Origin of the sequence: Micromonospora sp. NPDC049274 (genome assembly GCF_040678875.1) — a bacterium.
Classification (GTDB): Bacteria; Actinomycetota; Actinomycetes; order Mycobacteriales; family Micromonosporaceae; genus Micromonospora.
Genome location: NZ_JBFAQS010000012.1, coordinates 161,512 through 205,825, shown reverse-complemented (window position 1 = coordinate 205,825; position 44,314 = coordinate 161,512). Strand labels below are relative to the sequence as shown.

General features: G+C 70.0%; 31 protein-coding genes and 1 pseudogene (1 of these 32 cut by a window edge). 8 read left to right on the top strand and 24 right to left on the bottom strand.

Annotated features, from left to right (window positions below):
* From AB0K10_RS22800 to AB0K10_RS22760, 9 genes are all read right to left on the bottom strand, one after another.
* On the bottom strand, positions 1-9,084 hold a 9,084-nt coding region (locus AB0K10_RS22800), incomplete at its 3' end, for an SDR family NAD(P)-dependent oxidoreductase (RefSeq protein WP_363686464.1).
* A 43-nt stretch (positions 9,085-9,127) separates the two neighbouring features.
* The gene (locus AB0K10_RS22795) at positions 9,128-9,892 is read right to left on the bottom strand and encodes an alpha/beta fold hydrolase (protein WP_363686462.1); all 765 of its coding nucleotides are present in this window, start codon (positions 9,890-9,892) and stop codon (positions 9,128-9,130) included.
* 217 nt (positions 9,893-10,109) lie between these two features.
* Positions 10,110-11,285 carry a cytochrome P450 gene (locus AB0K10_RS22790; protein ID WP_363686480.1) on the bottom strand — a complete coding sequence of 392 codons (1,176 nt, stop codon included), beginning with the start codon at positions 11,283-11,285 and terminating at the stop codon, positions 10,110-10,112.
* Positions 11,286-11,322: 37 nt separating this feature from the next.
* Positions 11,323-14,283 carry a beta-ketoacyl synthase N-terminal-like domain-containing protein gene (locus AB0K10_RS22785; RefSeq protein ID WP_363686460.1) on the bottom strand — a complete coding sequence of 987 codons (2,961 nt, stop codon included), beginning with the start codon at positions 14,281-14,283 and terminating at the stop codon, positions 11,323-11,325.
* On the bottom strand, positions 14,280-14,534 hold the full coding sequence (locus AB0K10_RS22780; protein ID WP_363686458.1) for a phosphopantetheine-binding protein: 255 nt from the start codon (positions 14,532-14,534) through the stop codon (positions 14,280-14,282). Before AB0K10_RS22780 ends, AB0K10_RS22785 begins: the two co-directional genes overlap by 4 nt.
* A gap of 9 nt (positions 14,535-14,543) precedes the next feature.
* A complete protein-coding gene (locus tag AB0K10_RS22775; protein ID WP_363686456.1) occupies positions 14,544-15,413 on the bottom strand; it encodes a 3-hydroxyacyl-CoA dehydrogenase NAD-binding domain-containing protein in 870 nt (289 codons plus the stop codon).
* Between the two features lie 24 nt (positions 15,414-15,437).
* The gene (locus AB0K10_RS22770; protein ID WP_363686454.1) at positions 15,438-16,637 is read right to left on the bottom strand and encodes a hypothetical protein; all 1,200 of its coding nucleotides are present in this window, start codon (positions 16,635-16,637) and stop codon (positions 15,438-15,440) included.
* 3 nt (positions 16,638-16,640) lie between these two features.
* Complete coding sequence (locus AB0K10_RS22765) at positions 16,641-17,804, bottom strand: acyl-CoA dehydrogenase family protein (RefSeq protein WP_363686452.1); 1,164 nt, start codon at positions 17,802-17,804, stop codon at positions 16,641-16,643.
* 33 nt (positions 17,805-17,837) lie between these two features.
* Positions 17,838-19,391, bottom strand: a complete 1,554-nt coding sequence (locus AB0K10_RS22760) for a long-chain fatty acid--CoA ligase (protein WP_363686450.1) — start codon at positions 19,389-19,391, stop codon at positions 17,838-17,840.
* Between the two features lie 227 nt (positions 19,392-19,618).
* Here AB0K10_RS22760 and ccrA point away from each other — a divergent pair, with 227 nt between their 5' ends.
* The 3 genes from ccrA to AB0K10_RS22745 are packed head-to-tail and all read left to right on the top strand — an operon-like array spanning position 19,619 to position 22,808.
* Positions 19,619-20,938: a crotonyl-CoA carboxylase/reductase gene (gene ccrA / locus AB0K10_RS22755; protein ID WP_363686448.1), complete on the top strand. Its 1,320-nt coding sequence runs from the start codon at positions 19,619-19,621 to the stop codon at positions 20,936-20,938.
* Positions 20,935-21,948 carry a ketoacyl-ACP synthase III gene (locus tag AB0K10_RS22750; RefSeq protein WP_363686446.1) on the top strand — a complete coding sequence of 338 codons (1,014 nt, stop codon included), beginning with the start codon at positions 20,935-20,937 and terminating at the stop codon, positions 21,946-21,948. The genes ccrA and AB0K10_RS22750 overlap by 4 nt, the downstream gene beginning before the upstream one ends.
* The gene (locus tag AB0K10_RS22745) at positions 21,945-22,808 is read left to right on the top strand and encodes a 3-hydroxybutyryl-CoA dehydrogenase (RefSeq protein ID WP_363686444.1); all 864 of its coding nucleotides are present in this window, start codon (positions 21,945-21,947) and stop codon (positions 22,806-22,808) included. Before AB0K10_RS22750 ends, AB0K10_RS22745 begins: the two co-directional genes overlap by 4 nt.
* Positions 22,809-22,869: 61 nt before the next feature.
* Here AB0K10_RS22745 and AB0K10_RS22740 read toward each other — a convergent pair whose 3' ends face one another.
* Entirely contained in the window at positions 22,870-25,503 is a 2,634-nt protein-coding gene (locus AB0K10_RS22740) for an AAA family ATPase (protein ID WP_363686442.1), read from the bottom strand.
* Positions 25,504-25,782: 279 nt separating this feature from the next.
* A complete protein-coding gene (locus tag AB0K10_RS22735) occupies positions 25,783-25,959 on the bottom strand; it encodes a hypothetical protein (protein ID WP_363686440.1) in 177 nt (58 codons plus the stop codon).
* A gap of 428 nt (positions 25,960-26,387) precedes the next feature.
* Between AB0K10_RS22735 and AB0K10_RS22730 the strand changes: the two genes are divergently transcribed.
* Both AB0K10_RS22730 and AB0K10_RS22725 read left to right on the top strand, forming a co-directional pair.
* Positions 26,388-26,666: a hypothetical protein gene (locus AB0K10_RS22730; RefSeq protein WP_363686438.1), complete on the top strand. Its 279-nt coding sequence runs from the start codon at positions 26,388-26,390 to the stop codon at positions 26,664-26,666.
* A gap of 239 nt (positions 26,667-26,905) precedes the next feature.
* On the top strand, positions 26,906-27,109 hold the full coding sequence (locus AB0K10_RS22725; protein ID WP_363686436.1) for a hypothetical protein: 204 nt from the start codon (positions 26,906-26,908) through the stop codon (positions 27,107-27,109).
* Here AB0K10_RS22725 and AB0K10_RS22720 read toward each other — a convergent pair.
* Positions 27,075-27,371, bottom strand: coding sequence for a hypothetical protein (locus tag AB0K10_RS22720; protein WP_363686434.1), 297 nt, complete (start codon positions 27,369-27,371; stop codon positions 27,075-27,077). The two genes, AB0K10_RS22725 and AB0K10_RS22720, sit on opposite strands and share 35 nt — an antisense overlap.
* 66 nt (positions 27,372-27,437) lie before the next feature.
* Positions 27,438-27,866, bottom strand: a complete 429-nt coding sequence (locus AB0K10_RS22715; protein ID WP_363686432.1) for a flavodoxin/nitric oxide synthase — start codon at positions 27,864-27,866, stop codon at positions 27,438-27,440.
* A 495-nt stretch (positions 27,867-28,361) separates the two neighbouring features.
* On the opposite strand from AB0K10_RS22715, the gene AB0K10_RS22710 reads away from it, so the two are divergent.
* Together AB0K10_RS22710 and AB0K10_RS22705 are read left to right on the top strand one after the other, a co-directional pair.
* Complete coding sequence (locus AB0K10_RS22710) at positions 28,362-29,285, top strand: ABC transporter ATP-binding protein (protein WP_363686430.1); 924 nt, start codon at positions 28,362-28,364, stop codon at positions 29,283-29,285.
* 74 nt (positions 29,286-29,359) lie between these two features.
* Entirely contained in the window at positions 29,360-30,841 is a 1,482-nt protein-coding gene (locus AB0K10_RS22705) for a hypothetical protein (protein ID WP_363686428.1), read from the top strand.
* Between the two features lie 13 nt (positions 30,842-30,854).
* On the opposite strand, the pseudogene AB0K10_RS22700 reads toward AB0K10_RS22705, so the two are convergent.
* The 11 genes and pseudogenes from AB0K10_RS22700 to AB0K10_RS22650 all read right to left on the bottom strand — a co-directional run.
* Positions 30,855-31,117: pseudogene (locus AB0K10_RS22700) on the bottom strand (IS5/IS1182 family transposase); the annotation flags it as partial.
* Between the two features lie 13 nt (positions 31,118-31,130).
* The gene (locus AB0K10_RS22695) at positions 31,131-32,051 is read right to left on the bottom strand and encodes a universal stress protein (RefSeq protein WP_363686426.1); all 921 of its coding nucleotides are present in this window, start codon (positions 32,049-32,051) and stop codon (positions 31,131-31,133) included.
* A gap of 133 nt (positions 32,052-32,184) precedes the next feature.
* Positions 32,185-34,827 (bottom strand): cation-translocating P-type ATPase, encoded by a 2,643-nt coding sequence (locus AB0K10_RS22690; protein WP_363686425.1) that lies wholly within the window; start codon positions 34,825-34,827, stop codon positions 32,185-32,187.
* Positions 34,828-34,894: 67 nt separating this feature from the next.
* Positions 34,895-35,896 carry a nitroreductase gene (locus AB0K10_RS22685; RefSeq protein WP_363686424.1) on the bottom strand — a complete coding sequence of 334 codons (1,002 nt, stop codon included), beginning with the start codon at positions 35,894-35,896 and terminating at the stop codon, positions 34,895-34,897.
* Positions 35,897-35,934: 38 nt separating this feature from the next.
* On the bottom strand, positions 35,935-38,301 hold the full coding sequence (locus tag AB0K10_RS22680; protein WP_363686478.1) for a phosphoketolase family protein: 2,367 nt from the start codon (positions 38,299-38,301) through the stop codon (positions 35,935-35,937).
* A gap of 332 nt (positions 38,302-38,633) precedes the next feature.
* On the bottom strand, positions 38,634-39,668 hold the full coding sequence (locus AB0K10_RS22675; protein ID WP_363686423.1) for a magnesium transporter CorA family protein: 1,035 nt from the start codon (positions 39,666-39,668) through the stop codon (positions 38,634-38,636).
* Positions 39,669-40,123: 455 nt separating this feature from the next.
* On the bottom strand, positions 40,124-40,630 hold the full coding sequence (locus AB0K10_RS22670) for a flavodoxin domain-containing protein (protein ID WP_363686422.1): 507 nt from the start codon (positions 40,628-40,630) through the stop codon (positions 40,124-40,126).
* 371 nt (positions 40,631-41,001) lie between these two features.
* Positions 41,002-41,691 (bottom strand): DoxX family protein, encoded by a 690-nt coding sequence (locus AB0K10_RS22665; RefSeq protein ID WP_363686421.1) that lies wholly within the window; start codon positions 41,689-41,691, stop codon positions 41,002-41,004.
* A gap of 114 nt (positions 41,692-41,805) precedes the next feature.
* Positions 41,806-42,678 carry a slipin family protein gene (locus AB0K10_RS22660; RefSeq protein ID WP_363686419.1) on the bottom strand — a complete coding sequence of 291 codons (873 nt, stop codon included), beginning with the start codon at positions 42,676-42,678 and terminating at the stop codon, positions 41,806-41,808.
* A 64-nt stretch (positions 42,679-42,742) separates the two neighbouring features.
* Positions 42,743-43,690, bottom strand: a complete 948-nt coding sequence (locus tag AB0K10_RS22655; RefSeq protein ID WP_363686417.1) for a universal stress protein — start codon at positions 43,688-43,690, stop codon at positions 42,743-42,745.
* Positions 43,691-43,746: 56 nt separating this feature from the next.
* Complete coding sequence (locus AB0K10_RS22650; protein WP_363686416.1) at positions 43,747-43,944, bottom strand: hypothetical protein; 198 nt, start codon at positions 43,942-43,944, stop codon at positions 43,747-43,749.
* A 284-nt stretch (positions 43,945-44,228) separates the two neighbouring features.
* Between AB0K10_RS22650 and AB0K10_RS22645 the strand changes: the two genes are divergently transcribed.
* Positions 44,229-44,314 carry the 5' end (the start) of a response regulator transcription factor gene (locus tag AB0K10_RS22645; RefSeq protein ID WP_306270757.1) on the top strand. 556 nt of this gene lie beyond the right edge of the window, so 86 of the gene's 642 nt are visible here — the first part of the coding sequence; the start codon lies at positions 44,229-44,231; the stop codon falls past the right edge of the window.

The window sequence follows — 44,314 nt, the reverse complement described above, 5'->3', positions numbered from 1 at the left end:
ATGCCGCACACCACGCTCAACCAAATGACGAGCAACCAGAGCACCCAAACCACCCGTACCACCAGTGACCAGAACCGTGCCCTCCGGATCCAGCCCCACCGGCACCGACCCGGACTCCGCCGAGACCCGCACCAACCGCGGCACCAACACCACACCCGACCGAACCGCTACCTCCGGCTCACCCGAGGCCACCACCACCGACAACACCGACTCACCCGAACCATCACCATCAACCAACACGATCCGGCCCGGGTTCTCCGCCTGCGCCGCACGCACCAACCCCCACACCGGCGCCACACCAAGATCAACCCGCTCATCAGGGCCCACCGCCACCGCACCCCGCGTCACCACCACCAACCGAGAACCCTGCTCCTCGGCCAAAAACTCACGTAGCCGCCGCAACACCGACGCCGCCGACGCCCGAATCGCCGCCGGCACATCCGCACCCGAAGCAGGAACCCGCAACACGACCCACTCCGACGACTCAACGCCACCACCGACGGCCGACGACGGCGACCACTCCGTGCGGAACAACGCGTCGTTTCCGACCCGGAGCTGATCGGCGGAAGCGGGCCGGGACACCAGGGACTCCACGCTCAGCACCGGCGCGCCGGTGACGTCGGTGGCGAACACCGAGACCTCGCGGTCGCCGGGCCGGGTGAAGTGGACCCGCAGCGACGCCGCGCCTGCCGAGTGCAGGGTGACGCCGGTCCAGGTGAACGGCAGGACGGTCTGGTCGGCGGTGCCCCGGTCGCGGTCGTCCAGCAGCGGCGCGTGCATGGCGGCGTCCAGCAGGGCGGGGTGCAGCCCGAACCGCGCCGCGCTGGCGGGCACCGTCTCCGGCAGCTCGACCTCGGCGTAGACGTCGGTGCCGCGCCGCCACACCGCGCGCAGGCCGCGGAAGGCGGGTCCGTAGGCGTAGCCGCGGTCGAGCAGGAACTGGTAGGCGTCCTCGATGCCGACGGCGGTGGCGCCCGGCGGCGGCCATTCCGCCGGTGCGGTCGCCGGGGGTTCCGCCGCGGGCCCGAGCTTTCCCGTGGCATGCGCCGTCCAGGTGCCGCCCACGTCGTCCGCGCCGCGGGTGTGGATGCGGATGTCCCGGACGCCCAGTTCGTCCGGCCCGCCGACGGTCACCCGCAGGTGCAGGGCGCCGCGGTCGGGTAGCACGAGGGGGGCGCCCAGCGTCAGTTCCCGGACGGCGGGGCAGTCGATCTCGTGCCCCGCCTGCAGGGCCAGTTCGAGCAGGCCGCTGCCGGGCATCAGCACTGTGCCGAGCACGTCGTGATCGGCGAGCCACGGTTGGGTGGCCACCGACAGGCGGCCGGTGATCGTCACCCCCGCCGCGTCGGGAGTCGAGACGAGCGCGCTGAGCAGCGGGTGGTGGATCGTGGTGAGACCGGCGGCCGCGACGTCACCGGCAGCCAGCTCGGCCGCGGGCCAGTAGCGGTCGCGCTGGAACGCGTAGGTCGGCAGCGCGACATGCGGCGCGGATCCGAGCAGTTCCCGCCAGTCGACGGGGCTGCCCGCGACGTGCAGGCGGGCGAGCGCCTCGACGAACGCCTGCGCCTCGTCGCGGTCCTTGCGGGCGGTGGGGATCGCATCGGTCAGGCCGCTGAGGACCCCGTCGGGGCCGATCTCCACCAGGATGTCCGCACCGGCGGCGGCGACGTTGTCGGCAAACCGAACAGCCTGCCGGACGTGCTCGACCCAGTAACCGGGGTCGGTCGGGTCACCGCTGATAGCCAGCGCGATGCTCGGCTGCCGATAGGTCAGGCCCTCAGCCACCTGCCGGAAGTCCTCCAGCATCGGCTCCATCAACGGCGAATGGAACGCATGACTGACCCGCAACCGGCGCATCCGCACCCCGACCAACGCCGCCTCGACCCGGGCCACACTCTCCTCAGCCCCGGAGACCACCACCGCAGACGGGCCGTTGACGGCGGCGATCCCGCAGAACTCGTCCAGCAGCGGCACCACATCGGCCTCCGCCGCGGCGACCGCGAGCATCGCCCCACCCGCCGGCAACGCCTGCATCAACCGCGCCCGAGCGTCGACCAACGCGCACGCGTCATCCAGAGACAACACACCCGCCACATGGGCGGCCGCGATCTCCCCGATCGAATGACCCACCAACACATCCGGCTCGACACCAAACGACGTCAGCAACCGGAACAACGCGACCTCGAACGCGAACAACGCCGGCTGCGCGTTACCGGTCTCGCGCAGCTCCTCCTCCGACGAACCCCACATCACCTCCCGCACATCAAGACGTTCCAGCACCTCGTCCAGGGCGTCGGCGAACACCGGGAACTCGGCAGCCAACTCACGGCCCATACCGAGCCGCTGACTACCCTGACCCGAGAACAGGAACCCCAGCCGGCCACCGTCCCCGGACCGGCCGACCACCACACCAACGGCCTGCTCGCCCGCGGCGACGGCGCGAAGCCCTGCCACCAGCTCATCCCGCACCGAACCGACGACGACGGCACGATGCTCCAGCGCGGCACGACGACCGTGCAACGCGGCCCCGACCGCGGCGACGTCGACGTCACCGTCCACCGACGACAGAAGCTTCGCCGCCTGGGCCCGCAAGCCTTCCACGGAACGCGCGGAGATCAGCCACGGCACCACCGGCAGCGAGCGACGCCCGGCCTCGCCCGGCTCCGGCTCCCCCTGCTCGATGATCACGTGCGCGTTGGTGCCGGAGATACCGAACGAGGAGATCCCCGCCCGTCGCGGCCGACCGTCGCCGGTCCACTCCCGCGGCTCGACCAACAACTCGACCGCACCGGCCGACCAGTCCACGTGCCGCGACGGCTCATCGACGTGCAGCGTCTTCGGGACGACCCCGTGCCGCATCGCCATGACCATCTTGATCACACCGGCGACACCCGCCGCGGCCTGCGTGTGCCCGAGGTTCGACTTGACCGAGCCCAACAACAGGGGCCGTTCCCGGTCCTGGCCGTAGGCCGCGATCAACGCCTGCGCCTCGATCGGATCACCCAACGTCGTACCGGTACCGTGCGCCTCGACGACATCGACGTCTGACGTGGACAGACCAGCGTTGGCCAGCGCCTGGCGGATCACCCGCTGCTGCGACGGCCCGTTCGGGGCGGTCAACCCGTTGGACGCGCCGTCCTGGTTGACCGCGGAACCCCGTACCACCGCAAGGATCTGGTGGTTGTTGCGCCGCGCGTCGGAGAGCCGCTCCACCAGCAGCACCCCAACACCCTCGGCCCAGCCGGTACCGTCGGCCGAATCCGCGAACGCCTTGCACCGCCCGTCCGGCGAGAGACCACGCTGCCGCGAGAACTCCACGAACGTCCCCGGCGTCGCCATGACCGTCACACCGCCGGCCAACGCCAGGTCACACTCACCCGAGCGCAACGACTGCACCGCCAGGTGCAGCGCGACCAGCGACGACGAGCAGGCGGTGTCGACCGTGACAGCCGGACCCTCGAACCCGAACGAGTACGCCACCCGACCGGAAACCACGCTGCCGGAGTTGCCCGTGCCGACGAGCCCCTCGAGCTCGCCGCTCGCGTGCAGCGACCCGTAGTCGTGGTACATCAGGCCGGCGAAGACACCCGTGCGTGATCCGCGCAGCGAGGTCGGGTCGAGCCCGGCCTGTTCGGCGGCTTCCCACGAGGTCTCCAGCAGAAGCCGCTGCTGCGGATCCATCGCCAGCGCTTCCCGCGGGCTGATCCCGAAGAACCCGGCATCGAACGACGCCGCATCCCGCAGAAAACCACCATGCCTGGTGTACGAGGTACCACGGTTGTCCGGATCCGGGTCGTACAACCCGTCCAGGTCCCAGCCCCGGTCACCCGGAAACTCCGACACCGCGTCGACCCCGTCGAACACCAGCCGCCACAAATCCTCCGGGGACTCCACGCCACCCGGGTAACGGCACGCCATGCCCACGATCGCGATCGGCTCGCCACTGCCCACGGTGGCTGGAGCGACCGTGGCCGGCACGATCGCGGTGCCGGACAACTCGGCCGCCAGGTAGCCGGCAACGGCCCGTACGCTCGGATGGTCGAACGTCAGGGTGGCCGGCAACCGCAGGCCGGTGGCGGTGGCGAGCCGGTTACGCAGTTCGATGGCGGTGAGCGAGTCCAGCCCGAGGTCCTGGAACGGCTGCTCCACCGCGATGGCTTCCCCACCGGTGAAACCGAGGGTCGCGGCGACCTGCTCCCGCACCAGATCGGTGAGCAGGGCGCGGGTCTCGTCGGGGGTGCTCCCGGCGAGTTGGACGGTGTGCGGGGTCGCGGCCCGGCGGGACAGGGCGCGGACCAAGCCGCGGAGGACGGCGGGCAGGGCGTCACCGGCCGCAGCCGGCGGGCGCGGGTCGAGCCGCATCGGGACGAGAAGGGCGTGGTTCCGGGCCAGAGCCGCGTCGAACAGGGCCAGTCCCGCGTCCACCGTCAGCGGGACGACGCCGGTGCGCCACATCCGGTCGACGTGGGCTTCGGCCAGCCGTTCGGCCATGCCGCCGGTGCCCGTCCACGGTCCCCAGGCCAGCGACGTGCCAGGCAGGCCGAGGGCGCGACGGTGCTGCGCCACCGCATCCAGGAACGCGTTGCCGGCCGCGTAGTTGCCCTGGCCCGCGCCGCCGAGCACGCCGGCGGCCGAGGAGAACAGCACGAACGCCGACAGTTGCCGGTCCCGGGTCAGCTCGTGCAGATGCCAGGCGGCGTCGGCCTTGGGCCGCAGGACGGCCGTCAGCCGCTGCGGCGTGAGCCCGCCGATCGTGGAGTCGTCGAGCACACCCGCCGCGTGCACCACGGCGGTCAGCGGATGCTCGGCCGGCACCGCGTCGATCAGCGCCGCGACCTCGGAGCGGACGGCCACGTCACACTCGGCGAACGTCACGTCGGCGCCCAGGGCGGCCAGCTCGTCGCGGAGCTCGCCGGCCCCCAGACTGTGGCCGCCACGCCGGCTCACCAGCAGGAGGTGTCGGACGCCGTGCCCGGTCACCAGGTGGCGGGCAACCAGCGCCCCGAGGCCGCCGGTGCCGCCGGTGACGAGCACGGTGCCGTGCGGGTCGATCGCCGGGGGTGCGGTCTCGGCCGGGCCGGTCAGTCGTGCCAGTCGCGGGACGAGCGTGCCGTCACCGCGTACGGCGATCTGCGCTTCGCCGGCGCCGAGCGCCGCTGCGATCCCGGCCGCGGAGGCGGTGTCGTCGGTGTCGAGCAGCACCAGCTGGCCGGGGTTCTCGGTCTGCGCGACCCGCACGAGACCCCACACGGCGGCCTGCGCGGGTGTCACGTCCTCGGCCGGGGTGACGGCGACCGCGTTGCGGGTCACCACCACCAGTTTCGCCGGTTCAGTCCGGTCGGCGGCCAGCCACCGCTGGAGCAGTTCGAGGACTTCCCTAGTGGTTTCGTGCACGTCGTCATGCGCGCCGACCGGTGCGACGATCCACCCCGGGCCGGCCTCGGAAAACTCGGCACAGCGGTGGCCGGTCAGCTGCGGAAGACCGTCGCCCAGGACGGTCAGGCCGGTCTCGACGGCGCCGCCGGTAACGGTCGTCCAGTCCAGACGGAAGAGGTCGCCGGGACTGCTCGTGCCGATCTCGTCGACCTGGACCGGACGCAGCACGAGGCTGTCGATGTCGAGCACGGGCGCGCCGGTCCGGTCCGCCGCGGTGAGCCGCACGGTGCCGCGTGCGCCGCCCGGGGCGATCCGCACCCGCAGGCGGGTGGCCCCGACGGCGTGCAGCGCCACGCGGGTCCACGCGAACGGCAGGTTCACCCGCCCCGGGCCGGCGTCGTCGAGGTGGTCGCCGAACGCGATCGCCTGCAGTGCGGCGTCCAGGAGGGCAGGGTGGAGCCCGAACCGCTGGGCGTCGTCGTGGGCCGGCTCGGGCAGCACGACGTCGGCGTACACGTCGTCGCCGCACCGCCAGGCCGCGGTCAGGCCATGGAAGATCGGTCCGTAGTCGACGCCCGTACCGTCCGTCTCGGCCGCGAGCTCGGCGGCCTCGACCGCGACGGCGCCCGCCGGCGGCCACTCCACCAGTTCCGGTGCCGGCACCGGGCCGGCCCCGGCGGCGAGCACGCCCTCCGAGTGCTGGACCCAGGCCGTTTCCGGGCCGGAGTCGGGGCGGGAGTAGATTCCCACGCCGCACCGTCCGTCGGCGTCTGGAGCTGCGACCCGGACCTGAACCCGCACACCCCCGGTCTCGGGGATCACCAGGGGCGTCCGCAGAGTCAGCTCGGCCAGTTCCGGGCAGCCGGCCGTCTCGCCCGCGCGCAGCGCCATCTCCACTTGGGCCGCGCCGGGCAGCACCACGACCCCGCCGACCCGGTGATCGCCGAGCCACGCGTGCGTGGCCCGCGACAGTCGCGCCGTGCACACCACGCCACCGTCCTCGGGACCGGCCACCACCGCCGAGAGCAGCGGATGCTCGATCGCGCCGAGACCGAACGTCGACAGGTCACCGCCGGCCGGGCCGGCCTCCAGCCAGTAGCGCTCGCGCTGGAACGCATAGGTGGGCAGCTCGATCGACCCGGCCGGGGCGCCGAGATAGGAGGTCCAGTCCACGGCGACGCCCGCGACGTGCAGGCGGGCGAGCGCCTCGACGAACGCCTGCGCCTCGTCGCGGTCCTTGCGGGCGGTGGGGATCGCATCGGTCAGGCCGCTGAGGACCCCGTCGGGGCCGATCTCCACCGCGATGTCCGCACCGGCGGCGGCGACGTTGTCGGCGAAGCGAACGGCCTGCCGGACGTGCTCGACCCAGTAACCGGGGTCGGTCGGGTCACCGCTGATGGCCAGCGCGATGCTCGGCTGCCGGTAGGTCAAGCGTTCGGCGACCTGCCGGAAGTCCTCCAGCATCGGCTCCATCAACGGGGAGTGGAACGCGTGACTGACCCGCAACCGGCGCTTCCGTACCCCGACCAACGCCGCCTCGACCCGGGCCACACTGTCCTCAGCGCCGGAGACCACGACCGCCGACGGGCCGTTCACCGCCGCGATACCCACCCGCTCGTCGAGCAGCGGCAACACATCGGCCTCCGCCGCGGCGACCGCGAGCATTGCCCCACCCGCCGGCAACGCCTGCATCAACCCGGCCCGGGCGGCGATGAGCGTGCACGCGTCGTCCAGCGAGAAGACACCCGCCACATGGGCAGCGGCGATCTCCCCGATCGAATGACCCACCAGGACGTCCGGCTCGACGCCGAGCGAGGTGAGCAGCCGATAGAGGGCGACCTCGAAGGCGAACAACGCGGGCTGCGCGTTACCGGTCTCGCGCAGTGCCTCCTCGGACGAGCCCCACATCACCTCCCGCACATCGAGACGCTGCAACACCTCGTCGAGAGCATCGGAGAACACCGGGAACTCGGCAGCCAACTCACGGCCCATACCGAGCCGCTGACTACCCTGACCAGAGAACAGGAAGCCCAGCCGGCCGCCTTCACCGGCACCGGTGACGACGCCGGTCCTCTGCTCCCCCGCCGCCACGGCCTCCAGCCCGGCCAGCAACTCCTCCCGCCGTGTTCCAACGACCACGGCGCGGTGGTCCAGCAGCGCCCGCGAACCGTGCAGGGCGGCCGCCACCGCGACCGGGTCGGCCTCCGCGGACGCGAGGTGCGCGGCCAGCCTCGCCGCCTGGTCCCGCAGGGCGGCGGGGGTACGGGCGGACACCAGCCACGGCACCACCGGGACGCCGACGGGCTCGGCTTCGGTCGGCTCCGGGGTGACCTGCTCGACGATGACGTGGGCGTTGGTGCCGGAGATGCCGAACGACGACACCGCGGCCCGGCGGGGGTGGTCGCCCCCGGCCCAGTCGCGCGCCTCGGTCAGCAGTGCCATCGTGCCCGCCGACCAGTCCACGTGCGGCGACGGCTCGTCGACGTGCAGCGTCTTCGGCAGAACGCCGTGCCGCATAGCCATGACCATCTTGATCACGCCGGCCACGCCCGCCGCGGCCTGGGTGTGCCCGATGTTGGACTTCACCGAGCCGAGCCACAACGGCTCGCCGCCGGCACGGTCCGCGCCGTACGTGGCGATCAACGCCTGCGCCTCGATCGGGTCACCCAGGGTGGTGCCGGTGCCGTGCGCCTCGACGACGTCCACGTCCGGGGCCGACAGGCCCGCGTTGGCCAGCGCCTGGCGGATCACGCGCTGCTGGGACGGGCCGTTCGGGGCGGTCAGCCCGTTGGACGCGCCGTCCTGGTTGATCGCGCTGCCCCGGACCACGGCGAGGACGGGATGTCCGTTGCGGCGGGCGTCCGACAGCCGTTCGACGAGAAGCACGCCGGCGCCCTCGCCCCAGCCGGTCCCGTCGGCGGCGGCCGCGAACGACTTGCAGCGCCCGTCCGGCGAGAGGCCGCGTTGGCGGGAGAACTCGACGAAGGTGTTCGGCGTGGCCATCACCGTGGCACCGCCGGCAAGTGCCAAATCGCACTCGCCGGTCCGCAGCGCCTGCACCGCCATGTGCAGGGCGACCAGCGACGACGAGCACGCGGTGTCAACCGTGACGGCGGGACCCTCGAAGCCGAACGAGTAGGACACCCGGCCCGAGGCGATGCTGCCCGAGCTGCCGGTGCCGACCATGCCCTCCAGGTCGCCGGGCACCCGGCCGCGCGACCCGTAGTCGTGGTACATCACCCCGGCGAACACCGCGGTGCGGCTGCCCCGCAGGCCCGCCGGGTCGATGCCGGCCCGCTCCATGGCCTGCCAGGACGTCTCCAGCAGCAACCGCTGCTGTGGGTCGATCGCGAGCGCCTCGCGCGGGGAGATCCCGAAGAAGCCGGGGTCGAACTCGCCGGCGTCGTGCAGGAACCCACCCTCCCGGGCGTACGAGGTGCCGCGGGTGGCGGGGTCCGGGTCGTACAGCCGCTCCAGGTCCCACCCGCGATCCGCCGGGAACCCGGTGATCGCGTCGACCTCGTCCGCGACCAGTCGCCACAGGTCCTCGGGCGACTCGACCCCGCCGGGGTATCGGCAGGCCATCCCCACGATCGCGATCGGTTCCCGGGCCGCGCTGGTAAGCAGCCGGTTCTGGTTCCGGAGGCGCTCGGCCTCCTTCAGCGCGGCCCGGAGGGCCTCGACCAGTTTCGGATCGCTCGCTGCCATGTCCGTCTCGCTCCTCGCGATCTCGGGGTTGATCGGCGCTGGGTCAGACGGCCGCGCGCAGCGCGGAGATGCGCCGGGCGATCCGGTCCGTCACGGCCACCGCGTGGTCGTTCAGGTAGAAGTGGCCGCCCGCGTAGACCCTGATGTCGCAGCGACCGGTTGTGTGCTCGCGCCAGGACGCCGCCTCGGTCTGGGTCACGTGCGGGTCGGCATTCCCGATGAGCACGTCGATCGGGCAGCGCACGCTCGCCCCGGGGGCGCAGCGGTAGGTCTCGATGGCCCGGTAGTCGCTGCGCAGCGATGGCAGGATCATCCGCAGCACCTCGTCGTCGCCGAGCATCCGGGTGTCGGTGCCGCTGAGCCGCTTGATCTCGGCGACGAAGTCGGCGTCGCCGGCCGTGTGCATCGACTCCTCGCGAACCGCGGACGGCGCACGCCGGCCGGACGCGAACAGCACCAGGGGGCTCACACCGCCGCCCTCCAGTCGCCGCGCGACCTCGAAGGCGACCACCGCGCCCATGCTGTGGCCGAAGAACGCCACCGGCTTGTCCGGGAGCGGGCGCAGCTGCTCGGTGATCCGATCGGCGAGCTCGCCGATGTTCTCGGCGGCGGGCTCGTGCCGCCGGTCCTGGCGGCCCGGGTACTGCACGGCGAGCACCTCCAGCTCCGGCGACAGCGTCTTGGAGACCGGGAAGAAGAAGGATGCGGAACCGCCCGCGTGCGGAAAGCAGACCAGGCGGGCCGGCGCCTGCGGGGCCGGATGAAAACCCCGCAGCCAAAGGCCGGTGTGAGATTTGGTGAGTGCCATGATTCGGTTCCCAGGTCCTTCTCGGATCGGCGTGGCATCAGCGAATGAGGCCCGAACACGCCCCACCAGTTAAGGTCAGATCGCGGTGCGTGACCACGGGGGAACCGCCCCTAACTACGGGCGGGCACACCCCCTACCACCCCTGGAAGCGGTCCTTTCCGGACATGCGAAAGCGGCGGTCAGGAAGGGTTTCCTGACCGCCGCGCGACGACCGATGTCAGTCCCAGGCGACCGGCAGCGCCCGTACGCCGAAGACGCTCATGTTGGCCCGCAGGGGCACCTCGTCCGCCGGAACGGCGAGCCGGAGCTTCGGGAATCGCTCGAGCAGCGCGGTGAGCGCGACCCGCAGCTCGACCCGGGCGAGTTGCTGGCCGAGGCACTGGTGGATGCCGTGGCCGAAGGCGACGTGACCGCCCGCCTGCCGGAGCACGTTGAGCGTGTCCGGGTTGGCGAAACGCTCGGGGTCGCGGTTGGCGGCTTCCAGGGACACCGTGACCGACTCGCCGGTCCTGATCAGCTGGCCTTCCAGCTCGATGTCCTCCAGTGCCGCGCGGACCGCCCGCGGCGCGACCGTCAGGTAGCGCAGCAGCTCCTCCACCGCGTCGTCCATCCGGTCCGGGTCGGCACGCACCGCAGCCAGCTGGTCGGGGTTGCTCAGCAGGGCGAACGTGCCGAGTGCCAGCATGCTCGCGGTGGTGTCGAGCCCGGCGACCAGCAGCAGCACGCTGATGCCGGCGAGCTCGGTGTCGGTGAGGTCCGACTCGGTCAGGTCGGACAGCACGTCGTCGGTCGGGTTCGCCCGCTTGGCCAGCACAAGCTCGCGCATGTACCGGTGCAGGGCCATGAACGCCTGGCCCACCTCCTCCGGCCGGCCGTCCTGGGTGAGCAGCACCTCGGTGTAGCGCTGGAAGAGGTCGTAGTCGGCGATCGGCACGCCGAGCAGCTCGCACAGCACGAGCGCCGGGACCGGCTGCGCGAACAGCGGCCAGAGGTCGGCGCCGGCGCCGTGCCCGGCCAGCACCTCGAGCTGGTCCTTGGTGATCTCCTCGACCCGGTCGCTCAGCTTCTGCATCCGCCGCGCGGTGAACTTGCCGACCAGCAGCCGCCGGAACCGGGTGTGCTCGGGCGGGTCGATCCCGGTCATGTCGCCGACCGGTGCCGGTTTGCCGTGGTGGCCCTCGCTGCCGGGGACGGGGTCGCGCACCAGCTCGTGCTTGGAGCTGAACCGGGGGTCGGACAGCACCGCGCGAGCCGCCGAGTGACCACTGGCCAGCCAGCCGACATGGCCGTCGGGGTAGACCATGCGGCGCAGCGGCGCCTCACGCAGCTCGGACGGCGGGTCGAAGGGGCAGCCGGCCGGCCGCTCGGTCGGAAGCTTGGGCAGCTGCTCCATGTTCTCCACTGTCATGACAGTGTTCCTGCTTTCCTCGTCACTTCGGCGCCGCCTGGAAGAGAATCTCCGCGTGGGAGTCCAGGAGATGCTGGGCCAGGGTTTCGACGGTCGGGTACTCCAGAACTGCGGTGACCGCGAGCGTCAGGTCGAACTCCCGGTTGAGCCGGGTCACCAGGCGGGCCAGCCACACCGAGTCGAATCCGTGCTCGCTGAACGGGACGTCGTCAATCACCTGGTCGGGCCGGGCCTTCAGCATCTCCGCGATGATTGCCCGCAACCGGTCGCGCAGCCATTTCGACTCATCCGGCGCCTCCGTCGTGGCGGACGGCACGAACGCCGCGACGGTCGGCTGGGGCAGCCAGTACCGCTCCGACTCGAACGGGTAGGACGGCAGCGGGATCCGCCGGCCGGGGGCGTCGGCGAACAGCTTCTCCCACGGCACGTCGGCGCCTCGGCACCATTTGCGGCCGAGCTCGAGCAGGCCGGCCACGTTCGTCGGCCGCTGCCCGGGCACGCCCCCGACCCCACCGGCGGCGCCGTTGCGAGCGTTGCCGACCACCAGCTCGGGCCGGGGCTCGGCGCGGGGCGAGGCCAGCTCGGCCAGCACCTCGTCGAGTTCCTCGATGGTCTGGACGGCGACCGCGGCCCGCACTCCGAACGCCTCGCGGCCGGCGCGCAGGGTGTGTGCCACGTCGCGAAGCCGGAGACCGCCCCCGGCCAGCGCGGCGCGCAGGCGAGAGGCGCTGTTCGCCAGGGCCTGGCGGCTGCGGGCGGACAGGATGATCAGCTCCGGATCGTCGACCGGCTCGTCCCGGGGCGTCTCGGCCGGATACTCCTCCAGCACGACGTGGGCGTTCACTCCGCCGGCGCCGAACGCGTTGACGCCCGCCCGCCGGGGCAGTTCGCGACCGTCCTCGTCGGTCTTGGGCAGCCACGGTGTCGGCGAGGTGGGCACCCGGAACGGCGTACTGTCGAAATCGATCTTGGGGTTTGCCCGATCGGCGTGCAACGACGGGACGATGGTGCGGTGCCGCAGCTGCAGCAGCACCTTGATGAGCCCGGCCATGCCGGCCGCCGGCTCCAGGTGACCGAGGTTGCTCTTGACGCTGCCGACCATCACCGAGCCGGGTTCGACGCCGTGCGCGCCGTAGGCCTTGGTGAGACCCCGGATCTCGACCGGGTCGCCGACCGGCGTGCCCGCCCCGTGCGCCTCGACGTAACCGATGCTCCGCGCGGAGACCCCGGCGATGTCGAGGGTCCGCAGGAACAGCTCGGAGTGGCGGTCCGACTCCGGCACCGCGAACCCGACACTGCGGCCGTCCGAGTTGGTCCAGCTACCCCGGATCACCGCGTGCACGTGATCGCCGTCGGCCCTGGCCTGACTGAGTCGCTTGAGGACGACGGCAGCCACGCCCTCACCGAGCGCGATACCGTCCGCCCCGTCGCCGAACGGGCGGCACGCGCCGGTCGCGGACAGCGTTCCCATGCTGGTGTACTGCACCAGACGCCACGGGTGCAGGATGAGGTTGGCCGCGCCCGCGATGGCCGCGTCGACCGTGCCGTGCCGCAGCGCCTCGCAGGCCAGGTGCAGGGCGACGAGTGAGCCCGCGCAGGCCGCGTCTACCGTCATGTTCGGCCCGTGCAGGTCGAAGAAGTGCGAGACCCGCAGCGCGAGCTGGGAGATGTTGTTGTTCGCGTACGCGTCCACGCCGGCCATCGAGGCCTGCGCGCTCAGCACGGCGTAGTCGCAGGCGGTCGCGGCGACGTAGACGCCGACGTTGTGGCCCAGCGACTCCCGGGTGTGCCCGGCGTCCTGCAGCGCCTCGTACGTCACCTCGAGGAAGTGCCGCTGCTGCGGGTCCATCGTCTCCGCCTCGCGTGGCGCGATGCCGAAGAACAGCGCGTCGAAGCGATCGACCCCGTCCATCAGGCCGGCCCACCGTGAGTGGGTCTTGCCGGGCTCGAAGTCGCCCGCGTGATACAGGGGCTCGTGGTCCCACCGGTCCGGCGGAATCTCCCGGATCGCGCTGCGACCCTGCACCAGCAGGTCCCACAGGTCGTCCAGCGTGGGTGCGCCGCCGAACCGGCCCGAGACACCGACGATCGCGATCGGCTCGTCCGACCGGTCCGCCACCGTTGCCGGACCCGGCGCCGGTGCGGCTGCGGGGTTGGCCTTGAGCAGCCCGGTGAGCACGCCACCCGGCCCGACCTCGTGGAACTCCGGCGCCGGCAGGCTGCGCAGGTAGCGCACGGTGTCGGTCCAGCGCACCGGCGAGGCCAGCTGCCGGGCCAGCATGGCGGGGATCTCGCCGGGCCGGTGCGGTGCCGCTGTCACGTTCGACAGCACCGGGATGACCGGCTCGGCGAACTCGTAGCCGGAGAGGAGCTCGGCGAACTCGGCTGCGGCGGCTGCCATGTGCGTCGAGTGCGGCGCGGTGGTGAGCGACACCCAGAAGACGGCGGGCGCCTCCTCGCCGAGCAGCCGGGCGACCGCCCGCAGCTCCTCCTTCGGTCCGGCCAGTCCGACCTGCTCGGGCGAGTTGAACGCGGAGAACTCGACGCCGTCGTGCCCGCTGCGGCGCAGCAGCTCGGCGATCCGCTGCACCGGCAGACCAGCCACGGTGATCAGGGCCCCCGAGTTGCTGTCGGCCATCAGCCGCGCGCGCTCCTTGACGATCTGAAGGCCGGTACGGAAGTCGAACACTCCCGCCGCGAACAGCGCGACGCACTCCCCCAGGCTGTGGCCGGCGACGACGTCCGGGCCACCCTGCCGGTCGACCTCCTCGAGGTGGGTGAGCGCGTCGACCACGTACATCGCCGGCTGGGTGAACCGGTTGTCGCTCAGGCGTTCGCTGGGGCCTTCGAGGCACAGCTGCTCGATCGAGTAGCCCAGCACCTCGTCGGCTTGGCGGACCAGGTCGGGGTGGCGGGCGAACAGGTCCCCGCCCATCCCCACGCGGTGCGAGCCGTGCCCCGGGAACAGGAAGATCTTCGTCATGCGCCGGCATCCACGGTGACCGAGCGCTTGCTCTCCACGAAGGCGGCGATCGCGGAGATCGACCGGAAGTTCTCCAGGCGCAGGTCCTCGCTGACGATATCGAGGTCGAAGGTCTTCTCCACCCATGTCAGGACCTGCACCGCGAACAGAGAGCTCACATATCCCGATTCGAAGATGTCCTCGTCATGGCCGACCTTCAGGCCATTGAGATGCGAATAGATAAATTCCTCGATCAAATCGATGTCGCTCATTGGTTCCCCTCACACGTAGCTGTGGAATCCCTGACCGGACTTCCGGCCGAGCCGGCCGGCGTGCACCAACTTCTTGAGCAGCGGGCACGGGCGGTACTTCGGGTCGTTGAAGCTGTCGTAGAGCACCTCGAGCGACAGCAGGACGGTGTCCAGTCCGATGAGGTCGCACGTCTCCAACGGCCCCATCTTGTGCCCGAAGCAGTCGACGAAGAGCCGGTCGATGTCCTTGGCCGGCGCCACGTTCTCGTACAGCAGGAAGGCGGCCTCGTTGACGGTCAGCATCATCACCCGGTTGGTCACGAAGCCCGGGGAATCCTCGACCACGATGCTGTCCTTACCGATCGCGGTGAACAGCTCGCGGGTCCGCTCGATCGTCTCGGCCGACGTGTGGTAGCCGCGGATGACCTCGACCACCGGCTTGAGCGGAACCGGGTTCATGAAGTGCGTCCCGATGACCTGCGCGGGGCGCGAGGTGACGCCTCCGAGCCGGGTCACTGAGATCGCCGAGGTGTTGACGCCGAACACGGTGTGCGGTGGGCAGATCCGGTCGAGCTGCCGGTAGATCGGCTCCTTGACCGCCCAGTCCTCGGTCGCGTTCTCGACGACGTAGTCGACGTTGGCGAATCGCTCGAGGTCCACGGTGAGATCGATGCGCGACATCAGCTCGTCCGGATCGGCCTGCGGCTGACCCTTCGCCTGGCCGAACATCCGGTAGGTGAAGTGGTTCCGCTTGATCTCCCGCTGGGCCCGGTCGAGGATCTCCTCGGAGATGTCCATCAGCAGCACCGGGATGCCACGCTCGGCGAACGCGTGCGAGACGCCGATGCCCATCGTGCCGGCGCCGACCACGCCGACCTGCTTGACCTGCTTGGTCTCCATGCTTTTCCTTCCCCGACAGCCGGCTTAACCGATGCCGACCGCAGAAATCGGTTCGGCCCGACGTACGGCGTCGGGCCACTGAGCGGAATCCAGGCCGTACTGGCACAGGAACGCGTAGGTCAGGCGCTCCAGGCCGATCCCGGTGCAACCGGTGTACGCCTGGGCCCCGTCGGCGTGGGAGATGCCGAAGGCCTTGCTGAAGATCTGACCGTGCAGGTTGAACGAGCCGACCGCGATGGTCCGGTCCGCAGCGACGGGCAGGCGCAGCTCGTACTTCAGCTCGAGCATGCGCTGGGAGGTGATCCGGGCGCCGGTGTCCTGCCGGCCGAAGAACGGGTCGTTGGCGACCTCGCAGTGCCCGGCCAGGTCGAGGCCCTCCAGCAGCTCGAAGATCCGACCGATGAACCGTGATCTCGCGTCCACCACGTAGTCCTGGGTGCCCAGGAAGACGGTCTCGCGGATGGTGAAGTCCCACAGGCGTTCCAGGGACTGCCGGTAGCGCGACTCGAAACGGAAAGACTTGCCCCGCGAGGTGATCACCCGGTTCGCCGTCGGCTTCTCGGCGAACTGGCTAAACGTGTGGTAGCACATGGTGGGCGGCAGTGCGTAGTCGAGGTTGCCGCACCGCTCGTACAGCGCACGGCGGTCCAGCCGGCCGGCCGACACGTCCTCGAGGAACTCCTGGTAGGTGTCCATGTCGCTGTGCAGCCGGGTGACGAACATCAGGTGCTGCGGGAACGACGCGAGGTAGCCGCAGCGCCGCAGCGTGTCCAGCGGGATCAGCGTGGGATAGCGGTACTCCCGCGCGCCGAACTCCTCCGCGACCATGGCCCGCACGGACCTGTCGAAGAAGCCCATGACCTGGCAGAACTCCTCGCCCACCGCGATCTGGCCCTCGCCCAGCTCGTAGGCGATGCCGCGCTCGACCATGTGCTCGTAGACACCGGTCAGCACCGTGCGCTCGCTGGGCGACCGCCAGGTCACGCGGGCCGGGTTCGGATAGAGCGCGAGCACGTCGTTCTTGATCATCTGGTGCAGCTTGCGCTCGAGCTCCGCCGGATCGGCGGGCTCGCGGGTCCGGACGTCGATGCCGTCCACCACGTTGCCGTCGCCCAGCAGCGTGAACTCTTCGATGAGCTCGGAGACGAAGAAGACGCGCGACCTCAGTTCGGACTCGTGGATATGCGGAACCGGGTCCGCCAGAGTGATCCGGTACTGCGGCATGGGTCAGACCCTCCCGCTTCCGGGCATCCCGGCCAGGGAAGCGATGACTTCGCGCTGGATCTCCGAGGTGCCGCCGTAGATGGTTCCGCCGAGCGCGTCACGCAGCTCGCGTTCGACGCCGAACTCGGCGAGGTAGCCGCGGGCACCGTGGATCTGCATCGCGTCCAGCGCGGCCTGCACGTGGCTCTCGCTGATGAACAGCTTCGCGATCGCGGCCTCGGCGAGGGCGATCTTGCCCTGCTGCTTGAGCCAGCCGACCTTGTAGATCATGAGTTTCGCCAGTTCCAGCCGAACCTTCATGTCCGCGATCCGGTGCGACACCGCCTGGTTGGCGCCGACCGGCCGGCCGAACTGCTCGCGCCCGCGGGCGTGCCGGACGCAGTCCTCCAGAATGCGTTCCATGACGCCAACCTGGTTGGCGAACATGAAGCAGCGTTCCCACTCGATCGTCGACGTGAAGATCGAATAGCCGTCGCCCTCGCGTCCCAGCAGGTTGTCCACGGGCACCCGGCAGCCGGTCAGGGTGACCTCGCCCATCGGGGTCGAGCGCAGCCCGGACTTCGTCCACTGCCGGGTGACCTCGAGGCCGGGGCTGTCGGCCGGCACCACGAACGCGGAGAGCGCGTCCTGCCGCCGGCCCGGTTCACCGGTCCGCGCCAGCAGCACGAAGACGTCCGCGATGCCGGCATTGCTGATGAAGGTCTTGGTGCCGGTCAGCACGTACTCGTCGCCGTCACGCACCACGGTGGTACGCATCGACAGGATGTCCGACCCGGCGTGCTCCTCGGTCAGGGCATGCGCCCCGATCAGCTCGCCCGCGCACATCTTGGGCAGGAACCGCTTGCGCTGCTCGTCGTTGCCGTGCTGCTGCAGGTACACCGCGCACGCCCACAGGTGGTTGTTGATCACGAAGACCAGGCCGTTGTCGCGGCAGGCGTAACCGAGCGCCTCCATCGCGATCACCGTGGACAGCGGGTCGAGCCCGACCCCGCCGAACTCCTGCGGGATCGGCCAGCCGAGAACGCCGAACCGCGCGCACCGCTCCCATCCGTCCAGAGAGAACCGCATCTCACGGTCGTCGTCGGCGCCGTCGCCGAGTTCCGCCCGCGCGAAGTTGATGATCGAGCGGCGCAGCGCCCGCTGCTCGGGTGAGAGTGCGAAGTCCAACGCAAGCCCCCATTCTTGGTTGTCGTTTCCGGGTCAGGTCCGGGTGCCGGCGCGGCTGCGCAGCAGCACCTTGTCGGGCTTGCCGGCGTTGGTCAGCGGCAGTTCGTCGAGGACATCGACGACCTGGGGAACGTGGGCGGGCGACAGCGCCTCGCGCAGGTGCGCCCGGACGTCGTCGACGGTCAGGGTGGCACCGGGCTGGAAGGCGATCGCGCACTGCAGGGATTCGACGCTGTCCTCGTCACGCCGGCCGAACACCGCCGCCTGACGGATCCCGTCGAGGGTGAGGATCTCGGCCTCGACCACCGCCGGGTGGACCTTGACGGCGTCGACCTTCACCACGTCGGCGAGCCGGCCCAGCAGGTGCAGGTAGCCCTTCTCGTCGCGGTAGCCGGTGTCGCCGGTCGCGTACCAGCCGTCCCGCAGGACCCGCGCGGACAACTCCGGGTCGTTCCAGTAGCCGTCCATCATGGCCGGCGAACACATCCACACCTGGCCGGTGTCGCCGTCGGGGACCTCGGCCGCGGACTCGGCGTCGCGCACCGAGATCTCCACCCCGGGGAACGGCCGCCCGACCGTCGTGGACAGCCACGGGTCGAAGTGCCCGCCGGGGTCCAGAAACGTGACCCGGCCGCCCTCCGACGTGCCGTACACCTGCGCGAGCCGCGGCCCGATCAGGCGCGCCGCCCGGGCTACCCGGCTCGGCGCGGCGGCGGTGCCGCTGTAGATCAGCAGGCGCAGCGAGGAGAGCTGCGCGGCCATGAAGTCCGGATTGCCGAGCTCCTCGAGGTGGTCGATCAGTTGGTAGAGGTGAGCGGTCGCGATGAACGAGCGAGTGACCTGCCGCTCCGCCACGTCCCGCAGGAACTGGCCGGCCTGGAACTCCTCCCGCAGCACGACGGTCGCGCCCGTGAGGAGCAGGCCGTCCACCATCGGCCCGACCGTGTGGCTCAGCGGCGTGTTGACCAGCATCACGGTGCGGCCCTGGCCCGGCGGCTGAGCGGTTCGCACGGTGCTCTCCCACGCCCGCCCGGACAGCCGGATGCCCTTGGGGCGCCCGGTGCTCCCGCTGGTGTAGCCGATCACCGCGAGACGCCGCGGATCCCACGGTTCGGCGCCAACCGGGACGACGAGATCGTCCCTCCCGGTGATCGGTCCGAGCACGGCGATGCCGGCCTCCTTCGCCAGCCCGCTCGCGAGACCGAGGTTTTCCTTGTCGGTGTAGACGACCGCGGCGCCGGTCTCGCGCAACACCCGCAACTGGTCGTCGGCGGAGAGGATCGCCGCGTTCGACCCGGGGTTGGAGGTCCGCAGGTAGCAGACAGCCGCGCCGCGCAGATGCGCCGCGTACCGCGTGGCGAGCATGTCGGGGCTGTTCGGCTCGACCAGGATGCCGACCACGCTGCCCGGCCCCGCGTCGAGCTCCCCCATGGCCCGGTACGCGGCGGCGACAACCCCGATGAAGCGGGCCCCGCTCACCTCCTGATCGCGCCAGTACAGGACGACCCGTTCCGGATCCTCGGCGAGAGCCGATAGGATGTCCGCCGCGTAGCCGCCGATCGGGTCCCACCAAGTCTTGCTGCTCATCGTTGTGGCCTCGTATTTCGTGAGCGCTTTTTCCCCGGCCAATCGTTTAGGGGTGGCCTCGGACGAACAACCCCAGACCGACCCCAGACGTCGTGAGCGCGCTCGCCGGGTCGCAATGGCCGCGGCCGGCCGGGGGACGGAAGTAGGGGGAATCCAGGGGTATTCGGTGAGGATTGATCGGCTATAGCGTCGGCGCGTCGGCTAGGTTCGAAGAGAGACGGTTCACGATGCGATCTCTGTCCGAGGCAGTCATCGGCGACGCCACGCCCGAGGAGCTCATGTCGGCGCCCGTGCCGGAGAGCTACCTCGCCGCCCATCTGCGAGCCGAGGACACCGGCATGTTCACCGGCGTGAGCGACAAGGACGTACGCAAGTCGCTGCGCCTCGGCCGGGTGCCGATGCCCGAGCTCGCCCCCGATGAGGTCCTGGTCGCTGTGATGGCGGGCGCGGTCAACTACAACACGGTGTGGTCGGCCACGTTCGAGCCGATCCCGACCTTCCGGTTTCTGCGGCAGTTCGCCAAGCAGGGCGGCTGGGCGGCCCGGCACGACCTGCCCTATCACGTTCTCGGATCGGACGCCGCTGGCGTGGTGGTCCGCGTCGGCAGCGGCGTGCGCCGCTGGACGGCCGGGGACCACGTCATGATCAGTCCCTCCTACATCGACGATCAGGAGGCGGCGACCCACGGCGACGGCATGCTCGGCGACGAGCAGCGCATTTGGGGGTTCGAGACCAACTTCGGCGGACTCGCCGAGTACACGGTGTGCCGGGCCAGTCAGCTGATCCCGAAGCCCGGGCACCTGAGCTGGGAAGAAGCGGCGTCGATCCCGCTCTGCGCGGGCACGGCGTACCGGATGCTGGTCAGCGACCGCGGCGCCCGGATGAAGCAGGGCGACGTCGTCCTGATCTGGGGTGCGACCGGCGGCCTGGGCGGATACGCCGTGCAGTTCGTGAAGAACGGCGGCGGCATCGCCATCGGCGTCGTCAGCTCGCCGGAGAAGGCCGAGCTGCTGCGAACGCTGGGCTGCGACCTTGTGATCGACCGGGCCGAGCTGGGCCTCGACCGGCCGCCGCGGGACACCGCCGAGTCGGTCGCCGCCGGCAGGCGGCTCGGCTCGCTGATCCGGGCCGGCGTCGGGCGCGACCCGGACATCGTCTTCGAGCACGTCGGCCAGTCCACGTTCGGCATCTCGGTGTTCGTGGCCCGGCGCGGCGGCACGGTGGTGACCTGCGGTTCGAGCACCGGCTACGAGCACCAGTACGACAACCGCTACCTCTGGATGAAATTGAAGCGCATCGTCGGCAGCCACTCGGCCAACCTGCAGGAGCAGTGGGAGTGCGCCCGGCTGTTCGAGACTGGCCGGATCAAGCCGATGCTGACCACCGTCAGCCCGCTCACCGATGTCGCCGAGGCGGTCCGCCAGGTGCAGACCAACCAGCACATCGGCAAGGTCGGCGTGCTGTGCCTCGCTCCCCGGGCGGGCCTCGGCATCACCGACCCGGTCCGGCGGGCCGAGCTCGATCAGGCTGTAGGCGCGTCGCGATGACCGCCGCGATTGGCATTCTCGGCACCGGCGCCTACCTGCCGAAGCAGGAGGTCGACAACGACGAGGTCGCCGCGATGGTGCCGGACGTGACGGCGGAACGGATCGAGCACAAGACCCAGATCCGCAGCCGCCGCTACGCCGCTCCGGACGAGGCGACCTCCGATCTGGCGGCCGCCGCGGCGAGACTGGCCCTGGCCGACGCCGGCCTGGCCGCCGAGGACGTCGACTACATCCTGCTCGCCACGTCGACCGGCGACTCCCCGCAGCCACCGACCTCCTGCCGGCTGCAGAGCCTGGTCGGCGCCCGCCGGGCCGCGTGCGTGGACGTCAACGCGGTGTGCGCCGGTTTCGTGTACGCGCTGGGCATGGCCCGGGCACTGTTGGCTCTACAACCGGGAAGCACCGCGCTGGTGGTCGGCGCGGACATCTACTCCCGCATCCTCGACTACCGCGACCGCAGCACCGCGATCCTGTTCGGCGACGGCGCCGGCGCGGTGGTGCTGGGCGCGGTGCCGGCGGGGCGGGGCATCATCGACATCGGTCTCGCGTCCCGCGGCGAGGCGATGGACCTGATCCGAGTCGAGGCGGGCGGCAGCCGCATCCCGCCTTCCGTGGAGAGCGTCGAGAGCGGCGGCCACTACTTCCGGATGCAGGGTCGCGGGGTGAGCGAGTTCGTGATGGCCAACGTGCCGCCGATGATCGCCGCGCTGCTGGAGCGCAACGGCGCCACGCTCGCCGACATCCGCCACTTCGTGCCCCACCAGGCCAACGGCGTGCTGCTCACCGAACTGGTGAGCCGGTGCGGGCTGGACGGGGCTCGCACCCATCGGACGCTGGCGGAGTACGGCAACATCGGCGGCGCGTCGGTGCCTGTCGCTCTCGACGCCGCCGCCCGGTCCGGCACGCTTAACGACGGCGATCTGGTGCTGCTGGCCGGCTTCGGCGGCGGAATGTCGATGGGCGCGGGACTGCTGCGCTGGTCCGCTCCGGTGCTTGAGGCAAGCCGATGAGCGCGCCGGTCGAACGGGTGGGTGTGGTCGGCTGCGGAGCAATGGGCACGGGTTTCGCCGTCCTCTGCGCGCGCAACGGCCTTACCGTAACGGTCGTGTCCTCGTCCCCGGCGACCGTCCCGCGGGGCCGGCAGCGTCTGCGCGAGTCCCTCGAACGGGCCGCGGCCAAGGGGAAACTTCCGGCCGGCGACCTCGACGCGGTGCTCGACCGACTGTCGGTCACGGCCGACCTCGCCGACCTCGCCGGCTGCCAGCTCGTGCTCGAGGCGGTGCCGGAGGACCTGGATCTCAAGATCGAGACCTTTTCCCAGCTCGACAAGGTCGTCCAGGATCCGGACGCAATCCTGGCCAGCAACACCTCGTCGATCCCGATCATCCGGCTCGCGCGGGCCACCGCGCGCGGCAGCCACGTCGTGGGCATGCACTTCTTCAACCCGGTGTCCGTCATGCCGCTGGTGGAGATCGTCGCCTCGCTGCTGACCGAGAACCGGATCCGGGACCGTGCGCAGGAGTTCGCCACCACAGTCCTCGGCAAGGAGGCGATCGTCAGCGGAGACCGGGCCGGGTTCGTGGTCAACGCGCTGCTCATCCCCTACCTGCTGAGCGCCGTCCGGATGCTGGAGTCTGGTTTCGCCACCGCCGAGGACATCGACCACGGCATGCTGCGGGGCTGCGGGCATCCGATGGGACCGCTTGCGCTGGTCGACATGATCGGCCTGGACACCGTGGGTGCGGTGGCCGATGCTCTGTTCGACGAGTTCAAGCAGCCGCTCTACGCTCCGCCGCCATTGCTCTCCCGGATGATCGACGGCGGAATGCTGGGTCGCAAGAGCGGCCGCGGCTTCTTCGACTACTCCTGACCGCGGCCACTACTCCTGATCGTGGCGTCCGGGAGGCGGAATCCCCCCGGACGCCACGCGATCAGGCGAAGTCCACCGTGTAGAGCTCGAGGTTCGCCGGGAGGCTCCGCCGGCCCTCGATGTGCAGCTTCCGGTACACGTTGGTCAGGTGCTGCTCGACGGTGCTGACCGTGACGTGCAGGAGCCGGGAGATCTCCCGGTTGGTGTACTTCAGCGCCGCCAGGGCGGCGACCCGCCGTTCGGACTCGCTCAACCGGGCGTTGGCGGCGTCCACCACGCCGAGCGACGGCGCCAGGTTCGGCTCGACGCGGCGCAGTGCCGGCGATCGGTGCCGGATGTCCTCCAGCAGGGAGTTCGCGCCGCACTCGGTGGCGATGCCGACCGCCTGCTGGCTCATCACCACCGCCACCGGGTCCTCAACTTCCTGCAGCGCCACGCCGAGGTCGGCCAGCGTGCGGGCGAGCTCGACCCGGTCGCCGGACCTGCGCAGCTCGCTGACCGCCTGCTGGAGCAGCAGCGCGCGCTTACGTGGATGGCTGATCGCCGCGCGCATCCGCAGCGAGATGCCGCGGATCCACGGGTGCCGGGCGTCCGGGGTGGACAACTGTTGCAGCACCAGCTGCTCGACCGCCTCTGTCTCGCCCATCCGCGACAGGACCTCGGCGGCCTCGGTGCGCCACGGGCAGATGACCGGCCGGTCCAGATTCCACTGCTTCATCATGCTGCCGGCCTGCAGGAAGTCGCCCAGCGCGGCGTGCAGCTGGTTGGTGGCCGCGAGGTAGCGGCCCCGAGCCCGCAGGTAGTTCAGCCCGTGGATACTACGGAACAGCTGGGCCGGCATCGGCTGGTAGACCTCGACCGCCGCCGCGGCGAAGTCTCGCATCTCGGTACGGGCGCGGATCAGGGTGGCGACCGCGCTGTAGGTGAAGACGCAGTTGCGCCCGCCCGGCACCAGGTCGAGCGCCTGCAGGGAGTAATGCTCGGCCCCCCGCAGGTCGCCCAGTCGCAGCAGCGCGAAGGCGAGCATCGAGGTGAACACGAACCGCCAGCCCCGGGCGTTGCGCAGTGCCGACTCCTCGAGCAAGGTGTGGCTCCAGCGAACCGCCCGCTGCGGGTCGTGCGAGCGGGCGAGAGCCGCGACCGCCTGGACGATTCCCGGCAGCGTCGGACCGGCCAGCGAGGTCGACTCCAGGAACCGCTCGACGTCGGCGACGTTCGCGTCCAGCAGGGCGAACTGGTGCGGCTCGGCGATCGTCGCCAGGTGCGGGACGTCGGCGCCGGCGAACGACCCGACGATGTCGTCGGCCGGCGAGGCGCCCTCGGTGGCGCTGAGCGCCCGGTTGCGGATCTCGATGGCGTTGGCGATTCGGCCATGGGCGACGAGCAGCTGGGCAAGTGGCCACACGCTTTGCTCGGTGGCGTCTGCGGCCTTGAGCGTGTCGAACGCGTCGTTGATGTGTCGTTCGGAAAGGGCCGGGTCGAGGCGCCAAGTGATCGCGGCCAGCCTCGTCTTGATCTGGCCGCGAAGTAGCAGGTCGGGACTGGCCGCGTGCGCGCGCTCGAGCAGGCGGGCGGCGTACCTCGGGTTGTCGTCGGCCAGCGCCTGCTCGGCGCCGGAGCGTAGGACGTCCACCACCCACGAGGGCTCGGCCTCGTTGGCGACGGACGCGACCAGGTGCTGGGCAACCAGCTGCGGCAACGCCCCGGTCTGGTGGAGCAGGCCGGCGGCCCGGCGGTGCAGCGCGCTCAGCTCGGATCGGGGCAAGTTGTCGACGACGGCGGTCCGGCCGACCGGGTGCCGGAAACCGGTGCCGTCGAGGATGCCGGACGCGTTCAGGGCCGCGAGTGCCTGCGCGACCGCGGACCGGGTGCTGCCGATCAGCTCGGCCAGCCGTTCCGGGCAGGCGCGTTCGCCGAGGACCGCCACGGCGGCGGCCAGGCGCAGGCCGTCCCAGTTGCTCCGGCGGGCGCAGGTGACGACGGCCTGGGCGAACGGGCCACCGGCGGCGGGAACCTCGCCGACCGAGTTGCGGCGCTCTGCGATCAGCGCCCGCAGCAGCAGCGGATTGCCGCCGCTGACCCGGCCGAACTCGGTCGCGTGGTCGGCCGCCCGCGCGGCGAGCTCGGGATAACCGCTGACGATCTCGGCCACCTCCCGGTGGCCGAGCCGCGACAACACGATGGGCCGGACGTTCCGCATCCGCAGGAGCTCGGTGCTGAACCCGGAGTCCAGCAGTGCGAAGTGGGCCGTCTGGCTGAGCACGACCAGGACGGGCGCCGTCCGGGTGAGCCGGATCAGGTACAGCAGGCCCTCGAGCGACGCGGCATCGACGTAATGCAGGTCGTCCACGAGGCACACCAGCGGCGCGTCGCCGCGGCCATCGAGCAGGTCCTTACAGATCCGGCGGATCAGCTCGGCCCTCGCACCGCCCTCGTCGATGGCCGGCACCTCGATCGGGACCGCCGCGCTCGACAACCGTCGCAAGGTGTTAAAAGGATTGTCACGGTCGTACTCCTCACCCGCCGTGCTGACCACTACGGCTCCGCTCGACGACGCCCGCTCGGCGAAGGTGGCAAGCAGCTCACTCTTTCCGCAACCAATCGGCCCTTCGACCAGGACGACTTGCCCATTACCTCGGGCGCACGCGGCAAGTGCGGAGTCAAGATCCTCGAGCTCCGCTATTTGTTTCGACAACAATTTTTCCCCCGTGGGTACCAGTGGTCACGACGGGTGACGACGAATGTTCGGCGATGAACACCAGTGATCCCGCGTCTGTGACCTAACAAACCACAGCAGCCGCTGTCAACCGCGGCCGGCCTGTATGAACGCGCCTGACCACCCGGGCGCTGAGATATTTCCCCCGTTGGAAGCAGCACAGCGTCCGCATGACGTGAGTCAATGTGCAGCCGGACCTTGGCGTGACCTCATTGATGCAAACCTAGGCGCATGGCGAGGCGTATCGCAAGAGTGATCTCAACTGGGTGAAGGTGTTGCCTGGAGCGGGGCCGGTGGTCGGCCGGCGAGAATGATGTTGTGGAGGTCGGCGATGTCGCAAGCGGCGTCGGCCAATGTGGACGGCGCGGCGGTGTTGGGATCGTTGGCGTTGGTGATCCAGGTGCGTTTTCCGGTCGCGCCCAGGGTCGTCTGCAACCGTTCGCCGAGGTTGGTGTAGCTGGTCTGGTTGACGTAGCTCTGCGCCGAAGAGACGTACGCGCAGGCGGGAAGCCCGGTCCGCGCTGTACGCCGACGCGAATCCCGAGTAGTCGACCTCGACCCTCACCCCACCGCCTGCGCGGTGACCGTCAGCCCGGCTGACGATACCGGGGGCCCCGGCGCGCTGCGGCCCCCGGTCGGCGACCTCTACTGCGACCTTCTGTGAGGTGCAGCGCGCCCGGTTCCGGGTCGTCACGGCGGTGCGGGGTGCAAGCGCGAGAGCAGGGACGGTATCTCGCAGGCCGGCCGCCCTACGGCTACCGACTCGCGGACGCCGGCCCCCATCCGAGCGCCGCCCAAGCGGCAGGGGTCGCCGGCTTCAACGCCTCGAACCGGATCCGGCCACGGCGGGACACGTGCGGTGGATGTTCGCCCAACGCCTGGACGGCCAGAGCCTCGCCAGCATCGCGCGCGGCCACACCAGCGCTCAACAGCCCACCCCCCGCAGACGCAAGATCCTTCACCTCAGGGAAGATCCCATCATCGTGCGACTCGCTGACCATCCCCGCTTCCCCGGCGGCATCCAGACTCCACACGACCTGGTCACGCTCCTGCACAGAACGAAGATCACCATCGTCTGCGACCAGGAGCACTGCACACCAACCATGAAAGAATCCGCGCAGGTCAACCTGCGCCGATCATGATCGATATGTAGTAATGATGTGCCCGAGGGGCGACACGACCCATTGCCCCACCACCGATGACGCTCAGCGCCACTCTGAAGCTCGCGCAATCCTAGCCGCGGTGGGTGGAATCGGTGTCTCATCTGACGGGACCAACTCTCCTGATCCGGCGCAGCGGGACTACACGAACGCCATCGACTGGTACGCGGTGCCAGGAAGCCGCGCCCGGCTTCCTCCTACGGGCCGAGTCGTTCTACAACGTGGCCACCGAGATCGACCGCCTCGGTGTCACCGACGGCTACGGCAGCATCAGCCTGCACGAACGATCCGACGGCGAGTCGTTTTTCGACCCGACCGTCTACAGGGCCTATGCGGGCACCAAGACCACCGAGGGGGTCCAGTCTTCGATCACGCCGAGCAGACGGGGCATCATCCGGGCGAGCAGGCTCGGATCCGGCGGATAGGCCGGCAATGCCACACCCCGGCATAGAGGCAGCCGAATAACTCGGCGACGTAGTCCAGGCCGGGTGGGCAGAGGATCAGCGCCCGGTCGCCCACGGCTGCGCGCTCGCCCAGCGCGACCGCGATGGCACGGGCCCGCCGGTCGAGGGCCGCGCCGGTGAGAGCCTGCGGCTGGTCCTCCCCCTTGCCGAGAAACCGGTAGAACGGAGCGTCGGCACGCCGTTCCAGGACGCCCCGGAAGCGATCAACGAGCGTCTCACTCATACGGACTACCGCCACTGCTCGAATCTCCACTTCTTCCGGGTTGAACCTGGACGCCGGCGCCGCGTCTTACCCGAGTACAGCGCCTCGCCTCTCGGCACGGGCCAGTTCGCCATCTGCCGGCGGCCCTTGCACCGGCCCGACAAGAAGGCTCTCCCGGGCGACCACGTCGATCGCGTGGCGGCGCAGCCGCTTCTCGATACCCTTTGCCGCGAGGCCGGAGACGAACGCCATGCCGGTTATCGTGTCGAACGCGGCCGCGCGGTAGTCCTGCTCGGCGGGGAGGACGTCAAGCCACTCCGCGACGCCGGTGGCCGGCGCGCTGCCGCCTCTGGCTTCGACTTGCCGACGGCTTCCCGGGTCGGGCAGCCCCATGATGCGGGTGGGCGCACCGACGACCAGGAGGTCGACGTCGTCAGCGACCGGCGCGAAGGCGGCATCGGCGACGGTGACCACGTACCCCCGGGAACGCAGGCCGACGACGACGGCTTCGGCCACCCGTGCGGTATTGCCGAAACACGTCTCAGTGACGACCAGAACATTAATTGTGCCCCCGAGACCTGCGCCAGCGGGCGAATTGCCGCATGGATGGCTAACAGCACGCACGCGCGCTGCCGAATGTTCTGCCGATGAATCGACGCAACCAGGTCAGACCGCGATGACGGGCACGCCAAATCTTCACGCGCCGATTAAGAAGGATCCTTCAAGAAGGGTCTCGATGGAGATCAGCACCCCAAGTAGACCTTGCGAGCTCAGAGAGTTGTCCGGGGTGTCGGACCCCAACAGTCAACAGGGTCTCGAGTGACATCACGACCCTATACCCCCGACGCGGTTGCTGCAGTCTCAGCGAAAGCCGAAGGAGCACCGCCTCCGTGCTGCTGAAATGCTGCTAGATGACGACAAAGTCCGCACCTACAGGCCGCCGGAGGCCCTCACACCAGATTAATCTGCCTATTCACCCCGATGCTTTTCGAGATGTGCCACTGTGGAGACATGGATGCGATCAGGGCAATGGGTCTGCGCAAAAATTTCGGGCACACCCAAGCGCTGGACGGCCTCGACCTTGTGGTTGACCAAGGAGAAGTGCACGGCTTCCTCGGGCCGAACGGAGCGGGTAAGAGCACCACGATCCGAGCCTTGCTCGGCCAGCTGAGGATCAATGCCGGTAACGCCAAGATCTTCGGAATGGACTGCTGGGAACAGTCAGTGCAGGCCCACCGGCGGCTCGCCTACGTGCCCGGCGACGTGTCCCTGTGGCCGGGCCTCACCGGTGGAGCATGCATCGACATCCTGGGCAGGCTGCAGGGTGGCGCCCATCCGCGCCGGCGACGTGAGCTCATCGAGCGCTTCGACCTGGACCCGACCAAACGAACCCGCACCTACTCCAAGGGCAACCGGCAGAAGGTCGCTCTCGTCGCCGCGCTGAGCACCAACGCCGACCTGTTCCTCCTCGACGAGCCGACCTCGGGCCTGGACCCACTGATGGAAGACGTGTTCCAACAGTGCGTCCACGACCTCAAGCGCAACGGGCACACCGTCCTGCTGAGCAGTCACATCCTCTCCGAGGCCGAGGCCCTGTGCGACCGGGTCAGCATCGTGCGCCGCGGTGTGGTGGTGCGCCACGGCACCCTCGCCGAGCTGCGGAGCCACACGCTCACCAGCGTCTCCGCTGTGACCGCGAAGCCGGTGCACGGGCTGCGCGAGCTCGACGGCGTCGTAGATCTGCACAGCGATGTACGCCCGGACGGCGTCCATATCAGCTTCCGCGCCGGACGCGACGCCCTCGGCAGAGCTGTCAATTACGTCGTAGCAAGCGACCCGGCGACGCTGACTGTCGAGCCGCCCAGCCTGGACGAACTGTTCCGCACCAACTTTCACACCGAGGCTGGCGCGCCGACGCCGGTCGGCGCACGGTGATGACCGGGTACTGGAGCTGCCTTGCCCTGAGTCTCCGCACGGCAAAGCTGCAGGTGATCGGGTGGCCGCTGCTGGTGGCCGGGCTGGTGGCCAGCACCGCCTCCACGCTCGCCGACACGTATCCGCAACAGGCCGACCGCAACGCCTACGCGGCTGCCTCCGAAGCCATGCGGGCCAGCGCAGCCCTTCAGGGACGTGGACAGGACCTGAGCACGTTGGGCGGCATGGTCGCCAACGAGATGGGATACCTCACCCTGATCCTGATTCCCCTCATTGGTCTGCACCTGGCCATTGCCTTCACCCGCGGTGTGGAGGACAGCGGACGCCTGGACATCCTCACGGCCGGTGCCGTCCATCGGCTCGCGCCCTCCGCCGCCGGTGTCACCGCTGCGGCTGTTACCGCCGCCCTCACCCTTGCGTTCAGCACGTTCAGTCTGTTGCTGATGGATTGCCCGGTTCGAGGCTCGCTGCTGTACGCCAGCGGACTGGCGATCTTCATGCTGGCTTTCACAGCGGTCGGCACCGTGGCCGCGCAGTGCTGCCGGGACGCTCGCACCGCGTACGTGCTCGCCGTCGGATTCTGGCTGGTGAGCTACCTGACCCGGGCTGTCGTTGATGTGCGCGGCTGGAACGCGACCTGGGCCAACCCCGGGTCCTGGCCGGCGGAGATCCGACCCTTCTCGGCTGCACCGCCGTGGTGGCCGTGGCTCGCGTTCCTGGCCTTCACCGCTCTCCTCTTCGGCATTGCCGCGCTCGTCGCCACCAGACGCGACCAGGGCGCCGGTATCATCGCTCCCCGTCCGGGCCCGGCCTCGGCGGCACCGTGGATCCGCTCGCCGCTCACCCTGCTGGTACGCCTGACGCGCGGCGTCGGTGCCGGCTGGATCGTCGCAGCGGGACTGTTCGCGTTCGCGTTCGGATACCTGACCCAGCAGATGAGCGACCTGACGTCAGCCGCGGGCGGCCAGGTCTCGAACGTCGATGCCACCCTGACCGTCTTCGTGCAAATGAACGCGCTGATCGCGGCTGCCGCAGGGCTGCAGATCAGCCGGTGGCTGGCCCGGGAGGAGACCTCCGGGCGGATCGGTCACAGCCTCGCCGCGCCAGTCAGCAGAACACGGTGGTGGACCTCAGCGACCTTGCTGGTCACCGGCTGGTCACTGCTGCTGCTGAGCTGCGCCGGGCTGTTCACCGGGCTCGGGCTCGCCGCGGGGTTCAACGACTGGAGCTACTTCGGCCAGGGACTCATCGCGACCCTGGCGTACAGCCCCGCAGTTGTTTTGTTCGCCGGCATCGCCGCGGCTCTGTCGGCATTGAGCCCGCGGCTGGTCACCCTCGCCTGGCTGGCCATCGCGTGGGGAGTCATCGTCTGTCTGCGCGCCGACCTCCTGCGCATTCCCGGTTGGGCACGGCACTTGTCCCCGCTGGACTGGATGGGGTCGGTGCCCGCCGAGGCCTGGGACCGTCCGGCCGCAGCCCTGATGACGGTGCTCGCCGTCGCTCTCGCGGTCAGTTCCACGGTCATCTATCGACGAAGGGACCTCAGTGCGGGCTAGATTTACCGTCGAAGTCGTAGCCTCGGTCGGCGTAGATCCGCTGCGGTTGTTGCCGCGGCCGGCCGCGGATGCCTCGCGGCGAGAGGGATGCCGCTGGCATTGGTGATGACGTGGATTTTCGAGCCTGGCTTGCGTCGGTCAACCGGGCTCGGACCGGTTTTGGGCCGCGCTTGAGAGCACGGATGTGGAGCCGTCAATCACCGCCCGAGACATGTCCAGTTGGTCGGCGGCACGCAGCTTGCCGAGCAGAACCTCGTCCAGATGCCACACACCGGCGTCGACGTCCCCGTCATAGCGATTGAGGTGCATCGTGGCGGTTTCGGCGATGGCGGGTTGCGGCCCCTTGTTGTTTCGATGCGTCGTGCACGATGGTGACCGGGCAGGCCGCGTGGTGCAGGACGGCGTGGCTGACCGAGCCGAGGCGCCGGCCATGAAGCCCGCCGCGCCCACGGGCCCCGAGTACGACGAGTTGGGCGCGATTGCTGGCGGTGACGATCGCGTGTGCCGCTCGGCCGGTCGCCAGTTGCCGGTGTACGACCACCTGCCGATACTTCTGCGACCAGCTCGACAATGCTTCGGTCAGGACCTGGTCCTGTTCGACGAAGTCGGACCCGGGGTCGTTCTCGATCGTCGAAGCGTGGTCGGTGCTATTCGATTCTTGCCGAGTGTGCAGAGCCCGCAGGTCAGCCTTGCGAAGGGCGGCCTCGTGGAATGCGAAACCGATGGCCGCGTGGTTACCCGGCGAGCCGTCCACACCAATCAGGACCTCACCTCCGGTCTGCGGACTCCCGCGTGTGATCAGGACAGGGCAGGCGGCGTGCGCGGCCACCGTCACCGCGACCGAACCGAGCAGCAGCTCGGGAAAGCCGCCCCGGCCTCGGTGTCCGAGAACGAGGAGATCCGCGTCGGCTGATTCGCGGACCAGGACGGTGGTCGGGTTCCCGGCCAGCACCTCGCCGGTCACCGGCACCTCGTTGGTGTCTGCTCGGTCGATGGCGGCCCGGATGGCCTGCTGAGGGTCGGACAGGAGGCCGCCGGTCAGTTCCCCGGCCGGGTCGTTGTGCGCCCAGGCGGGGTGGTCGGCCCATGGGTCGCAGTAGACGATGCCTACCGGACATCCGCGTAACGCGGCCGCACGGACTGCGAGGTCGACCGCGACGAGGCTGCAGTCAGACCCGTCGACTCCGACAAGGATGGGTGGGCCGGTCATGGTTTACCTCCGCTGGACGCTGATGATGGTCGGTAGGCGCTCCACCGGGCGGCGGCATGGGCGGCGAAGCAGTAGGCCCAGCTCAGGTCGACTCCGAGGATTCCGGACTGGGCCTACCCACCATCGTGGGTGGTCACGGGGTCGAGTGGATGCGGCGGTCAAGGCGGATGGCCGCGTAGCCCAGGGCGGAAAGAGCCGTCACGATCAGCAGGTCGGTGGCGGTGACCGGTTCGGTGCCGAGCAGCTCGCGCAGCGGTGGGGCGTAGATGGCGGCGAGTTGCAGCAACAGGGCGCCGCCGACGGCGGCGAACAGCATGGGGTTGGCCGCGGTGCCGGGGCGGGCACGTGATCCCAGGGCCACGGCGAGTTGGGTGAGGCCCAGAGCGAGGAACGTCAGAGTCTGCCATGGCCGGTCGGTGGTGTGCGCCCACACGCCGACGCCGACCGTGACGGCGGCGATGACCGCCGCGACGCGCAGGACGCGTTGCCACAGTCCGGCCCCGAGGACGGTTTCCGCCGGCGGGCGTGGGGGCTTGCGCATCCCGTCGGGGTCGGCGGGTTCGCTGCCCATTGCCAGGCCGGGCAGGCCGTGGGTGAGCAGGTTGATCCAGAGGATCTGGGCCGGGAGCAGCGGCAGGGGCAGGCCGACGAACGGCCCGACCAGCATCACGGCGATCTCGGCGGCGCCGCCGGACAGGGCGTAGAGCAGGAACCGGCGGATGTTGGCATAGACGCGGCGGCCCTCCTGCGCGGCGGCGACGACGGTGGCGAGCTCGTCGTCGGCGAGGACCAGGTCGGCGGCCTGGCGGGCGACTTCGGTGCCGCGCTTGCCCATGGCCACGCCGATGTCGGCGCGGTGCAGTGCGGGGCCGTCGTTGACGCCGTCGCCGGTCATCGCGACGACGTGCCCGGCGGCACGCAGGGCGTCGATGATGGCAACCTTCTGCTGCGGGGTGGCGCGGGCGAAGACCCGCACGCCCTGGGTGGCCGCCGGGCCGGGATCGGTGACACGACAGTCGACCGCCGTCTGACCGACGTCGATGATGTGCAGCTCGGTGGCGATCGCGGTGGCGGTGGCGGGGTGGTCGCCGGTGATCAGGACCGGGGTGATGCCAGCGCCGCGGCACGCGGCGATGGTGGCTGCGGCGGATGCGCGCGGCGGGTCCAGGATCGCCACGAGGCCCAGTAGCCGCAGGCCGTGCTCGTAGCCCGCGGCGCCGCCGGGCACGGTGTCGCGTTCGGCCTGGGCCACCGCGAGGACCCGGTATCCCTGGCGGGCGAAGGTGTCGGCCCGGTCGGTGGCCCGCCGCAGCACGTCGGGGTGGTCGGTGATGATCGCCGGCTGCAGAAGCGCCTCCGGGGCCCCCTTACAGATGACCTGTATGCGGCCGTCGGCCAACTGGTGTGCGGTGCTCATCCGTTTGCGGTCACTGTCGAAGGGTGCCTCACCGTGTCGGGGCCACTCCTGGTGCAGCGCGTCGACGTCGATGCCGAGCTTACCGCCGGCGGTCAGGAGCGCCGCCTCGGTGGGATCACCGACGGCCAGCCAGTCGTCGCTGTCCGGGCTGGGCGCTCGCAGCGACGCATCGCTGCAGAGCACGGCTGCCCGCATCAGCTCCACGAGGTCGGGAGCCTGGTCGCCGGCCTGGCCGGCGACGACGTTCTCGCCGTCTCGGTGGACCCGCCCGTCCGGGGCGAAGCCGAACCCGCTGACCGAGGCATCCCCGCGTGGGGTCCACAGCTGCCGAACGACCATGGTGCCCTCGGTGAGGGTGCCGGTCTTGTCGGTGGCCAGGATCGTCACCGATCCGAGAGTCTCCACTGCCGGCAGCCTGCGGATCACGGCGTGGCGGGCGGTCATCCGGCGTGCGCCCAGGGCCAGGCTGAGGGTCACCACGGCCGGCAGTGACTCCGGTACCGCGGCCACCACCAGGCTGATCGCCGTGACGATCATCAGCTGCAACGGTTGTCCGCGCACCAGGCCGAGGGCCAGGACAAGCCCGCAGAGCAACAGCGCGCCGACAGCGAGCTGACGGCCCACGCCGGCCAGGCGACGCTGCAGGGGCGTCAGGCCGGGGCTGGTCACCAAGATGGCGGCGATGCGGCCCATCGCGCTGGCCGCGCCGGTCGCGGTGATGACGGCACGCCCGCGGCCCCGGACGACGACCGTGCCCGCCGACACGACCGCTGAAGAAGCCGAGTCCGTGCCGGTGGCGGCGGAGAACTTGTCGACGGGCGCGGATTCTCCGGTCAGCGCTGCTTCGTCGACGAGCAGCGCGACCGACTCCACGAGGCGGGCGTCCGCGGGTACGACGTCACCTTCGGCCAGGATCAGCAGGTCGTCCGTGACGAGGTCGGCAGCGGGGACTTCGCGTTGCCGGCCGTCGCGGACCACCCGGGCGGCCGGGGCGGTCAGGGCGGACAGGGCGGTGATGGCCCGCTCCGCCTTGATCTCCTGAAGCACGCCGACGGTGGTGTTGACGGCGATGACCAGCAGGATGACGGCCGCGTCGGTGAAGTCGGCAGTCGCCAGGGTGAACCCTGCCGCGGCGAGCAGGACCAGCACAAGCGGGTCGCGCAGCTGCGTGACGATCCTTCGCCACAGCGGTGTGGGTTGCGGCGTCGGCAGCACGTTGCCGCCGTCACGCGCCAGCCGCGCCGCGGCATCGCGCGACGACAGGCCACCGGCGTCGGCCGAGGCGGGGCACAGATCGCCGTCCGACCCGGGCTCCAACCCCACATCGGGTACGCCCAGCGTCTTGGCTACCGTCGTCATTGTGATTCGCCGCCTTCTTCGATCGGGGTGTGACAGCCTCGCGGGGCCGGTGGTGCGCGACGGCCGGTCAGGCCCGCTGGATGACCTGTTCGGCAGGGATTCGCGGAGTGTGCGCAGCGGCGGTACCGGCCGGGTCCGCGGTAGTGAGGCGCAGCACGAGCTGCGGGTGGCCGAGGTCAGCCAGCAGGCGCCGCAGGTGCTCACGGGTGACGGCCACTTCGATCGTGGCGCTCAACGGCAGGACGGATACTCCGAGTTCGGTGGCGGTGAGCCAGGAGGCGGAGAGCGTCTCGCCGGCGCGAAGCCAGTCGAGCCGGCCGTCCTCAGACCCGTAGAGAATCGCGAAGGTGGCGGCGTTCTCGTGCGCCTCGGAGATGGGCAGGTCGCCGTAGTGGCCGAAGTCGCGACCGGGCACGGTCGTCTGCGGAGCGCGATCACCGATGGCGGAGTCTGGAATGCCGGTGCCCAGCGGCCGGGTGCCGCCGGTCCAGTAGGCGAGCTCCGCACGCCAGGCGACCTCGTCGGATTCGGTGCGTTGAGCGTGATCGACGGCGGTGGCCAGGTCGTACACCTGGTCTGGTTGGAGCAGGTGTAGGTGAGCGCCGGCGGATTCGACGGCCGTGACGATGGCGTGCAGCTTGTCGGCAGCGACCGGGTCACTCACGACGGGTCTGCGGTCGGTGTGCCGTAGCGCGATGGTTTGCAGGTGGCGTACCGCGGCCGGGGTGACCGGGATTCGGTGGTCGATGCGTACCTGCGCGAGGTGGTCGGGGTGGGCGGGGTTCGGCATGCGGGTGACGAGCGTGTGCCAGCCGGCTGCGGCGAGGCTGACCAGAGCATGGTGCAGCGCCGCCCCGCAGCTCAGGACTCCGAGGCGGGAGTCGGGGTCGGTAATCTCCAGGCCCCGGCTGTGATCGAGATAGAGGTCCAGCTCGTTGCCTGTCACACGCCAGCGCCAGGGTTGTGTGTTGTGGATCGACGGGGCGTGTCCCGCCGTTGCGGCGGCGGCGGACAGCGCCCGGGCCTCGGCGCGGGTGTCGGCGGCCCGGATGGATGCCTCAGTGCTCATGGCCGGATCTCCTTCTGTGTGATGGGACGTCCGGCCGGTCAGGGGGTGCACGGCCACACCCAGTCGCGGATCTCGGGCAGGTCCTCGCCGGTACGCCGCACGTAGGCGCGGTGCTCGGCGCGCTTGTCGACCATCTGTTGGCGCAGGACGGCTGCCTTGCGACCGAGGCCGGGAACCCGGTCGATGACGTCCATGACGAGGTGGAAACGATCCATGTCGTTGACGACGAGCATGTCGAACGGTGTCGTCGTGGTGCCCTCCTCCTTGTAGCCGCGGACGTGCAGGTTGTGGTGATTGGTGCGCCGATAGGTCAGCCGGTGGATCAGCCACGGGTAGCCGTGGTAGGCCAGGATGACTGGCCGGTCGGTGGTGAAGATGGCGTCGAACTCCGGATCCGGCAAACCGTGTGGGTGCTCCGAGTCGGGCTGTAGGCGCATCAGGTCGACGACATTGACCACCCGCACCCTGAGGTCGGGCAGGTGGTGGCGGAGCAGGTCCGTCGCGGCGAGGATCTCGTAGGTCGGTACGTCTCCGGCGGCGGCGAGAACCACGTCGGGGTCGCCGTCGTCGTTACTCGCCCAGTCCCAGATACCGAGTCCGCGGGCGCAGTGCAGAGCGGCGTCGTCCATGTCGAGCCAGGTGGGGGCGGGTTGCTTCCCGGCGACGATGACGTTGACATAGTCACGGCTGCGCAGGCAGTGATCGGCCACCGAGAGCAGGGTGTTGGCGTCCGGTGGCAGATAGACCCGGACGACTTCGGCCTTCTTGTTGACGACGTGGTCGATGAAGCCGGGGTCCTGGTGGGAGGTGCCGTTGTGGTCCTGGCGCCAGACGTGCGAGGTGAGCAGGTAGTTCAGCGACGGCACGGGCTTGCGCCAGCCGAGGTGCCTCGTGGTCTTCAGCCATTTCGCGTGCTGGTTGAACATCGAGTCGACGATGTGGATGAAGGCCTCGTAGCAGGAGAACAACCCGTGCCGGCCGGTCAGCAGGTATCCCTCCAGCCAGCCCTGACAGGTCGTCTCGGAGAGGATCTCCATGACCCGGCCGTGCCGGTCCAGGTGCTGGTCCACCGCGTCGACTCGGGCCTGCCACGCCTTGCCGGTGGTGTCGAGGACGGCACCGAGCCGGTTCGATTCGGTCTCGTCCGGGCCGACGAGGCGGAAGTTGCGGTACTCGACGTTCGCCGCCATGACGTCGCGCAACCAACCGCCCAGCACCCGCGTCGCCTCGGCGATCTCACCGGCCTTGACCGCATAGTCACGAAATTCGGGTAACTCCAGGTCGCGGGGGAATCGACCACCGTTGGTGTGCGGGTTCGCCGACATGCGCAACTCGCCTCGGGGCAGCCAGTCGACCACCCAGGACTGCGGTGCGCCGTCGGCGTCGAACAGCTCCTCGGGCCGGTAGGAGCGCATCCATGTGGTGAGGGCGTCGAGGTGGGCGGCGTCGTCGCGGGCCGCCGTCAGCGGGACCTGGTGGGCGCGCCACGTCCCCTCCACCTGCAGCCCGTCGACGACCCGCGGACCGGTCCACCCCTTGGGGGTACGCAGCACGATCATCGGCCAGCGCGGCCGCTCGGTGACCCCGTTCTCGCGGGCGGCCCGCTGAATCTCGGTGATCTCGTCGAAGACGACGTCGAGGGTGGCGGCGAGGAGCTGGTGGACGGTGGTGGGATCGTCGCCGGCGACGAGGTAGGGCTTGTGTCCGTATCCCTCGAGAAGCTTGCGAAGTTCGTCGTCGCTGATGCGGGCCAGGACGGTCGGATTGGCGATCTTGTAGCCGTTGAGGTGCAGGATCGGCAGCACCGCACCGTCACCGACCGGGTCGAGGAACTTGTTCGAGTGCCACGACGCGGCCAGCGGCCCGGTCTCGGCCTCACCGTCGCCGATGACACACGCCACGACCAGGTCGGGGTTGTCCAGTGCCGCGCCGTACGCGTGCGACAGCGAGTAGCCCAACTCACCGCCCTCGTGAATCGACCCGGGCGTCTCCGGCGCGACATGTGACGGCACGCCGCCGGGGAAGGAGAACTGGGTGAACAACCGCTGCATACCGACCGCGTCCTGCGATATCCGCGGGTAGATCTCCGAGTAGGTGCCCTCCAACCAGGTGTTCGCCACCAGCCCGGGGCCACCGTGACCCGGGCCGGTCACGTAAATGACCTCCCGGCCGCGGGCCGCGATGATCCGTGACAGGTGGGCGTAGAGCAGGTTCAGGCCGGGTGTGGTGCCCCAGTGCCCGAGCAGCCGCGGCTTGACCTGGGCCGGTTGCAGCGGCTCGCGCAGCAGCGGGTCGCCCATCAGGTAGATCTGCCCGACCGACAGGTAGTTCGCCGCCCGCCAGTACGCGTCGAGGCGCTCCAGCTCGTCGGAACCCAAAGGCTCCCCCGCCGCCACATGGAGCATGGATGCGCTGTCCAGAGGTGCGGTGCGGGTCGCGGTCATCAGGACCGCCGCCTTTCCTGTCGATAGCGAAACATTGCGGTACGCCGTACGTGACGACGGTCTACCGAAGGCGCGAGGCGGTCATGCGGACCACCGTCAGGGCAGGTCCCGGCCAACGCTTTGCCATTGACCATTGGCGCGCTGCCACGACTGATCGGTGCAGCGGGGACGGGAGCGCCGCGCTGCTCCCGGAGGAGAGAGCCGAGCTCGCCGATGCTGCTCAGCATGTGCTCGCCACCGCCAGATCGTCAGGGCCAGAAGACCCCTTATGCCGGGCCGTTCTCCTCCGGCTACTACAGCCAGTCCTTGCGTTTGAAGACCCCGTAAAGGCCGGCGGAGAGCGCGGCGATCAGGGCTGTGGAAGCCAGCACTCCCCATTGGGAGCCGAATCCGGGGTAGGGCAGGTTCTGGCCGTAGAAGCCGGTGACGGCAGTGGGGACGGCGATGATCGCGGCCCAGCTGGTCACCTTCTTCATGATCAGATTCATCTGGTTGGCCTGGATCGTCAGGTTCGTTTCGACTGTCGTCGCGACGAGGTCGCGCAGAGACTCGGTCCACTCGGTCACCCGCAGGACGTGGTCGTAGACGTCCTGGTAGTACGGCGTCATCACCTCGTCGACGACATGCAGGTCCCGACGCAGCAGGCTGTTGAGGACCTCCCGCATCGGCAGCACCACCCGACGCAGCACGACGAGGTCGCGACGCAGCTCGAAGGAGCGCCGCTGCACGGCCTGGATCTGCGCCCGGCGCTCGCCGAACAACAGCTCCTCCAGCCTCTCGATGCCCTCGTCGAGTTGCTCGACCGCACGGAAATGCCCGTCGACGATATGGTCGAGCAGGCCGTGGAGCAGGAACGCGACGCCGTGACTCGCGAGATCGGCCGAGGAGTCCCAGCGGGCAAGGACCGGCGCCATGTCGAAGCCCTCGTCCTTGCGTACGGTGATCAACGCCTGGTCGGTCAGGAACACGGCTATCTCACTGGTACGCAACCGGATGCCCGCAGACTCGATCTTGACCGCGTAGGCACTGATGAACAGGTGCGTGGCGTACCGGTCGAGCTTCGGGCGCTGCGACTCTTGGAGGGCGTCCTCGATGGCGAGCTCGTGCAACCCGAACTGGGTGTCCACCATCTCGAAGTCACCAGCGGTGGGCCGACACAGATCGAGCCACACCACGGACGTCGGGTCGGTGAGATGCGCGGAGATCTCAGCGACCGGAAAGTCCCGCGCGACGCAGACGCTGTTCTCGTACAACCGGGTGCGGAAGCGGGACTCTGGTCCGGTCAGGTCGCCCGCATCATCGGCCACGGCCTCGGCAACCGCAGTCATCGCAGCGAGCTCCGGACTGTCCGGGCCCTGTCCCCCGCGATCGCGCCGGGAGAGATCCCCACGACGGTCATCCGCTCTGCGCCTGTCTCCACGTCGCCGCCTCCTGTCTCACCTCGGTGCCGGAACGTCTCAAGCTCGGCTCGACCGTCGTGCGCGACTCAACCGTGCCCCGGGAGGCGGTGTGTCGGACAGGGCCACAAGACCCGAACGTCCGACCGGTCCCCCGGCCCTCCAGGGCTGTTGGCCATGACGTCTGCTGCTCGCGCACCGACGGTGGCGCTGAACGCTGCCGTCCGTCCCGCTGATGGACTTGCTTGCGCGCCTGACAGCCCGTATCGACGGTGGTGCGCGGAGCGCCAGCGGGGTCCAGGGCGAAATCCGCAACACGCGCCGTTGACCAGGCGCGTGCGATGAACGGGTGATTTTGCGGCAGGAATGCCCCGGCGTCGGAGGGCTTACCCGGCGACGGGCTGTCGCAGTTCAGCGGCGATCTGGCCAGCCCAGGTGTCGATCTCCGACCAGTCCCGGAAGTCGCCCACCGCGACATGCAAGGCCATGACCATGGCCTTCTCCGCTAGGCCGAGGCGGTGGCGGTCGAGGCGACCGGCGAAGACGCGATGATCGCGTGCCTGCACGGACGCGACGATGCCACTGACCTCCGCCGGCGCCCCAGCGGGCTTGGGCGGATCACCGATCGGGCCGCTGGAGAACAGCCACACCGATCGCGGTGGGTTCGACGTGATCCGCTCTGCCGCGCTGCGGGCCTCTTCCAACCAACGTCCCATATAGACCGCGCTTCCCAGCACCAGTGCATCGTAGGAAGTCACGTCCGTGACCTCTGCCGCAGCGGCGACATCGACGACGGAACCGGACGGCAATCCGCCCCGTAGGGCGGTCGCGATGTGAGCCGCGATCTCCGCAGTGGATCCATGCTTGCTTGCGGCAGCGACGAGAACCCTCATGGCTGACAACCCTTCCCTTGAACCGGTAGGCCGGCGGCTGCCGTACCCAGTTGCGAGATCGCGCCTACGTAACCGCACGCGCGGTGACCGTCCCCGTGGGGTCGCCCAAGCGGCTATCAGGCCGTACAGACCGGCGGCGGCGAATGCCGCGGCGGCGCCGGCCCCACCAGCCGGGCACGACGACAGACGGCTCATGCTGGAATTGGTCGCTCACGATGGGACCTCGTTCAGCGATAACGTCGGCGACGGGGCCTGACCAGTCACCCGTGCCGGCGCAACACTGTGCGCCTCCGCCCGAAGCGCTGCCGCCGGGCGCCGGAGGCCGGGCGCTGCGGGCCACCGCGACATCGGGTGACCCACAGCAGGTCTGGCTACTTGAGCCAGGTGGCGTTACGGACCAGCGGGGTGGACGACCACGCCTTGCCGAAGCCCAGGGTGTTCCCGGCGCCGAGCAGGGCCAGGACGATCAGGACGGCCGCGTAGATGAGGTGGTCGTCCATGAACGGGTTGCTCGACGGCGGCAGCACCGCTGCCCACATCATGACGACCAGGATCGCCCCGCCGACAGCGGCGAGCCGCATCCCGATGCCGAGAATCAGCGCCGTGCCGATGGCCAGCAGCGCACCCATGAACAGCACGTTGGTGACGGCGTTGCCGGCGATGGCGGTGAAGAAGCCACTGAACGGGCCCTCGGAGCCGCCGAGGAAGCCCGCGGTGGGGCTGCCGCCGTTGAGCCAGGACCGCGCCGACGGGGTGGCGAATCCCCACCCGAACAGCTTGTCCAGGAAGGCCCAGAGGAAGACCCAGCCCAACGCGATCCGGATGCCCGCCAGCAGGTAACGGGCCGCGACGGCGGAGCGGCTCTCGGTGCCGGGAAGTACCGCTGACGAGTCACGACCGGTGGACCGGGCGTCGACGTCTACGGCGTGCCGTCCGTCGGCGGCCCGGCGGACCGCGTCAGGTACGGCGACGGCCAGGGGCGCCGTCGGTGGCATCGTGGGGCCGGCCGCGGTGGGGGTTGCGGCGTTGTGGTTCCGGGCGATGTCGACCATCGCACTCACGATCCTTCTTGGGCTGATGGTGCGGTGTCCACCGGGCGTACGCCTGGTGGTTCGGCTGTTTGAGCCCGGCCGCCGTCCGTCCCCTACGACAGACGGCGACCAGACAATCGGTCTCTAGGGGGTGGCGCCGGCGAGCGGGGCCTTGCCGTTGGGGGCGGGCTGAGCAGGCAACGGCTGGTCAGGAGGTGGCGTGGCTGTCATGTTCGGCGGGGTTGCGGCGGCGGCCGCGTTCTCCCGGGCCAGGAACGAGCCCAGCTCGCCGATGGTGGACATCAGCGGGGCGGGGAAGACGACTGTGGAGTTCTTGTCGACGCCGAGCTCGACGAGGCTCTGCAGGTTGCGGAGCTGCAGGGCGAGCGGGTGGGCCATCATGATGTCCGCGGCGGTGCCGAGTGCGTCGGCGGCAAGCGCCTCACCCTCCGCAGCGATGATCTTCGCGCGCTTCTCCCGCTCGGCTTCGGCCTGGCGGGCCATCGCCCGTTTCATGCTCTCGGGCAGTTGGATGTCCTTGAGTTCGACCAGGGTGACCGCGACGCCCCATTCTTCGGTGGCGACGTCGAGGATCTCGCGGATGTTGAGGTTGATGCGGTCAGTCTCGGACAGCGTCTCATCGAGGGTGTGCTGGCCGACGACCTTGCGCAGGGTCGTTTGGGCGATCTGGTTGATGGCGGCTTCGACGTTCTCGATTGCCACCACCGACTTGACCGCGTCGGTGACGCGGTAGTACGCGACGGCGGAGACGTCGACGCTGACGTTGTCGCGGGTGATGATGCCCTGCGACTGGATCGGCATCGTGATGATGCGCAGGCTGACCCGGTGCAGCACGTCGACGAACGGGATGATCGCGGTCAGCCCGGCCTTCTTGACGCCGATGACCCGGCCGAGCCGGAACAACACTCCCTGCTCGTACTGCTTGACGACCTTGAGGGACAGCCCCAGCAGCAGCACTGCCAGCGTCGCGACGACGATCCAGATGGTGGTGGTCATGATGCGTTTCCCCTTGCTGGCACCGGAAACCCGGAGCTGTCTGCGTGCAGGGACGAGCTGGTGATCAGTGCGTGCCGGCGTGGATGACGGCCACCGGTCCGTGGGCATGGTGGACGAGCGCGCCGCTGACCGAGCCGAGCAGCATCCCGGCGAAGCCACCGCGGCCACGGCAGCCGACGACGGTCAACGCCATGTCACGGGACGCGTCGATCATGCTGTGCTCGGGGTTGAGGCTGCGGATCGGCCGGGATCGCACGTCCACGTGCGGGTGGCCGGCCTGCACGATCGCGGCGGCGTCGGCGAGGATCTGCTGAGCTTCCTGTTCGGCGGCGCGCTCCGCGGCGGCCTGCGCATCGACATCGTTGCCGGCGAAGCGTTCCCACGGGCCGGGGCAGTAGACATGCGTGAGGATCAGCGGCACCTGCCGCTGGTCGGCTTCGGTGGCCGCGAAGTCCCGGGCCGCGTCCGCGGCCGGTGAACCGTCGATGCCGACCAGCACCGGCCCGAGGGCAGGCACCGGCAGGTCCGGCTGCTCGGGGCCACGCTCGACGACCGTGTCGGCAACCGGGGGCCGGACCACGATGACCGGGCCGTGGGCGTGCGCGGCAAGCTGCGCGGAGACGGAGCCGAGCAGCAGTTCGGCGAAGCCGCCGACGCCGCGGGCGCCCACCACTGTCACCGCGGCGGTGCGCGACTGCTCGACGAGCACCGACGCGGCGCCGCCGGCGATCCGCTGGCACTGCACCTCGCCCAACTCCGGGTGCTGCTTGTGCAGCCGCTCGGAGGTGTCGTGCAGCAGCGCGTTGCCGGCCTCCTCCTCGCCCTGATCCACGCTTCCCAGGTAGGGGTCGGACATCATGGTCGGTCCGAAACCGTAGAACGGGGTGAGGTAACCCGACACCAGCCGCAGCTCGGCTCCCCGCCGGAGCGCGAGGGTGGCGGCGTACTCGGCGGCCGCCATGCTGGACGGCGAGCCGTCCAGCCCTGCCACGATGAGCGGAATCTGGGACATGAGGGTTCCTGTCTGGTCGACGTTCACGGGCGCAGCGGGAAGGTGTTGCCGGTGCGTCAGGGTGCGATTGCCGGCTGCCCGGCGGGCGCGTACCCGACCCGGAACGCCTCGCGGTCGGCGTACAGGTGCAGACCTGACGCGTCGACGTCCCCGCGCCACCGCTGCGTGTCGACGATCGACGGCGCGGCGCCAGTGGTGCGAAACACCCACTCGCGGGTGGCTGCCGTGATCGCCGTGTCGCTGTCGGTCTGCATATGGCTAGCCTGCGCTTGCACTGCTGCGCGGGGCAGAGGCGGTGGGCCCTGTCGGTGGGGGCCGTTGTACCCGCGTTGGCACGCTGGATCCCCAGGGTGGGCGTCGAGGAGGTGTGGACGACACCGTTGTCGCCGGCGGCCTACGCCGTGGATGGCAGCGTGCACCGGAAAGGAGCGGACAGGCAGGGCCATAAGGCCTGAACCTTCGTGTGTCTCGGTGCGGAACTACCAGGAAGGGCCGTTGGGCCCTGCTCAATCAGGCCGCAGAGGAGTACAACGGGAAGATGATCCGTGTCTTTCTGCTCGATGACCATGAGGTTGTCCGTCGCGGCATCTGCGAGCTGCTGACTCAAGACGGTGACATCGAGGT

Bases quoted from the DNA above. Each gene is read 5' to 3' on its own strand.
- AB0K10_RS22655 (WP_363686417.1), bottom strand. From the start codon at position 43,690: ATGTCCCAGATTCCGCTCATCGTGGCAGGGCTGGACGGCTCGCCGTCC.
- AB0K10_RS22710 (WP_363686430.1), top strand. From the start codon at position 28,362: ATGGATGCGATCAGGGCAATGGGTCTGCGCAAAAATTTCGGGCACACC.
- AB0K10_RS22690 (WP_363686425.1), bottom strand. From the start codon at position 34,827: ATGACGACGGTAGCCAAGACGCTGGGCGTACCCGATGTGGGGTTGGAG.
- AB0K10_RS22675 (WP_363686423.1), bottom strand. From the start codon at position 39,668: ATGACTGCGGTTGCCGAGGCCGTGGCCGATGATGCGGGCGACCTGACC.
- AB0K10_RS22790 (WP_363686480.1), bottom strand. From the start codon at position 11,285: ATGGAGCAGCTGCCCAAGCTTCCGACCGAGCGGCCGGCCGGCTGCCCC.
- AB0K10_RS22795 (WP_363686462.1), bottom strand. From the start codon at position 9,892: ATGGCACTCACCAAATCTCACACCGGCCTTTGGCTGCGGGGTTTTCAT.
- AB0K10_RS22745 (WP_363686444.1), top strand. From the start codon at position 21,945: ATGAGCGCGCCGGTCGAACGGGTGGGTGTGGTCGGCTGCGGAGCAATG.
- AB0K10_RS22750 (WP_363686446.1), top strand. From the start codon at position 20,935: ATGACCGCCGCGATTGGCATTCTCGGCACCGGCGCCTACCTGCCGAAG.
- AB0K10_RS22785 (WP_363686460.1), bottom strand. From the start codon at position 14,283: ATGACGAAGATCTTCCTGTTCCCGGGGCACGGCTCGCACCGCGTGGGG.
- AB0K10_RS22730 (WP_363686438.1), top strand. From the start codon at position 26,388: ATGTTCGCCCAACGCCTGGACGGCCAGAGCCTCGCCAGCATCGCGCGC.
- ccrA (WP_363686448.1), top strand. From the start codon at position 19,619: ATGCGATCTCTGTCCGAGGCAGTCATCGGCGACGCCACGCCCGAGGAG.
- AB0K10_RS22695 (WP_363686426.1), bottom strand. From the start codon at position 32,051: ATGACCGGCCCACCCATCCTTGTCGGAGTCGACGGGTCTGACTGCAGC.
- AB0K10_RS22770 (WP_363686454.1), bottom strand. From the start codon at position 16,637: ATGCCGCAGTACCGGATCACTCTGGCGGACCCGGTTCCGCATATCCAC.
- AB0K10_RS22680 (WP_363686478.1), bottom strand. From the start codon at position 38,301: ATGCTCCATGTGGCGGCGGGGGAGCCTTTGGGTTCCGACGAGCTGGAG.
- AB0K10_RS22650 (WP_363686416.1), bottom strand. From the start codon at position 43,944: ATGCAGACCGACAGCGACACGGCGATCACGGCAGCCACCCGCGAGTGG.
- AB0K10_RS22760 (WP_363686450.1), bottom strand. From the start codon at position 19,391: ATGAGCAGCAAGACTTGGTGGGACCCGATCGGCGGCTACGCGGCGGAC.
- AB0K10_RS22720 (WP_363686434.1), bottom strand. From the start codon at position 27,371: ATGAGTGAGACGCTCGTTGATCGCTTCCGGGGCGTCCTGGAACGGCGT.
- AB0K10_RS22685 (WP_363686424.1), bottom strand. From the start codon at position 35,896: ATGAGCACTGAGGCATCCATCCGGGCCGCCGACACCCGCGCCGAGGCC.
- AB0K10_RS22670 (WP_363686422.1), bottom strand. From the start codon at position 40,630: ATGAGGGTTCTCGTCGCTGCCGCAAGCAAGCATGGATCCACTGCGGAG.
- AB0K10_RS22660 (WP_363686419.1), bottom strand. From the start codon at position 42,678: ATGACCACCACCATCTGGATCGTCGTCGCGACGCTGGCAGTGCTGCTG.
- AB0K10_RS22780 (WP_363686458.1), bottom strand. From the start codon at position 14,534: ATGAGCGACATCGATTTGATCGAGGAATTTATCTATTCGCATCTCAAT.
- AB0K10_RS22775 (WP_363686456.1), bottom strand. From the start codon at position 15,413: ATGGAGACCAAGCAGGTCAAGCAGGTCGGCGTGGTCGGCGCCGGCACG.